Annotated in this window: 59 protein-coding genes, 1 tRNA gene and 2 pseudogenes (1 of these 62 running past the window's edge); 29 read left to right on the top strand and 33 right to left on the bottom strand. The window is 63.1% G+C overall.

Features of this window, described 5'->3' with window-relative positions:
* From dnaJ to NKI61_RS03170, 6 genes are all read right to left on the bottom strand, one after another.
* Positions 1-228 carry the start of a molecular chaperone DnaJ gene (gene dnaJ, locus NKI61_RS03195; protein WP_023681322.1) on the bottom strand. It extends 903 nt beyond the left edge of the window, so the window shows 228 of its 1,131 coding nt (coding positions 1-228); the start codon lies at positions 226-228; its stop codon lies off the left edge, out of view.
* Positions 229-447: 219 nt separating this feature from the next.
* Entirely contained in the window at positions 448-2,364 is a 1,917-nt protein-coding gene (dnaK, locus tag NKI61_RS03190) for a molecular chaperone DnaK (protein ID WP_023673200.1), read from the bottom strand.
* Positions 2,365-2,735: 371 nt separating this feature from the next.
* The gene (locus NKI61_RS03185) at positions 2,736-3,734 is read right to left on the bottom strand and encodes an LLM class flavin-dependent oxidoreductase (RefSeq protein ID WP_023673201.1); all 999 of its coding nucleotides are present in this window, start codon (positions 3,732-3,734) and stop codon (positions 2,736-2,738) included.
* Between the two features lie 22 nt (positions 3,735-3,756).
* Complete coding sequence (locus NKI61_RS03180; RefSeq protein ID WP_352838827.1) at positions 3,757-3,960, bottom strand: hypothetical protein; 204 nt, start codon at positions 3,958-3,960, stop codon at positions 3,757-3,759.
* A gap of 82 nt (positions 3,961-4,042) precedes the next feature.
* Positions 4,043-5,212, bottom strand: a complete 1,170-nt coding sequence (locus NKI61_RS03175) for an AI-2E family transporter (RefSeq protein ID WP_352838826.1) — start codon at positions 5,210-5,212, stop codon at positions 4,043-4,045.
* Between the two features lie 110 nt (positions 5,213-5,322).
* Positions 5,323-6,384 carry an LLM class flavin-dependent oxidoreductase gene (locus NKI61_RS03170; RefSeq protein ID WP_023739793.1) on the bottom strand — a complete coding sequence of 354 codons (1,062 nt, stop codon included), beginning with the start codon at positions 6,382-6,384 and terminating at the stop codon, positions 5,323-5,325.
* A 234-nt stretch (positions 6,385-6,618) separates the two neighbouring features.
* Here NKI61_RS03170 and NKI61_RS03165 point away from each other — a divergent pair, with 234 nt between their 5' ends.
* Positions 6,619-7,047, top strand: a complete 429-nt coding sequence (locus tag NKI61_RS03165) for a DUF6481 family protein (protein ID WP_023673205.1) — start codon at positions 6,619-6,621, stop codon at positions 7,045-7,047.
* An 85-nt stretch (positions 7,048-7,132) separates the two neighbouring features.
* Here NKI61_RS03165 and sugE read toward each other — a convergent pair whose 3' ends face one another.
* Both sugE and NKI61_RS03155 read right to left on the bottom strand, forming a co-directional pair.
* On the bottom strand, positions 7,133-7,447 hold the full coding sequence (sugE, locus tag NKI61_RS03160; protein WP_023681326.1) for a quaternary ammonium compound efflux SMR transporter SugE: 315 nt from the start codon (positions 7,445-7,447) through the stop codon (positions 7,133-7,135).
* Between the two features lie 206 nt (positions 7,448-7,653).
* Positions 7,654-7,779, bottom strand: coding sequence for a hypothetical protein (locus tag NKI61_RS03155; protein ID WP_006200611.1), 126 nt, complete (start codon positions 7,777-7,779; stop codon positions 7,654-7,656).
* A gap of 213 nt (positions 7,780-7,992) precedes the next feature.
* On the opposite strand from NKI61_RS03155, the gene NKI61_RS03150 reads away from it, so the two are divergent.
* The 4 genes from NKI61_RS03150 (at position 7,993) to NKI61_RS03135 (ending at position 11,238) form a co-directional block, all read left to right on the top strand.
* Positions 7,993-8,802 (top strand): transglutaminase-like domain-containing protein, encoded by an 810-nt coding sequence (locus NKI61_RS03150; RefSeq protein ID WP_023687480.1) that lies wholly within the window; start codon positions 7,993-7,995, stop codon positions 8,800-8,802.
* Between the two features lie 112 nt (positions 8,803-8,914).
* Positions 8,915-9,868: a cation diffusion facilitator family transporter gene (locus NKI61_RS03145; protein WP_023701969.1), complete on the top strand. Its 954-nt coding sequence runs from the start codon at positions 8,915-8,917 to the stop codon at positions 9,866-9,868.
* Positions 9,869-9,945: 77 nt separating this feature from the next.
* Complete coding sequence (locus NKI61_RS03140) at positions 9,946-10,350, top strand: GFA family protein (RefSeq protein WP_023692994.1); 405 nt, start codon at positions 9,946-9,948, stop codon at positions 10,348-10,350.
* Between the two features lie 81 nt (positions 10,351-10,431).
* On the top strand, positions 10,432-11,238 hold the full coding sequence (locus NKI61_RS03135) for a class I SAM-dependent methyltransferase (RefSeq protein WP_352520661.1): 807 nt from the start codon (positions 10,432-10,434) through the stop codon (positions 11,236-11,238).
* 101 nt (positions 11,239-11,339) lie between these two features.
* Here the strand turns inward: NKI61_RS03135 and NKI61_RS03130 are convergent, their stop codons facing one another.
* Positions 11,340-12,593, bottom strand: coding sequence for a DNA recombination protein RmuC (locus NKI61_RS03130; RefSeq protein WP_023828842.1), 1,254 nt, complete (start codon positions 12,591-12,593; stop codon positions 11,340-11,342).
* Positions 12,594-12,696: 103 nt separating this feature from the next.
* On the opposite strand from NKI61_RS03130, the gene def reads away from it, so the two are divergent.
* The 4 genes from def to truA are packed head-to-tail and all read left to right on the top strand — an operon-like array spanning position 12,697 to position 15,453.
* Entirely contained in the window at positions 12,697-13,227 is a 531-nt protein-coding gene (gene def / locus NKI61_RS03125; RefSeq protein ID WP_352838825.1) for a peptide deformylase, read from the top strand.
* Positions 13,228-13,232: 5 nt separating this feature from the next.
* Entirely contained in the window at positions 13,233-14,183 is a 951-nt protein-coding gene (gene fmt / locus NKI61_RS03120; protein ID WP_023819253.1) for a methionyl-tRNA formyltransferase, read from the top strand.
* Entirely contained in the window at positions 14,180-14,686 is a 507-nt protein-coding gene (locus tag NKI61_RS03115; RefSeq protein ID WP_023819252.1) for a GNAT family N-acetyltransferase, read from the top strand. Before fmt ends, NKI61_RS03115 begins: the two co-directional genes overlap by 4 nt.
* Positions 14,687-14,697: 11 nt before the next feature.
* On the top strand, positions 14,698-15,453 hold the full coding sequence (gene truA, locus NKI61_RS03110) for a tRNA pseudouridine(38-40) synthase TruA (protein ID WP_023681338.1): 756 nt from the start codon (positions 14,698-14,700) through the stop codon (positions 15,451-15,453).
* Here truA and NKI61_RS03105 read toward each other — a convergent pair.
* Positions 15,450-16,055, bottom strand: coding sequence for a hypothetical protein (locus tag NKI61_RS03105; protein ID WP_023673217.1), 606 nt, complete (start codon positions 16,053-16,055; stop codon positions 15,450-15,452). The genes truA and NKI61_RS03105 overlap by 4 nt on opposite strands.
* Before the next feature lie 2 nt (positions 16,056-16,057).
* Entirely contained in the window at positions 16,058-17,248 is a 1,191-nt protein-coding gene (dapE, locus tag NKI61_RS03100; protein WP_023673218.1) for a succinyl-diaminopimelate desuccinylase, read from the bottom strand.
* A gap of 115 nt (positions 17,249-17,363) precedes the next feature.
* On the opposite strand from dapE, the gene NKI61_RS03095 reads away from it, so the two are divergent.
* A complete protein-coding gene (locus NKI61_RS03095) occupies positions 17,364-18,377 on the top strand; it encodes a 2-dehydropantoate 2-reductase (RefSeq protein WP_352838824.1) in 1,014 nt (337 codons plus the stop codon).
* A 58-nt stretch (positions 18,378-18,435) separates the two neighbouring features.
* On the opposite strand, the gene NKI61_RS03090 is transcribed toward NKI61_RS03095, so the two are convergent.
* Genes NKI61_RS03090 through dapD form a run of 3 tightly spaced genes read right to left on the bottom strand, consistent with a single transcriptional unit; the run spans position 18,436 to position 20,483 of the window.
* A complete protein-coding gene (locus tag NKI61_RS03090; protein ID WP_023732758.1) occupies positions 18,436-19,206 on the bottom strand; it encodes a hypothetical protein in 771 nt (256 codons plus the stop codon).
* 21 nt (positions 19,207-19,227) lie between these two features.
* Positions 19,228-19,632, bottom strand: coding sequence for a DUF805 domain-containing protein (locus tag NKI61_RS03085; protein ID WP_081725464.1), 405 nt, complete (start codon positions 19,630-19,632; stop codon positions 19,228-19,230).
* Complete coding sequence (dapD, locus tag NKI61_RS03080) at positions 19,629-20,483, bottom strand: 2,3,4,5-tetrahydropyridine-2,6-dicarboxylate N-succinyltransferase (RefSeq protein WP_023696035.1); 855 nt, start codon at positions 20,481-20,483, stop codon at positions 19,629-19,631. The genes NKI61_RS03085 and dapD overlap by 4 nt, the downstream gene beginning before the upstream one ends.
* A gap of 148 nt (positions 20,484-20,631) precedes the next feature.
* Here dapD and NKI61_RS03075 point away from each other — a divergent pair, with 148 nt between their 5' ends.
* A complete protein-coding gene (locus NKI61_RS03075) occupies positions 20,632-21,477 on the top strand; it encodes an LOG family protein (RefSeq protein WP_023681343.1) in 846 nt (281 codons plus the stop codon).
* A gap of 96 nt (positions 21,478-21,573) precedes the next feature.
* Here the strand turns inward: NKI61_RS03075 and NKI61_RS03070 are convergent, their stop codons facing one another.
* A complete protein-coding gene (locus NKI61_RS03070; protein ID WP_352652494.1) occupies positions 21,574-22,275 on the bottom strand; it encodes a pyrimidine 5'-nucleotidase in 702 nt (233 codons plus the stop codon).
* A gap of 175 nt (positions 22,276-22,450) precedes the next feature.
* Between NKI61_RS03070 and NKI61_RS03065 the strand changes: the two genes are divergently transcribed.
* The 3 genes from NKI61_RS03065 to NKI61_RS03055 all read left to right on the top strand — a co-directional run bounded on the left by NKI61_RS03065 (position 22,451) and on the right by NKI61_RS03055 (position 24,995).
* Positions 22,451-23,212 carry a GGDEF domain-containing protein gene (locus NKI61_RS03065; RefSeq protein WP_352838823.1) on the top strand — a complete coding sequence of 254 codons (762 nt, stop codon included), beginning with the start codon at positions 22,451-22,453 and terminating at the stop codon, positions 23,210-23,212.
* 176 nt (positions 23,213-23,388) lie between these two features.
* On the top strand, positions 23,389-23,559 hold the full coding sequence (locus tag NKI61_RS03060; protein ID WP_352838822.1) for a hypothetical protein: 171 nt from the start codon (positions 23,389-23,391) through the stop codon (positions 23,557-23,559).
* Positions 23,556-24,995, top strand: coding sequence for a GMC oxidoreductase (locus NKI61_RS03055; protein WP_352838821.1), 1,440 nt, complete (start codon positions 23,556-23,558; stop codon positions 24,993-24,995). Before NKI61_RS03060 ends, NKI61_RS03055 begins: the two co-directional genes overlap by 4 nt.
* A gap of 181 nt (positions 24,996-25,176) precedes the next feature.
* Here the strand turns inward: NKI61_RS03055 and phhA are convergent, their stop codons facing one another.
* Positions 25,177-26,013 (bottom strand): phenylalanine 4-monooxygenase, encoded by an 837-nt coding sequence (gene phhA / locus NKI61_RS03050; protein WP_023741310.1) that lies wholly within the window; start codon positions 26,011-26,013, stop codon positions 25,177-25,179.
* A 139-nt stretch (positions 26,014-26,152) separates the two neighbouring features.
* On the opposite strand from phhA, the gene NKI61_RS03045 reads away from it, so the two are divergent.
* The 3 genes and pseudogenes from NKI61_RS03045 to NKI61_RS03035 all read left to right on the top strand — a co-directional run bounded on the left by NKI61_RS03045 (position 26,153) and on the right by NKI61_RS03035 (position 28,780).
* Positions 26,153-26,629 (top strand): Lrp/AsnC family transcriptional regulator, encoded by a 477-nt coding sequence (locus tag NKI61_RS03045; RefSeq protein WP_023732755.1) that lies wholly within the window; start codon positions 26,153-26,155, stop codon positions 26,627-26,629.
* A 111-nt stretch (positions 26,630-26,740) separates the two neighbouring features.
* Positions 26,741-28,269, top strand: a pseudogene (bchE, locus tag NKI61_RS03040) (magnesium-protoporphyrin IX monomethyl ester anaerobic oxidative cyclase).
* Between the two features lie 112 nt (positions 28,270-28,381).
* The gene (locus NKI61_RS03035; protein WP_023687463.1) at positions 28,382-28,780 is read left to right on the top strand and encodes a RidA family protein; all 399 of its coding nucleotides are present in this window, start codon (positions 28,382-28,384) and stop codon (positions 28,778-28,780) included.
* A 42-nt stretch (positions 28,781-28,822) separates the two neighbouring features.
* On the opposite strand, the gene argB is transcribed toward NKI61_RS03035, so the two are convergent.
* Both argB and NKI61_RS03025 read right to left on the bottom strand, forming a co-directional pair.
* On the bottom strand, positions 28,823-29,716 hold the full coding sequence (gene argB, locus NKI61_RS03030; protein WP_013528489.1) for an acetylglutamate kinase: 894 nt from the start codon (positions 29,714-29,716) through the stop codon (positions 28,823-28,825).
* Between the two features lie 77 nt (positions 29,717-29,793).
* Positions 29,794-30,024: an amidase family protein gene (locus NKI61_RS03025; protein ID WP_023696030.1), complete on the bottom strand. Its 231-nt coding sequence runs from the start codon at positions 30,022-30,024 to the stop codon at positions 29,794-29,796.
* 413 nt (positions 30,025-30,437) lie between these two features.
* Between NKI61_RS03025 and NKI61_RS03020 the strand changes: the two genes are divergently transcribed.
* From NKI61_RS03020 to NKI61_RS03000, 5 genes are all read left to right on the top strand, one after another.
* Positions 30,438-30,977 (top strand): sigma-70 family RNA polymerase sigma factor, encoded by a 540-nt coding sequence (locus NKI61_RS03020; protein WP_023673234.1) that lies wholly within the window; start codon positions 30,438-30,440, stop codon positions 30,975-30,977.
* Positions 30,974-31,696, top strand: a complete 723-nt coding sequence (locus tag NKI61_RS03015) for an anti-sigma factor (RefSeq protein ID WP_023673235.1) — start codon at positions 30,974-30,976, stop codon at positions 31,694-31,696. The genes NKI61_RS03020 and NKI61_RS03015 overlap by 4 nt, the downstream gene beginning before the upstream one ends.
* A 222-nt stretch (positions 31,697-31,918) precedes the next feature.
* Positions 31,919-32,476: a fasciclin domain-containing protein gene (locus NKI61_RS03010; protein ID WP_023696028.1), complete on the top strand. Its 558-nt coding sequence runs from the start codon at positions 31,919-31,921 to the stop codon at positions 32,474-32,476.
* A 213-nt stretch (positions 32,477-32,689) separates the two neighbouring features.
* A complete protein-coding gene (msrB, locus tag NKI61_RS03005; RefSeq protein ID WP_023696027.1) occupies positions 32,690-33,184 on the top strand; it encodes a peptide-methionine (R)-S-oxide reductase MsrB in 495 nt (164 codons plus the stop codon).
* A 154-nt stretch (positions 33,185-33,338) separates the two neighbouring features.
* Entirely contained in the window at positions 33,339-34,886 is a 1,548-nt protein-coding gene (locus NKI61_RS03000; RefSeq protein WP_352838820.1) for an FAD-dependent monooxygenase, read from the top strand.
* Positions 34,887-35,003: 117 nt separating this feature from the next.
* Here the strand turns inward: NKI61_RS03000 and NKI61_RS02995 are convergent, their stop codons facing one another.
* Positions 35,004-36,599, bottom strand: coding sequence for a DHA2 family efflux MFS transporter permease subunit (locus tag NKI61_RS02995; RefSeq protein ID WP_352838819.1), 1,596 nt, complete (start codon positions 36,597-36,599; stop codon positions 35,004-35,006).
* A 21-nt stretch (positions 36,600-36,620) separates the two neighbouring features.
* Positions 36,621-37,802, bottom strand: coding sequence for an HlyD family secretion protein (locus tag NKI61_RS02990; protein WP_023710412.1), 1,182 nt, complete (start codon positions 37,800-37,802; stop codon positions 36,621-36,623).
* 146 nt (positions 37,803-37,948) lie between these two features.
* Between NKI61_RS02990 and NKI61_RS02985 the strand changes: the two genes are divergently transcribed.
* The gene (locus NKI61_RS02985; RefSeq protein WP_352838818.1) at positions 37,949-38,692 is read left to right on the top strand and encodes a TetR/AcrR family transcriptional regulator; all 744 of its coding nucleotides are present in this window, start codon (positions 37,949-37,951) and stop codon (positions 38,690-38,692) included.
* Positions 38,693-38,758: 66 nt separating this feature from the next.
* Here the strand turns inward: NKI61_RS02985 and yihA are convergent, their stop codons facing one another.
* The 6 genes from yihA to rpmH all read right to left on the bottom strand — a co-directional run bounded on the left by yihA (position 38,759) and on the right by rpmH (position 43,610).
* Positions 38,759-39,418, bottom strand: a complete 660-nt coding sequence (gene yihA, locus NKI61_RS02980; RefSeq protein ID WP_023696022.1) for a ribosome biogenesis GTP-binding protein YihA/YsxC — start codon at positions 39,416-39,418, stop codon at positions 38,759-38,761.
* Positions 39,415-40,053: a CatB-related O-acetyltransferase gene (locus NKI61_RS02975; protein WP_352498461.1), complete on the bottom strand. Its 639-nt coding sequence runs from the start codon at positions 40,051-40,053 to the stop codon at positions 39,415-39,417. The genes yihA and NKI61_RS02975 overlap by 4 nt, the downstream gene beginning before the upstream one ends.
* Positions 40,054-40,370: 317 nt before the next feature.
* The gene (locus tag NKI61_RS02970) at positions 40,371-40,937 is read right to left on the bottom strand and encodes a fasciclin domain-containing protein (RefSeq protein ID WP_352519059.1); all 567 of its coding nucleotides are present in this window, start codon (positions 40,935-40,937) and stop codon (positions 40,371-40,373) included.
* Between the two features lie 339 nt (positions 40,938-41,276).
* Positions 41,277-43,091 (bottom strand): membrane protein insertase YidC, encoded by a 1,815-nt coding sequence (gene yidC, locus NKI61_RS02965; protein WP_352838817.1) that lies wholly within the window; start codon positions 43,089-43,091, stop codon positions 41,277-41,279.
* 14 nt (positions 43,092-43,105) lie between these two features.
* A complete protein-coding gene (rnpA, locus tag NKI61_RS02960; RefSeq protein ID WP_023672264.1) occupies positions 43,106-43,459 on the bottom strand; it encodes a ribonuclease P protein component in 354 nt (117 codons plus the stop codon).
* Positions 43,460-43,475: 16 nt separating this feature from the next.
* A complete protein-coding gene (rpmH, locus tag NKI61_RS02955; RefSeq protein ID WP_008833937.1) occupies positions 43,476-43,610 on the bottom strand; it encodes a 50S ribosomal protein L34 in 135 nt (44 codons plus the stop codon).
* A gap of 301 nt (positions 43,611-43,911) precedes the next feature.
* Between rpmH and NKI61_RS02950 the strand changes: the two genes are divergently transcribed.
* From NKI61_RS02950 to NKI61_RS02940, 3 genes and pseudogenes are all read left to right on the top strand, one after another.
* Positions 43,912-45,444, top strand: coding sequence for an ATP-binding protein (locus NKI61_RS02950; protein WP_023672265.1), 1,533 nt, complete (start codon positions 43,912-43,914; stop codon positions 45,442-45,444).
* A gap of 195 nt (positions 45,445-45,639) precedes the next feature.
* Positions 45,640-45,716, top strand: a tRNA-Arg gene (locus NKI61_RS02945).
* Positions 45,717-45,748: 32 nt separating this feature from the next.
* Positions 45,749-45,901, top strand: a pseudogene (locus NKI61_RS02940) (LysR family transcriptional regulator); the annotation flags it as partial.
* Between the two features lie 99 nt (positions 45,902-46,000).
* Here the strand turns inward: NKI61_RS02940 and NKI61_RS02935 are convergent.
* Positions 46,001-46,546, bottom strand: a complete 546-nt coding sequence (locus tag NKI61_RS02935) for an autotransporter (protein WP_352838816.1) — start codon at positions 46,544-46,546, stop codon at positions 46,001-46,003.
* A 147-nt stretch (positions 46,547-46,693) separates the two neighbouring features.
* On the opposite strand from NKI61_RS02935, the gene NKI61_RS02930 reads away from it, so the two are divergent.
* On the top strand, positions 46,694-47,422 hold the full coding sequence (locus NKI61_RS02930; RefSeq protein WP_023714481.1) for a GntR family transcriptional regulator: 729 nt from the start codon (positions 46,694-46,696) through the stop codon (positions 47,420-47,422).
* A gap of 30 nt (positions 47,423-47,452) precedes the next feature.
* Here NKI61_RS02930 and NKI61_RS02925 read toward each other — a convergent pair whose 3' ends face one another.
* Entirely contained in the window at positions 47,453-48,343 is an 891-nt protein-coding gene (locus NKI61_RS02925; protein WP_023732742.1) for a sigma-70 family RNA polymerase sigma factor, read from the bottom strand.
* 32 nt (positions 48,344-48,375) lie between these two features.
* Positions 48,376-48,684, bottom strand: coding sequence for a hypothetical protein (locus NKI61_RS02920; protein WP_352443601.1), 309 nt, complete (start codon positions 48,682-48,684; stop codon positions 48,376-48,378).
* Between the two features lie 147 nt (positions 48,685-48,831).
* On the opposite strand from NKI61_RS02920, the gene NKI61_RS02915 reads away from it, so the two are divergent.
* Both NKI61_RS02915 and NKI61_RS02910 read left to right on the top strand, forming a co-directional pair.
* Positions 48,832-49,197 (top strand): VOC family protein, encoded by a 366-nt coding sequence (locus NKI61_RS02915; RefSeq protein WP_023672270.1) that lies wholly within the window; start codon positions 48,832-48,834, stop codon positions 49,195-49,197.
* A gap of 53 nt (positions 49,198-49,250) precedes the next feature.
* Entirely contained in the window at positions 49,251-50,099 is an 849-nt protein-coding gene (locus tag NKI61_RS02910) for an alpha/beta hydrolase (protein ID WP_352789021.1), read from the top strand.
* Positions 50,100-50,178: 79 nt separating this feature from the next.
* Here the strand turns inward: NKI61_RS02910 and NKI61_RS02905 are convergent, their stop codons facing one another.
* The 4 genes from NKI61_RS02905 to NKI61_RS02890 all read right to left on the bottom strand — a co-directional run bounded on the left by NKI61_RS02905 (position 50,179) and on the right by NKI61_RS02890 (position 53,506).
* A complete protein-coding gene (locus NKI61_RS02905; protein WP_352838815.1) occupies positions 50,179-51,165 on the bottom strand; it encodes a Gfo/Idh/MocA family protein in 987 nt (328 codons plus the stop codon).
* Positions 51,166-51,243: 78 nt separating this feature from the next.
* A complete protein-coding gene (locus NKI61_RS02900) occupies positions 51,244-51,819 on the bottom strand; it encodes a YceI family protein (protein WP_352838814.1) in 576 nt (191 codons plus the stop codon).
* A gap of 68 nt (positions 51,820-51,887) precedes the next feature.
* On the bottom strand, positions 51,888-52,466 hold the full coding sequence (locus NKI61_RS02895) for a cytochrome b (RefSeq protein WP_352838813.1): 579 nt from the start codon (positions 52,464-52,466) through the stop codon (positions 51,888-51,890).
* Positions 52,467-52,615: 149 nt separating this feature from the next.
* The gene (locus NKI61_RS02890) at positions 52,616-53,506 is read right to left on the bottom strand and encodes a LysR family transcriptional regulator (RefSeq protein WP_023687444.1); all 891 of its coding nucleotides are present in this window, start codon (positions 53,504-53,506) and stop codon (positions 52,616-52,618) included.
* Between the last annotated feature and the right edge of the window lie 12 nt (positions 53,507-53,518).

Genomic DNA, 53,518 nt, shown 5'->3' with positions numbered 1-53,518 from the left:
GCCCTGCTCGAAGGCGGCGTGACCGAAACGGTCATAGGCCGCGCGCTTCTGCGGGTCCTTCAGCGTTTCGTAGGCTTCGTTGATTTCCTTGAACTTGTGCTCGCAGGAGTGATCGCCGGGATTGCGGTCGGGATGGAACTGCATGGCCAGCTTGCGGAAAGCGCTCTTGAGCTCCTTCTCGTCGGCGCCCTTTTGCACGCCCAGCGTCTCGTAGAAATCAGCTTTCATCTTTTCCCGCAGTCCGGATGCTCAACGTCTTGATGCATGTTGCGTCGTTTGCCGGCACGTTGTCTCGATTTAGGAGCGGTGATGCCCGGATGCTAGGGCCGGCGCGCTTGTGCCTGTGTTTTTCAGTGACTTTTTCGGCGAGGCCCGCACTTTTTCAGCGAGGGTTGCAAAAAAGCCCGGCTTTGCGCCGGGCTTTCCGCTTTATTTGCCGTCAACCGGTCAGGCCGACTTCTTCTTCTCGTCGTTTTCGTCGATTTCCTCGAAATCGGCGTCGACCACGTCGCTATCCTTGGCCGCGTCCGCCTTGGCGTCGGCTTCCGCCGCTTCCTTCTGCGAAGCTTCGTACATGGCCTGGCCGAGCTTCATGGATGCTTCGGCAAGCGTCTGCGACTTGGCCTCGATGTCGGCGGCATCGTCGCCTTCGGCAGCAGCCTTCAGCGCCGTGATAGCCTCCGATATCGCCGTGCGCTCGGTTTCCGAAACCTTGTCGCCATATTCCTTCAGCGACTTCTCGGAGGAGTGCACCAGCGCCTCGGCCTGGTTGCGGGCCTCGACCAAAGCACGCCGCTGCTTGTCGGTCTCGGCATTGGCTTCGGCGTCCTTGACCATCTTCTCGATGTCGGCGTCCGAAAGGCCACCAGAGGCCTGGATGCGGATCTGGTGCTCCTTGCCGGTGCCCTTGTCCTTGGCCGAAACGTTGACGATGCCGTTGGCGTCGATGTCGAAAGTGACCTCGATCTGCGGCACGCCGCGCGGCGCCGGCGGAATGCCGACCAGGTCGAACTGGCCGAGCGCCTTGTTGTCGGCAGCCATTTCACGCTCGCCCTGGAAGACGCGGATGGTCACGGCCGACTGACTGTCTTCAGCGGTCGAGAACACCTGGCTCTTCTTGGTCGGGATGGTCGTGTTGCGTTCGATCAGGCGGGTGAACACGCCACCCAGCGTCTCGATGCCGAGCGACAGCGGCGTCACGTCGAGCAGCAGCACGTCCTTCACGTCGCCCTGCAGCACGCCGGCCTGGATGGCGGCGCCCAAAGCGACGACTTCATCCGGGTTGACGCCCTTGTGCGGCTCCTTGCCGAAGAACTGCTTTACGATCTCCTGGATCTTGGGCATGCGGGTCATGCCGCCGACCAGGACCACTTCGTCGATCTCGCCAGCCTTCAGCCCGGCATCCTTGAGCGCCGCCTTGCAGGGCTCGATGGTGCGCTGGACGAGATCGTCGACCAGCTGCTCGAACTTGGCGCGGGTCAGCTTCAGCGTCAGGTGCTTGGGGCCGGTCGCGTCGGCGGTGATGAAGGGCAGGTTGATTTCGGTCTGCGTCGTCGACGACAGCTCGATTTTGGCCTTTTCAGCCGCCTCCTTGAGGCGCTGCAGCGCAAGCTTGTCGTTCTTCAGGTCGATGCCCTGTTCCTTCTTGAACTCGGCCGCCAAATATTCGACGAGACGCATGTCGAAATCCTCGCCGCCGAGGAAGGTGTCACCATTGGTCGACTTCACTTCGAACACGCCGTCGCCGATTTCGAGCACCGAAATGTCGAACGTGCCGCCGCCAAGGTCATAGACGGCAATGGTCTTGCCATCCTTCTTGTCGAGGCCGTAGGCAAGTGCCGCAGCCGTCGGCTCGTTGATGATGCGCAGCACCTCAAGGCCGGCGATCTTGCCGGCGTCCTTGGTGGCCTGGCGCTGGGCGTCGTTGAAATAGGCCGGAACGGTGATGACCGCCTTCTCGACCTTCTCGCCGAGATAGGCCTCCGCCGTTTCCTTCATCTTCTGCAGGATCATGGCCGAGATCTGGCTGGGCGACTGCTTCTTGCCGCCGGCCTCGACCCAGGCATCGCCATTGTCGCCCTTGACGATCTTGTAGGGGACAAGTTTCTTGTCCTTCTCCGTCACCGGGTCGTCATAGCGGCGGCCGATCAGGCGCTTGACCGCGAAGATGGTGTTTTCAGGATTGGTGACCGCCTGGCGCTTGGCCGGCTGGCCGACGAGACGTTCGCCGTCGCCCGAGATGGCGACGATGGAAGGCGTCGTGCGCGCGCCTTCCGCATTTTCAATGACCTTGGGCTCCTTGCCATCCATGATGGCGATGCAGGAGTTGGTGGTGCCGAGATCGATACCGATTACTTTTGCCATTTTTCTAGTCTCTCCGCTAAGCAGGCTCTCAGGACCCGTAAGGCGTTCCGACGAAAGCCCCTGTTCACAAGAAATTCCGCTCCGGCAACCGGCATTCCGGCACTGGGCGGCTTGGCGCGTATATAAGAACAGGCGGCATCGGGCGCAAGCATTCTGCGCATGGCATCCACCGCGCCGCGCTTGGCGCCTTTGAACAGCCGCCCGGCGGCCCGGATGTGCTCAAACCGCGCTCAAAACCCCAGGATCTGCGCGATCCCCCGGCGAAGCGCCCAGTCAGGGCTTCGAAACCACAAGAAAACGTCACCTATGCGTGAGAGAGGCGGCTCCTGGCTGAGGAAGGCGCCTGCCCACAGCAGACACAGGCAAAAGCGTCACGCGGCCTGCGACAGCGATTTATGCGCCTCGGCCAGGATTTCGAACGAGCGCACGCGTGCCGCATGGTCGAAGATCTGCGCGGTCACCATCAGCTCGTCTGCGCCGGTGCGGCGCACGAACGCGTCTATGCCTTGCCGGACGGTTTCGGGAGAGCCGACGACGGCGCAGGACAGCGCCTGCGAAATCATGGTTTTTGCCATCGGCTCGAGCGTCTGGTCATAGCCCTCGACCGGCGGCGGCAGGCGGCCGGCCCGCCCCGTGCGCAGATTGACGAAGGCCTGCTGCAACGAGGTGAACAGCAGTTTGGCCTCTCCATCGGTCGGTGCGGCGAAAACGTTGAGGCCGAGCATGACATAGGGCTTGTCCAGCTGTTCCGAAGGCTGGAAGCGCGAACGGTAGATCTCCAGCGCATGGTCGAGTTCGGCCGGCGCGAAATGCGAGGCAAACGCATAGGGCAGGCCGAGCATGGCGGCGAGCTGCGCGCCATAGAGGCTGGAACCGAGGATCCAGACCGGCACCTTCTGGCCTTCGCCGGGCACGGCGTGGATACGCTGGCCTTCCGCGGCCGGCTGGAAATAGCCCATCAGCTCGACGACGTCCTGGGGGAAATTGTCTGACGCCTCGAGATTGCGGCGCAGCGCGCGCGCTGTTCCCATATCGGTGCCGGGCGCGCGGCCGAGGCCGAGGTCGATGCGGCCGGGGTGCAGTGCCGCCAGCGTGCCGAACTGCTCGGCAATCACCAGCGGCGCATGGTTGGGCAGCATGATGCCACCGGCGCCGACGCGGATGGTCTTGGTGCCGCCGGCGACATGGGCGATGACCACGGCGGTCGCCGCGCTGGCGATGCCCGGCATGTTGTGGTGCTCGGCCAGCCAGTAGCGCCTGTAGCCGAGCCGCTCGGCATGGCGGGCCAGGTCGAGCGAATTTGCCAGCGATTGCGAGGCGTCGCTGCCTTCGACGATCGGCGACAGGTCGAGAACGGAAAGTGCGGTCATGGGCCTCAAGCCTTTACGATGTTCAACTGCCTGACCCTGGTTTCGAAGGCGCGGTCGGGAATGACGATGTCGAGCTGGCGCCAAGCAACGGGTCCAGATTCTCGAACGGGATCGCCTGCGGATGCTGGCGATGCAGCGCGCTCAGCTTGTAGAGCGACGCATCGATCGGACCGCGATAGCCAATGCGGTCGAAATAGGAATCGAGGTCGAAGGAGGCATCGTTCATCGCAGGGTCCGGCTTGACCGGCTCGATATAGGCACTCCGCCTGAAGACAACAAATGCGAGATGATGGACGGGCGCGGCAAGCTTATGCCGCGGCCTTGCCGTTCTCTTCGGCCGCTTCCTCCTCCACCACGGCCGTCTGCTGTGCGGCGAGAAAATTGCCGACATGGCTGAGGCCATCGAAATGATCGCAGAACACTTTGACGACGACCAGCAGCGGCACCGCCATCAGCGCGCCGACAAAGCCCCAAAGCCAGGACCAGAAGGCGATGGCGATGAAGATCGCCACGGCGTTGATCTCGAGGCGTCGGCCGACAACCATCGGCGTAACGAACTGGCCTTCGACGATGTCGCACAAAAGCACGAAGCCCGGCGCCAAGAGGGCGTAGGTAATCGAGTCGAAGCTGATCATCGCAATGACGCTGACCAGCACGATGGTAATCAGCGCGCCGACATAGGGCAGGAAGTTGAGCAGCGCCGCCATCGTTCCCCAGACCAGCGGGTTGGGCATGCCGAGCGCCCACAGGCCAAGGCCGATAACCGCGCCGAGACCGGCATTGATGACGGTGACGGTGAGCAGATAATGCGAGATTTCGCGCTCGACGTCATAGACGACGCGCAAGGCCCGCTTCTTCTCGCTGAGGCTGGCGAAGGACTGGATGATCTTCTCATAGAACATCGTGCCCGACGCCAGCAGGAACAGCGACAGCACAAAGATGATGGTCAGGCTTGTCCCCGCCGACAGGACGTTGCTGGCGGCGGCCGACAGGACGCCGGACTGTGCCATCGCCACCTTCTGGATGCCCGGCTCCTGCGAGGTCTCCGTCATCTGTTCGATCTGATGCGAGATCTGCATGATCCTCTCGAGCGGACGCCGCAATTGCGCCAGCCGCTCGGTGAGTTGTTGGCCGATCGACGAGGTGTTGTTGAGAAGATCGATGACCGGGCCGCTGAGCAGATACCCGGCAACGCCGAAGAGGCAGATCGACAGCACGACCAACATTGTCGCCGAAATCACTTCCGGAATGCCGCGCTTGCGCAGGAAGCGCACGATCGGTGTCAGCGTCAGCGTCAGCAGGAAGGCGAGAATGACCGGCATGAAGAAAGCACGCGCAAAATACAGCGCGTAGATGGCCATGAACAGGAAGATCCCGATGAGCAGCGAACGCATCAGATGCGTGTCGGCACGCGCCACAACTCTCGCCTCTTCGGTCTCGGCAAGGCCAGCACCCAAAGCGGCGGGTTCGGCTTTCATGATTTTCCCTCAGCGGCGCACCGCAATTGGTGCATTCCCCTGACGGAAACGCCTCTGCAAGCCCAAGGTTCCGTTAGCCGGCAAGGCCCTCAATCCGGGCCGCCCGTCGCTCAGGCGGCTGGCGCTGCGACGGCGACGCCGGGCTTGGCGGTCTCCTTGCGCACGATCGGCGCCACCTTGGTGCCGTAGAGTTCGATCGCCTTCATGATCTTGGCGTGCGGCATGGCGCCGATCGCCATCTGCAGCAGAAAGCGGTCATTGTTGAAGATCTTGTGCTGGGCGACGATCTTTTCCGCCACCTGCTCCGGATTACCGACAAACAGCGCGCCGTTCGGACCACGCGACTGATCGAAATGCGCCCGCGAGGTCGGGCCCCAGCCGCGCTCGCGGCCGATGCGGTTCATCACTTCGGCCTGCGGGCCGTAGAAATCGTCGGCCGCCTGTTCAGTGGTCCCGGCGATGAAGCCGTGCACATTGATGCTGGTGGCAAGGCCCGAGGGGTCGGTACCGGCCCGCCTGGCGGCATCGCGATAAATGTCGAACAGCGGTGCAAACCGCGCCGGCTCACCGCCGATGATGGCCAGCGCCAGCGGCAGGCCGAGCACGCCCGCGCGCGCCGCAGATTGCGGCGTTCCACCTATTGCGATCCAGATCGGCAATTTGTCCTGCAGCGGCCGCGGATAGACGCCGCGGTCGTTGATCGGCGCGCGCAGATTGCCGGACCAGGTAACTTTGACGCTGTCGCGTATGGCCAGCAGCAAATCGAGCTTTTCGGCGAACAGCTCGTCATAATCCTCGAGATTGTAGCCGAACAGCGGGAAGGATTCGATGAACGAGCCGCGCCCGGCCATGATCTCGGCCCGGCCGCCCGACAAAAGGTCGAGCGTTGCGAACTGCTGGAAGACGCGAACCGGATCGTCGGAGGACAGCACGGTGACCGCGCTGGTCAGCTTGATGCGCTTGGTGCGTTCGGCGGCAGCGGCCAGCGCCACCACCGGCGCGGACGCGGCATAGTCGGGGCGGTGATGTTCGCCCAGACCAAAGACGTCGAGGCCAACCTGGTCAGCCAGCTCGACCTCCTCGATCAGATTGCGCAGCCGCTGATGCGGGCCGATCGCGCCGGGGCCGGGCTCCGGGCTGACGTCGGCGAAAGTGTAGAGACCGAGTTCCATGGCATGTCATCCAAATGTTCTGATTTGCCGCTAGAGGTAGCGGCGAGCCGCCCCGGCCGCCAGAGGGGCGGATAGTGAACAGTGCATGTCGGTTTCGGCCGGCTTTGTTTCAGGGAAAACGCGTCTCCCGGCTGCAACAGCCTAAACTTTCATGGCTGGCATACCGTTTTGGCGCTTGAACTCTCGGTTTTCGCGCGTATGTAAGCGTCGCGAATTGACTTCAGGGAAGTGGACTTGGCTATCTACAGGGAAAAAGACATTTTCGAGCGGCGCAATGCCGCGAACGAGGCAAAGAAGGCGCTTCTGGAGCGCTTCAAGTCGAAGCCGGCGGCTGATGATCCTGCGGTTCTGGCCAAACAGGCCGAACGCAAGGCGATTCTTGAGGCTCGCGAAATACGCGAGGCCGAAAAGGCCAGGCTGAAGCAGGAAAAGCTGGCACGCGAGGCGGTCGAGAAGGCCGAGCGCGAGGCAGCAGCCGAAGCGGCGCGTATTGCGGCCGAAGAGGCAGCGCAGGCTGAAGCGAAGATCAAGGAAGCCGAAGAAAACGAGCGCATCGCCCGTTTGCTGGCCGACGAAGCCGAACGCAAGGCCAAGCGCGACGCACGCTATGCGGCGCGCAAGCAGCGTACCGGCAGGACGCCTCCGGGCTTCTCCGCCCGCTAACGCTTCGATCGAAACGATCGGACATCAGGGTCGCCTTCCAGCGGCCCTGAATGTGTTTGTGCGTCGATTTCCTTGGTTGCTTTGCTCAGGCGGCGAGCTTCAGCCCCATAATGCCGCAGACGATGAGCGCAATGCAGGCGAGCCGGATGGCCGTCGCAGGCTCGCCCAGCAGCCAGATGCCAAGAAGCGCCGTGCCGACCGTGCCGATGCCGGTCCACACCGCATAGGCCGTCCCGACAGGCAGCGTCTTGAGCGCCAGGCCGAGCAACCCGAGGCTGATGATCATCGAGGCGACAGTGAGCACCGTCGGCAGCGGCTTCGAGAAGCCGTCGGTGTATTTGAGGCCGATCGCCCAGCCGATTTCGAACAGGCCGGCGAAAAACAGAAAAATCCACGACATCGGGATGCACTCCATTCCATGAGCATGGCGGGCCGTCCCGGCCGATTTATGGGAAGGCGCGAGGTCGTCCTCGCCGCTTCGACACAAGCGGCTGCGCCGGTGCGATCAACAAAAACACCGGCCGCATCGTTCATGCCGCCGGTGTCAAAATCTGCGCCGAAACGGTTTGTCCGGATTTCAACCGTCCAAGATCTTCCGAGGCGGGCTTACTTTTCCTTGAGCCTCATCGCCTTGACGGGCGGCGCCTTCAGCGCCGGAGCCGCGGCGGGCTTCTTGGCGTCTTTTTTCGGCTTGCGAGCTTCCTTGCCCGCCTTCATCGCACCTTTAGCCATGATTCGTTCCTCCAGTTGCTGGGAGGCCAAGTGAAACAAGAGAAACGCCGGACTGCAAGGGGGCGGGCGTTCGTCGCCGGCGCCGGCGGGCCGCTTTCAACCGGTTTCTAATTTGCTCGTAAACCATTCCGGTCCGTGCCATGGTTGCCTTCGCACTGCAGCATCGGCCATGCCTTCGCTCGGCGATGATCAGGAAGTGCGGTCAGGACGACAATGCGAATCCGCATCGGCAGCGAGATGAGTTTCGATTTTCCGCAGGAAACGCCGCTGATCGCGATGCTCAACGTCCACTACTCCAGGGCCTCCGATCTCGAGCGCCCGGATTTCCTGACCTCCAACCCGCCGGTGCCGATCCAGAGCTACCGCGACAGTTTCGGCAATTGGTGCAACCGTTTCGTCGCCCCGCCCGGTCGCTTCACCTTCGGCACCGATTCGGTAATCCGCGACCCCGGCACGTTCGAGATGGGCGACCTGATGGCCTGGCAGCACGAGGTGCGCGATCTGCCGTCGGACACATTGCTGTTCCTGTTGCCCAGCCGCTTTTGCGAGAGCGATCTGCTGGCCAGCGAAGCCTGGCGGCTGTTCGGGCATACGCCGCTCGGTATTGCCCGCGTCCAGGCGGTCTGTGACTTCGTCCACAACCATATCGTCTTCAGCTACGGCAATGCGCGGCCGACCCGCACCGCGGCGGAAGCCTATCGCGAGCAAAGCGGCGTCTGCCGTGACTTTGCCCACCTCGCCGTCACCTTTTGCCGTGCGCTAAACATCCCGACCCGCTACTGCACCGGCTACATCAGCGACATCGGCCTGCCCAAACCTTGGGCGAGCATGGATTTCGCAGCCTGGATGGAGGTCTATCTCGGTGGCCGCTGGCATGTCTTTGACCCGCGCAACAATTCGCCACGCATCGGCCGCATCCTGATCGCGTCGGGTCGCGACGCCGCCGACGTGCCGCTGACCCACATCTTCGGACCGGGCACGCTGGCTGGTTTCAAGGTGTGGACGGACGAGATCATCGAATAGGGGCGTCTTTCCCCAAGCTGGCCTTCAACCTGAACGACCAGGCGATTCGTGCGTTGTGATCCCTGTGGAGCTCGGCGGCAGGCCGTTACATTGGGCGCCTTGGAGGGACAGCATGGCAGCGCATGGCGGGTCGAAGACGGTCATCTACGCGGCGCTCGCCGGTAATTTAGCTATTGCTGTGACCAAATTCGTCGCCGCCTTCTTCACCGGCAGCTCGGCGATGCTGTCGGAAGGCGTGCACTCGCTGGTGGATACCGGCAATGGCGGGCTGCTGCTCTACGGCATGCACCGCGCCGCCCGTCCGCCGGACCGCACGCATCCGCTCGGCCATGGCCGCGAGCTGTATTTCTGGAGCTTCATTGTCGCCCTGCTCGTCTTTGCGCTCGGCGCTGGCGTGTCCTTCTATGAAGGCGTCGTCCACATCATGGCGCCTGAGCCGGTCGCCAATCCCAAAATCAACTACATCGTGCTTGGCCTTTCGATGCTGTTCGAGGGCAGCTCCTGGTACGTGGCGCTGAAGGAGTTCCGCCAGCAGAAGGGCAAGCAAGGCTGGCTGCAGGCCGTGCAATCGAGCAAGGATCCGAGCGTCTACACGATCCTGTTCGAGGACAGCGCCGCCCTGCTCGGTCTGTTCGTCGCCTTCGCCGGCATATTGGCGGCCGAACTCCTCGACATGCCCGAACTCGACGGCGTCGCCTCGATCGGCATCGCGATGATCCTCGGCGCCACCGCCATCTTTCTGGCGCGCGAAAGCAAGGGATTGCTCATCGGTGAGCCGGCCTCGCCGGAAGTGCAGGCCAAGGTGCTGGCCATCGCCCAGCAGGATCCGGCAGTGCAGCGGGCCAACGGCGTTCTCACCGTCCATCTCGGCCCGCAACAGATCGTCGCTGGGCTGAGCATCGAATTCGAGGACCATCTGACGGCGCCTGAGATCGAAGCCTGTGTCGAGCGCATCGAGGCGCTCTTAAAAAAAGAAATGCCGGAGATCACCAGACTGTTCGTCAAGCCGCAGACGACCGGAACCTGGGAGCACCGGCGCAAGCAGGTCGAGGCGGCGTCGGACTAGTTCTGGACCAGCAGTCCACCGTTGGCCCCATCGCCTGGTCCCGCTAAGATCACCCGACGGATTTCGGAGAATCAACCATGAAAATCGATGGTGGGTGCCATTGCGGCGCCATAACTTATGAAGCAGACGTCGACCCGGAAAAGACCTCTATCTGTCATTGCACCGACTGCCAGCAACTGACCGGTACCGCCTTTCGTGTCACTGTTCCCGCGCCTGAGGATCATTATAGGATCACAAAGGGCACACCGAAGGTTTATATCAAGACGGGATCGAGCGGCGCCAAGCGTGCCCAGGCGTTCTGCGGCGACTGCGGTTCGCATCTTTACGCAACGTCGGTTGGCGACGGGCCGAAGGTCTATGGGATCAGGGCGGGGACCGCGCGGCAACGCGAGGATCTCGTTCCGACCCAACAGAAATGGCACCGATCGGCCCTGCACTGGCTTCCGGATTTCGAGGGCGTAAGCATCGTAGAGGCGCAGTAGCACCTGCCTCCCGGTTAAACGCGGCCCAAACCAGCCAACAATGTGCTAGGCTAGCCATCAAACGGATGGCGGGGGATAGCAATGTCGGAAACGGACAAAGTGTTTGCCGGCTCGATTCCGGAAAACTACGACCGCTACATGGTGCCGCTGATCTTCGAGCCGTTCGCCGCGGATTTGGCACGACGGGCAGCGTCCTTGTCGCCCGGCGCCGTCCTGGAAGTCGCCGCCGGCACCGGCGTTGTCACCCGCGCATTGGCTCCAAAACTGTCTCCCGGCGTAAGCTATGTCGTGACCGACCTCAACCAGCCTATGCTCGACTACGCGGCCTCGCGACAAGCTCCCGACAGTCGTATACATTGGCGTCAGGCGGATGCTCTGGCGCTGCCGTTCGAAGATGCGGCTTTCGATCTCGTTTGCTGTCAGTTCGGCGCGATGTTCTTTCCCGACCGAGCCGCCGGCTATCGCGAAGCAAAGCGGGTCCTGAAGACCGGCGGCCATTTCCTGTTCAACGTGTGGGATCGCATCGAAGACAATGTATTCGCCAATGATGTGACGAATGCTCTTGCGGAGATTTTTCCGAACGATCCGCCCCGCTTTCTCGCCCGCACGCCGCACGGCTACAATGACATTGCATTGATCCGCGGCGAGTTGGAAGCCGCAGGTTTCTCCCGTGTGGTGATCGACACGAGGGCCGAACAAAGCCGTGCCTCCTCGCCGCGCCTTCCGGCGGTTGCCTATTGCCAGGGAACTCCGCTTCGCAACGAAATCGAGGCCAGAGGAAAACTGGAAGCCGCAACCGATCACGCCGCGTCCGTGATTGCAGCCAGACACGGCAGCGGCGAGGTTGCGGCCAAGATCCAGGCGCACGTGATCGTGGCTACGGTCTAATGCATGGCGCCCAGAAGTGTGCCGCGGTTCTGGGACAACGACATGCATCAAAACAAAGACTTTTAAAGCGCGTCGTATGAATCCGTTCAGCGCGACGCGCTTTAATCGTCGCCTTCGACGACACGTAGCCTGAGCTGCCCCGTCTTGGAATCCGCCACCCGCACCCCGGCTTCGGCCTTGGCGGGTCCGCCACCGCGCACTTCGGCTTCGCTTTCGCCAAACTCCAGCGCTTCGATCTTTTGGCCGCGCTTGGTCACCTTCGACGTCGACACCAGTATCTCGTCGATATCCTTGGCCGACTGGCCAAAATGCGTCTGCAACCGGCGCACGCGTTCGTCGACGCGCGCGACGTCTTCCATCAGCCGGATCACCTCGCCCTGGATCAGATGCGCCTGTTCGCGCATGCGGGCGTCTTTGAGGATGGCCTGGATGACCTGGATCGACAGCATCAAAAGCGACGGTGAGACGATGATGACACGCGCCCGGTGCGCCTTCTGGACCACGGCGTCGAAATTCTCGTGGATTTCGGCGAACACCGATTCCGACGGCACGAACATGAAGGCGGTGTCCTGCGTCTCGCCCTGGATCAGGTATTTTTCCGAGATATCGCGGACGTGAATTTCGATGTCGCGGCGGAAAGCCTGGGCCGCGATCTTCTGTTGTTCGGCGCCATCGGCGGCGCGGATGGCGTTCCAGGCTTCCAGCGGAAACTTGGCGTCGATGGCAAGCTGCGGCGCACCGTTCGGCATCCTGACCAGGCAGTCGGGACGGCTGCCGTTTGACAGCGTTGCCTGGAACTCGTAGGCGCCCATCGGAAGGCCGTCGGCGACGATCGCCTCCATGCGCGACTGGCCGAAGGCGCCGCGCGTCTGCTTGTTGGACAGGATCGCCTGCAATTGCACGACCTGGCCGGCCAGCGACTGGATGTTGCCTTGCGCGGTGTCGATGACCGCCAGCCGTTCCTGCAGTTTGGCGAGGCTCTCATGCGTCGATTTGGTCTGTTCGGTCATGGTTTGACCGAGCCTGCCGGTCATGGCGTCGAGGCGCTGGCCGATCGACTGGTTGAGTTCGGCCTGCCTTGCGCCGAACACGTCGGCGATGGCGCCCATGCGGCCCTGCATCTCGGCCTGGCTTTGCAAAATGCCGGCCATCCGCGCCTCGGCGTCGCGGGCGTGGTCGGCGGCTTCCGCCGCGGCGATGGTGCGCGCCTTGGCCGATCGCCACAGCGCCACGACAAGCGCCAGGAACAGGCCGAGAAACACCAGCGCGCCGAGGGTCAGTGCATGGCCGAGCGTGATCGTCGTGGCGCCAAGCCGGGCAACGGGTTCGGAAAGGATGGTGCTCAGGTCGTTCATCCCGCCAGCATAGCCGATTCGCAGACCTGGCACAGATCAAAACGTGAACGAGACCGATTCGCACCGGTTGACGCTTCTCCTGCGACGTTTTAGGTGAGGCGCCATGTCGATCAAGCCGCTCATCATCCTTCCCGATCCCATCCTGCGCCAGGTTTCCAAACCAGTCGAACGCGTCGACGCGCCTTTGCGCAAACTGGCCGACGACATGCTGGCGACGATGTATGATGCGCCGGGCATCGGCTTGGCCGCAATCCAGATCGGCGAGCCGCTGCGCATGCTGGTCATCGACCTCGCCAAGGAAGACGAGCCAACGGCGCCGCATGTGTTCATCAATCCCGAAATCCTCGAAAGCGCCGACGCCCGCTCGGTCTACGAGGAAGGCTGCCTGTCGATCCCGGACTATTACGCCGAGGTCGAGCGTCCCGCCTCGGTGCGCGTGAAATATCTCGACCGCGACGGCAAGCTGCAGGAGATCGAGGCCGAAGGCCTGATGGCGACCTGCCTGCAGCACGAGATCGACCATCTCAACGGTGTGCTGTTCATCGACCACATCTCGAAGCTGAAGCGCGACATGGTGGTCAAGAAGTTCAAGAAGCTCGCCAAGGACAAGGCGCCGGGCAAGCTGGTGGGATAGGGAAGATGCCGCTTCGCGTCATCTTCATGGGCACGCCGGAGTTTTCGGTGCCGGTGCTGCGCGCGATTGCCGAGGCCGGGCACGAGATAGCAGCCGTCTACACCCAGCCGCCGCGCGCCGCGGGCCGCCGCGGGCTGGAACTGACACCGTCGCCGGTGCAGCGCGAGGCTGAGCGGCTGGGCATCGAAGTGCGCACGCCGCTGTCGCTGAAGGGCGAGGCCGAGCAAGCTGCTTTCCAGGCGTTGCGTGCCGATGTCGCGGTCGTCGTCGCGTATGGTTTGCTGTTGCCGAAGGCTATTCTGGAGGCTCCGCGCCTCGGCTGCCTCAACGGCCACGCCTCGCTTTTGCCGCGTTGGCGTGGTGCAGCTCCCATCCAGCGCGCCATTATGGCCGGCGACGTCGAGACCGGCATGATGGTGATGCGCATGGAAGAGGGCCTGGACACCGGTCCGGTGGCACTGGTTGAAAAATGCGCCATAGAGCCCGATATGACGGCCGGCGATCTGCACGACCGCTTGATGAATATTGCTGCCACGCTGATGGTGGAAGCGCTGTCCCGATTCGAGACAAATACCCTGGCATCGACTTTGCAGGCGGCTGACGGGGTGACCTACGCCAGGAAAATCGATAAGTCGGAGACACGTGTGGACTGGACGCGCCCGGCTGCGGAGGTCCACAATCACATTCGCGGGCTGTCGCCATTCCCCGGCGCCTGGTGCGAGGCCGACATCGGCGGCCGCACGGAACGGCTGAAACTGCTTCGCTCCACGCTTTCTGAAGGTACGCTTTCTGAAAGCATGGGCGAGTCGGGAGGAATTCTCGATGACCGGCTGACGGTCGCCTGCGGGTCGGGCGCGGTCAGGCTGGTCGAAGTTCAACGGGCGGGCGGAAAGCCTGCTGCCGCGAAGGAGTTTCTGCGCGGGGCCAAGATCGAAAAAGGAATGAAGTTCTCATGAGCATGATGTCGATACGCGGCGCGACGCCGCGGGACCGCGAGGCCATACGCCTGGTCGAGGAACACGCATTCGGCCAGCAGGCGGAGGCCGGGCTGGTCGACGCTCTGGTCACCGGCGGCGACGCCGTTGTCGAACTGGTGGCGGAAGAAGACGGCCAGGTGGTCGGCCACATCCTGTTTTCCAGGCTGTTCGTCCAGAACGGCGGCAAGCAGTTCGCAGCCGTGGCGCTGGCGCCGTTGGCGGTGGAACCTTCGTTCCACGGCTCGGGCATTGGCGGTGCGCTGATCCGCGAGGCGCATATCCGCCTCAGGGATGCCGGCGAGACGCTCGCCGTTGTGTTGGGCGATCCGGCCTATTACGGCCGCTTCGGCTACAATCATGCGCGGGCCGAAGAGTTCGAGAGCGAATATCAGGGCGAAGCGCTGCAGGCGCTGGCCTGGGGTGACGCACCCGAAAAAGGCAAACTGGTCTACGCCCAGGCCTTTACCGCACTCGCCGCCTGAACGAAGGGTGTATGCCGCGTTTTCGTCTCGATATCGAATATGACGGCAGCCTCTTCGCCGGCTGGCAACACCAGGCGGATCAGCCTTCGGTGCAGCAGGCGATAGAGCAGGCGATCGAGAAATTTTGCGGTGAGGCGGTGCGGATACGCGCCGCCGGCCGCACCGACGCCGGCGTGCATGCGACCGCCCAGGTGGCGCATGTCGACCTCGCCAAGGCATGGCCAAACGACAAGGTGCGCGACGCCGTCAACGCGCACCTGCAGGCGGCCGGCGCGCGCATCGCCATCCTGCAGGCCACGGTTGTCCCCAATGAGTTCGACGCCCGTTTCTCGGCCACCGGACGGCACTATCTCTACCGCATCCTCAACCGGCGCGCGCCTGCAGCGATGGAAAAGGGCAAGGTCTGGTGGGTGCCGAAGCGGCTCGATGCGGACGCCATGCACGAAGCGGCGAAAGTCCTGCTCGGCCGACATGACTTTACCACCTTCCGCTCGACGCAATGCCAAGCCAACAGTCCGGTGCGGACGCTGGAGCGGCTCGATGTAAGCCGCCAGGGCGACCTGATCGAAGTCAGGGCCTCGGCGCGCTCTTTCCTGCACAACCAGGTGCGCTCCATGGTCGGTTCGCTGAAACGCGTCGGCGACGGCGGCTGGACCGCCGCCGACCTCAAGGCAGCGCTCGCGGCGCAAGACCGCGCCGCCTGCGGCCAGGTGGCGCCGCCCGACGGGCTTTTTCTCGTCGGTGTAGACTATCCGGAAAAGTTCTAAGCCGGAGCGGCGGTCGGCACAGTGATGCCGAGCAGCGCCACCAGGCCGAACAAGACGGCCAGAGACACCACCAACATGCCTGCGAACACGGCGCTGCCGACAGCCGCGCCCTTGCCGATCGCGGCGTTGGTCATCCGCCAGGAGAGTACCAGCGACAGCACCACCAGAACCAGCCACACCAATTCGGCAACCGGGTTGCCAGACGGCAGGAAAAGCCTGATCAGCGCTGAAGGCAGCAGCATCCAGGCAGTGATCGCCGACGCCCAGTTGCTGGCGACGACATAGTGGACGAAGCGGTCGCCGATGCCGGCGCGCGATGCGACCAGGGCAAGCACAACCAGGGGCAGCAGCCACGAGCCGAGGTCGACGGTCGCCAGGCGAATCAACATGCCCAGCCGGCCGGCGAACGCATTGGGATCGCCGATCTCGTTGGCCGTGCCGACCCAGCCGACGATCATCGCCGGCGCGGCGACGACGATGGCGAAGAAGGAATTCCAGAAGCCGTCCGCCGAAAGGTCGAGCAGCCGCAAGCCGTCGGCCTTTCCGAGCATCAGCCGCCAGGCGCCGTTAAGCGATGAAGAGGTCTCGTCAACCGAAAGCATGATCAGCCCTGCTCGAACCAGTCATCGATGAAGCGCTGGTAGATTTGGGTCAGCGTCTCGAGGTCGGCCAGTGCGACGCGCTCGTCGACCATGTGCATGGTCTTGCCGACGAGGCCGAACTCGACCACCGGGCAATAGTCCTTGATGAAACGCGCATCCGAGGTTCCGCCCGAGGTGGACAGCGCCGGCTCCTTGCCGACTGTCGCCTTGATCGACCCGCGCAGCGTCTCGATCAGCTTGTCGTCGCGCGTCAGGAAGACATGGCTCGGCCGGTCGCGCCAGATCAGCTCGTAGTCGACCGGCGTCTTGCCGGTCCGGTATTTCTTGCGCTTCGCCGCCTGGTCGAGGCGGTTATGGATCTCGGCCTGCACCGTCTCGGCAGTCCATGTGTCGTTGAAGCGGATGTTGAAGGTGGCTGTCGCCTTGGCCGGAATAACATTGGTCGCCGGGTTGCCGACATCGATCGAGGTCACTTCCAGATTGGTCGGCTGAAAATCCTTCGTGCCCTTGTCGAAGACGGGCGACAGCAAGGCGTCGACCAGGCTGATCAGGCCGCGCACCGGATTGTCGGCGAGCAATGGATAGGCGACATGGCCCTGGCGGCCGTTGACCGTGACACTGCCCGACATCGAGCCACGCCGGCCGATCTTGATCATGTCGCCGAGCGTGTCCGGATTGGTCGGCTCGCCAACGATCGCGGCGTCCCATCTCTCGCCCCTGGCCGCCGCCCAGTCGAGCAGTTTTGTCGTCCCGTTGATCGCCGGCCCCTCCTCGTCGCCGGTAATCAGCAGCGAGACCGAGCCTTTCGGACCACCCTTTTTCTCGACATGGCGCGCCACGGCGGCGATGAAACAGGCGATGCCGCCCTTCATGTCGACGGCGCCGCGGCCATACATCTCGCCCTTGGCGATCTCGGCGGCGAAGGGCGGATGCGTCCACGACGCCTCGTCGCCCGCCGGCACCACGTCGGTATGGCCGGCAAACATCAGATGCGGCCCATTGCCGGAGCGACGCGCGTAGAGGTTCTCGATGTCGGGGGTGCCGTCTTCGGAAAACACCGGGCGTTCGACGGAAAAGCCGAGCGGCTTCAGCATGCCTTCCAGGGCAGCCAGCGCGCCGCCCTCGGCGGGCGTTACGGAGGCGCAGCGTATGAGGGTCGCGAGGTTGGCGGCGGGATCGGTCGGCAGTTTCATGGGCAAACCGATAGTCGAAAGCGAAAGGCCTGTCACGGCCAGAGATGATGACCGGTCCTGCCGCCGACATTATGGTTTTCCTGTCGTATAGTGCAGGCCAACACGAGATAATCGCATGGCCAACGCCGAAAAGACCATCGTCATTGCCGGCGCCGGCAGCATCGGCTGCTATGTCGGCGGCTGCCTGGCGCTGGCCGGACGCAAGGTGGTGTTTTTGGCACGGCCAAGCATCGCGACGGTCTTGCTGGACGGCGGCCTGCGCATCACCGATCTCGATAATCGCGACCGATCCATCCGGCCGGAGTCCGTCACCACTGATCCCGCCGCTGCCCTGGCCAGTGCCGACGTGGTGCTGGTGACGGTCAAGAACGGCGCTACCGAGGAGATGGCGTCGCTTGTTGCCGGACATGCGCGCGGCGAAGTCGTGGTGGTCAGCCTCCAGAACGGCGTCGGCAATGCCGACCGGTTACGCGCCGGGCTCGGTGGACGGACTGTGCTCGCCGGCATGGTGCCGTTCAATGTCGTCCAGTCGGCCATAGGCAATTTGCCGCTTCACGTGCATCGCGCCAGCAACGGCAAGGTCATGATCGAAGATGGCGTGACCGGCCTTGCCGGCCTTCTCGAAGTCGAAGGGCTTGGCGTGGAAACCCATCCCGACATGAAAGCCGTGCAGTGGGGCAAGCTGCTGATCAACCTCAACAACGCGCTTGTCGCCTTGTCCGGCCTGCCGCTGGCGAGCGAACTTGCCGACCGCCGCTGGCGGCGGATCCTGGCCGGTCAGATCGACGAGGCCCTGGCGGCGATGAAGGCGTTACATATCGCGCCGGCACGAATCGGCGGCTTGCATCCCGTCCTGCTGCCGAAACTGCTCCGGCTGCCGGACTGGCTGTTCCGGCTGGTCGCCCGCCGCATGCTCGCCATCGACCCGCAGGCGCGTTCGTCGATGTGGGACGACCTCCAGCGTGGTCGGCCGACCGAGATCGGTGACCTGCAGGGGGCCGTCCTGAGCCTCGCCGAAAAGGCCGGCACGCCGGCGCCTCTGCTGAAGCGGGTCACCGTGCTGGTGCGGCAGGCCGAGCGGGAAAAGCGCGGCTCACCCGGGCTGACGCCGGAAACCGTCACTGGATAGTCTACTTGCCGCGAGCCTCGGGCCTTGGCCCGCAAAATAGGCGCGTAGGCCCGCCGCGTCACAGCTTTGGTGCGCGCCTCGGAGCCGGCGCTTTGCTCGCCGAGCCTGGCGCCGGCAGGGGCTGCGCAGCCGGGTGGTTCTCGATCAGCGTGATCTTCTGCCAGATCTTGCGCGACAGGTTGGACGCCAGGTTCTCGACGTCGTTGACGCCGTCGATGACCACATCGTCATTGACCGACTGCGCAAACAGCGCCGCGATCTTGCCGGTGATCGACAGCATCTCCGAGCAATAGTCGAGGTAGCGCGCCAGGTCGGCGGCATTGGTGATGCGCGCCGGCGAATGCGCGGTCGGCCTGAAATTGGCGGACAATGCTGCCGGATCCTTGGTCAGCTGGTGCATGTCGATGACATGGATCAGCGATCTCAACCCATGCAGCTGGCGAAACACCCGCTTGCGCTTGATGCGCTCCTCGGTGCGGATCAGCGCCAGCAGGCCGAGCACGGCAAGGATCATCATGTTGATCGTGGCTTCGATGCCTTGCACCGACTGCACCGCATCGTCGGCCTGCGAGATATGGATGAGCGGCAGGATGGTGCCGACGAACAGGAAGATCAGCGCGCCGGCGGCAACTGCGGCGACGATGGCGCCGCGCAGCCACCAGATCGGCGCTTCCAGCGCCTGCGCCGCCTTGGCCAGGTCGCGCGACAGCGACACCAGTTCGGCGGCGACGCCGCGCAGGCCGGCATCGGGAAAACGCTCGGCGACGCGCTCTTCCAGCCGCTCGGCGGTGTCGATGATCAGTTTCGGATCAAGCGTGCGGTAGCGCATGGCGAGATATCCGGTCGGCGCTCATGGTTCAGCCGGCGCGTTGCTGCGCTTGCCGTAGCGGTTCGGACCGGGGTCACCCCGGAAACACGCTAGAACGATGAGAAGAATGGGGCCGATGATAAGAGAGATCAACGCGTAATAAGTCGGCTTGCCGAAATCATGAAACCGCTTTGCGGTTACCGCAAAGCTCGACCATGTCGAGATCAGCAAAACGACCCAGAACACAAGTGCCCAGTTCTGGCTGGTTGCGGTGCCGGGTTCCAGTCTCGACAACTGGTAGAGCGGGAAAAACTGTGCAAGCACCAGCAGCAGCCCGGCGAGCACGTAGGCACTTGGGCTGACGCGCCCTGAGAGGCTGAAGAAAAGCCAGGGAAGTGGTGGTGTGTTGGGCAATCTGGAGCGCTCTGGTTGCTCGGACAGGATCAATCACGCAGCAGCTCGTTGATCGAGGTTTTCGACCGGGTCTTGGCATCCACACGCTTGACGATGACGGCGCAGTAGAGGCCAGGGCCCGGCTCGTTGTTCGGAAAGGCCTTGCCCGGCATCGAGCCGGCGACGACGACCGAATTCGGCGGCACCTCGCCATAAAACACTTCGCCGGTGGCGCGGTCGACGATCTTGGTCGACTGGCCGATGAACACACCCATTCCGAGCACCGAGCCTTCGCGCACGATGCAGCCCTCGACCACTTCGGAGCGCGCGCCGATGAAGCAATTGTCCTCGATGATGGTCGGGCCGGCCTGCATCGGCTCCAGCACCCCGCCGATGCCTACGCCGCCCGAGAGGTGCACATTCTTGCCGATCTGGGCGCAGGAGCCGACCGAGGCCCAGGTGTCGACCATGGTGCCGCTATCGACATAGGCGCCGACATTGACGAAGGACGGCATCAGCACCGCGCCCGGCGCGACATAAGCCGAGCGGCGCACGATCGAAGACGGCACGGCGCGGAAGCCTGCCTTCTCGAAATCGACCGCGCTCCAGCCGTCGAACTTCGACGCCACCTTGTCCCACCAGACCGCCTGGCCGGGGCCGCCCTTGATGATCTCCATCGGATAGAGCCGGAACGAGAGCAGCACCGCCTTCTTCAGCCATTGGTTGACATGCCATTTGCCATCGGGCTGGCGCTCGGCAACGCGCACGGTGCCACGGTCGAGCAGGTCGAGTGAGGACTGGATGGCGTCGCGCGTTTCGCCCCGTGTCGCGGTCGAAATCGTGTCGCGCTCCTCGAAGGCCTTCTCGATCGTCTTTTCGAGGCTGGCCAGATCAGGCTTCGACATGAATTCGCTCCGTTACCACGCTGTTAAGGCCGTCGGCCTTAACCTTGTTTTGAAAGTCGCGCGGACCCTATGTTAAGGCGTATTGGGGGTCAATCGCGCGTGCGCCATGGGACGGCGCAAGTGAACTGTTGGGACGGGTAGAAAGCATATGACTCCTATGGAAAAGGCGGGATGGACGCCGCTGCCGCATTCGGACGAGGATCTGGAGCGCTCGAAAAGCGTTCCCGACACGCCGCAGACGCGCGCCGAAACCTACCGGCTGGCCTGGAACGATCCCGACTTCATGACGCGCCGGGAATTGCGCGCTGTGCGCTTGCAGCTTGAGCTCTTGAAGCCCGAAATGATCCTGGCCGAGCGCGGCATCCGCTCGACGGTCATCCTGTTCGGCGGCGCGCGTATTCCCGAGCCCGGCGGCGAGGCCTGGGCCGCCAAGAACGAGACGCAGAAGAAAAACCTCGAGGAAAACAGCAAATACTACGAGGAGGCGCGCAAATTCGCCCGCCTCTGCTCACAGCAATCGGCCACGTCCTACTACCGCGAATTCGTCGTCGTCACCGGTGGCGGCCCAGGCGTGATGGAGGCGGGAAATCGCGGCGCCGACGATGTCGGCGCGCCGTCGATCGGCCTCAACATCGTCCTGCCACACGAGCAGGCGCCGAACGCCTATGTGACCCCGGAGCTGTGCTTCAACTTCCACTATTTCGCCATCCGCAAGATGCATTTCGTCATGCGCGCCAAGGCCGTCGCGGTGTTTCCGGGCGGCTTCGGTACCATGGACGAATTCTTCGAGACGCTGACGCTGATCCAGACCGGCCGCATGGAGCGCGTGCCGGTGATCCTGTTCGGCAAGGCGTTCTGGCAGCGCGCGATCGACCTCGATTTCCTGGCCGAACAAGGCACCATCACGCCCGGCGACCAGGATATCATCGACTTTGTCGACACCGCCGACGAGGCCTGGGGGATCATCAGCCGCTTCTACAAGTTGGGGGAGTAGGGGAACCGGGAATTGAAGAACTGAAGAATTGAGGAAAAGGAGGTCCGGATCGGTCTCCTTTCACCAGTTCATCAATTCTTCAGCTCCTCAATTCCTCTACCCCTCCACTATCCCCGTCAGAAACGTCGCGAGATCGTCGGTGACGAAATCGACGTCGTCCTCATTGGCCGGATCGCGTTCCCAGATCTCGGCAAAGGTCGGCTCGAAATTGCGCGGCACCACCAGCACCGTGGTCATGCCCAGTGATTTCGGCACCTCGAGGTTGCGGGCGAGATCCTCGAACATCACCGCATTGTGTCCGGTGACGGCGTGCAGTTCGGCAAACTTCTCATAGGTCTGCCGCGACGGCTTCGGCGTCAGCCCGGCGGCGACGATATCGAAAATGTCGTCGAAATGGTCGAGTATGCCGAGCTGGCGCGCGGTGCGCTCGGCGTGCCTGCGGTCGCCATTGGTGAAGATGAACTTGCGGCCGGGCAGCTGGCGGATGGCGGTGCCCAGCACCGGATCCGGCACCAGCCACGAATAGTCGATGTCGTGCACCTTTTCGAGAAAATCGTCGGGGTCGATGCCGTGGCGCGTCATCAGCCCGTTCAGCGTCGTGCCATATTCGAGATAGAGTTCCTTCTGCAGCTTGCGCGCTTCCTCGCGCGGCAGCGTGAGCAGTTCTCCGACATAGGCCGTCATCTTGACGTCGATCTGCGAAAACAGATTCGAATGGTGCGGATAAAGCGTGTTGTCGAGGTCGAACACCCAGTCGGTGACATGGGCGAAGCGGGCGGGATCGGGCAGCGTGGTCATGGCGTCCTTATGGCATGAAATATCTGCCGTTCGAACCCCTTTCTGATGTAGAGCTTATCCACAACCTATGTGCATCTAGAGTTGTAAAAATGGGCTCACCATTCAAATTTTAGCCATCACGGAAAGGTGGCCTTCAGGGCTTGCTGGCACAGAGACGGTTCAGTGGGAGCCAGCGATGAGTCGCATAGTCTTAAAGTCCGCCGCGGTCGCATTCGGCTCGGTAGCCATCTCGCTTTTGCTGACGCTGATCATCGTTCCCGCCATGGGTTTTCCGGTCGACCGCACTGTCTGGCTGACATCGACGGTGTGCCCGCTAGCGCTCGCCTGGATCGCCTGCGCCAGCACCTTCTGGCAGAGCGACCGACTGAAAAACGCGCATCGCGATCTCGCCCGCGCGCATGCCCAGCTCGCCGCCGCGCATCGGCGCCTGTCGGCGAAGGCGAGCCGCGACGACATGACCGGCATGCTCAACCGCGAGAGCTTCTTTGCCGCGCTCGACGGTTCACGACGCAAATCCGATCGCGGCGCGCTGCTGATCATCGACGCCGACCATTTCAAGGCGATCAACGACAATTTCGGCCATCTGACCGGCGATGATGCGCTGCTATTGATCGCCAGCGCCATCGAGCGCGGCGTCCGCAGCGGCGACGTGCTCGGCCGCATTGGCGGTGAGGAGTTCGGCGCCTTCCTGGTCGGCGCTACGGAAGCCGAAGCCAGGCGCGTGGCCGAGCGCATCCGCCGTGAAGTCGAGCTGGTCCGTTTTCGTCCGGTCGACGAACGCACGGTGCCGCTGACCGTCTCGATCGGCGGCATCACCTGTGCGCAAGATGCCGATGTCTCGGACCTGATGCGCGCCGCCGACCGCCGGCTCTACGAGGCCAAGCACCGCGGCCGCAATTTGTCGATCCTCGACCGGGACATTTCCGAAGCTGCCTAGGTGTTGGTGGTGGGGCTGTTAACGGTTCGCCAACATTGTTTCCACGCAACTGCGCCGTTTACCGGGTTGTAACTCGTTTACAGGCAAGGCTTGGCACGGGAATGGCATGTCTGGCCGGTACCTGTGCCGTTCAGGGAACGCCATGCGTGGATCGAAGCCCCATCCAGAGACGTGTCATGAGTTTCTTCATCAGGAAAATATCGCGCCGCACCATCGTGCAGGCGCTGATTGCGATGCCGGCGCTACAGCTTTTTCGCAAGCTGCCTGACGGCGACCGCCCCCCGGCCGATCCCGGCGAGATCGTCGTGGTCAATGGCTGGATCCTTAAGCGGAGCGACCTGGCATGATCTTCGACAGCTATGAGGCGTTTCGAGCCTCGGATTTCAAGCCAAACGTCTGCATTCTCGGCTCCGGGCCGGCCGGCACCACCATTGCCAGAAAGCTTGGCGCCGCCGGCATTCCGGTCGTGGTGCTGGAGGCCGGCGCACGCGAATTCAGCGACGAGTCGCAGGATTTCTACCGCGGCTCCACGGTCGGCGATCAATATTTCGATCTCGACATCACCCGGCTGCGCTTCATGGGCGGGTCGTCGAACCACTGGGCCGGCTGGTGCCGCGTGCTCGACAAGCAGGACTTTGAGCCCAAGGCATGGGCGCCGGACACCGGCTGGCCAATCGCCCGGACCGACATCGAGCCCTATCTGCCCGAGGTGCACGACATACTCGAGCTTCCCGACTTCAAGCCCGATGTGCCGATTTCAGACGACATACGCTGGGTGCAGCTGATCAAGAGCCCGGCCGTGCGCTTTGGCGAGAAATTCTCCGACGAGCTCGACAAGAGCAAAAACATAGCGCTCGTGCTCAACACCTATGCCACCGAACTTGCCGGGGACGGCAAACGAGTGACCGGCGCCAGGCTGTGGTCGAACGGCAAGGATGCCGGCGCTTTCAGCGCCGATTATTTCATCGTCTGCGCCGGCGGGCTGGAGAATTCGCGGCTGCTTCTATGGTCGAACCAGCGCTCGAATGGCGGCGTGGTGCCGAACGCCACGGCACTTGGCCGCTACTGGATGGAGCACCCGACCTTCGAGGGCGGCAATGCCATCCTGGCCGATTACAGCGAGTTCGAGGTCGATGCCGTCAACGAGGCGTTCTTCTCGCCGACGCTCGCCGCCATGGAGCGGCTGCAGATCATGAATTTCGGCATACGCCTGATCGAGACGCCCTATGCCGGCGTCAAGAGCCTGATTGCCGACCTTGCCTGCACCGCGCCCGAGGCCGCCGAATGGGTCGCCTACCAGCTCAGCCAGAACCTGCGCTGCGCCGCCCAGCTCTACGTCGCCTGGGAACAGGCGCCGCTGGCCTCGAACCATATCGAATTGTCGAAGACCGATGTCGACCGTGCCGGCGTGCCGCGCATCGAGCTGCACTGGAAGAAGTCGCCGTTGGAGCGCCGCACCATCCTCGAGGGGCTCAAGTTGTTCGGAACGACGCTGATCGAGAAGGACCTCGGCCGCGTCCGCATCATGGACTGGCTGACCAATGGCGAGGACTACCCGACGGATGAGGAACTGGCCGGCCACCACCACATGGGCGGCACGCGCATGGGCACCGATGTCGTCAAGAGCGTGGTCGACGCCAACTGCAAGGTGCACGGCATGGACAATCTCTATGTCGGTGGTTCCTCGGTATTCTGCACCTCTGGCGAATGCAATCCAACGACGACGATCACAGCGCTTGCCTGCCGGCTAGGCGACCATCTGACCAAAGTAATCACGGTGTGACGAAGTCATCCACGGTGTGACGAAGTCATTACCGTCTGATTGTAAAAAAGCGAACGGCGCGACAGGATTCCATGCCTTGGTGTCGAAACCCTCGGAAATCAGCGCCAACGAGATCTCCGTCCTCCTTTGTGGGGAGGGATTAAGGGTGGGGGTAGGTGCCGCGCAAACCCTTCAGGATTTGCTAAACCGTCGCTGGATCCAGCGCCGGCTGCCCCTTGCGGCGGGCGACGATCGCCTTGAAATCGGCGGTCCGGAACGCATCGCGCAACACGTCGAAGGACGGCAGCACGAAATAGGCGCGCTGGAACTTGTCGATCTCGTAGCCGGTGCGCATCACCGTTTCGAGGTCGAAGGGCACGTGGTGCGCGTCCGTGCTCGCGACGGCGAACTGCAATTCGGTGAACGACGACATCAGCCCGGCGCCGAAAGCTTTCCGCTTCTGGCCCTCCTCCTGTATCAGCCCGTATTCGGCGGTGTACCAGTAGAGCCGGGTGATCATCTCGTCACCGCCCAGTGCAATCACGCTCTCGGCCTTTTCGCCATACATCTGCATGAAGTCGGCAAACACCGGCTGTGTCAGGATGGGCACATGGCCGAAGAAGTCGTGGAACATGTCGGGTTCGACGATGTAGTCGAGCTCGTCCTTGGTGCGCAGCCAGTTGGTCACCGGAAAGCGCCGGTTGGCGAGATGGTCGAAGAAGGGCGCGGCCGGGATGAGGCCAGGCACGGCGACGATTTCCCAGCCGGTCAGCTTGCGCAGCTTGTCTGAGACCGCGCCGAAATCCGGGATCTTGTCGAGCAGGCCGAGTGCGGCGATCCCATCGAGATAGGAATGGTGCGCCAGCTTCTGCGTCAGCTTGGTCTGCCGGTCGCACAACGTGCGCCACACCGCCTGTTCGTCGGCGCTGTAGTTGTAGCCCTGCGCCACGGTGAAGTCGGAACGGCACACTGAATAGTCGCCACGCAGGCCTTGCGCCGCGCAATCACGGGCATATTCGGCAACGCTCATCGTCGTCATGGTTCTTCTCCCCTGATCGTGACACTTGAATATGTCCGCAGAGTCTAGCGGCGGCCGGCGAGGCAATTCAGCTTTGATGATGGCTTGGGTCCATGATTTGAGGTAAAAATCACCAAGCAGAAGCTGAAAGAGAGTGAAAATGCCTCAGTTCGACGATTTCGAGATCAAGATGCTGGATGTTCTTCAGCGCGATGGACGCAAGCCCGTGTCCGAACTGGCGCAGGAGATCGGCCTGTCGACGACGCCTTGCGCCCGCCGCTTCGAGGCGCTGCAGGAGGCCGGCATCATCAAGGGCTTTGCCGCCGTGCTCAACCGCCGCGCCGTCGGCCTGATGGTCGAGGTGTTCATCCAGGTGCGCCTCACCAGCCACAGCGACGGTTCGCCCGAAAGCTTCATCGCCGCCGTGCAACGCATGGACGAAGTGTCGTCATGCTGGACGATGACCGGCGACCACGATTTCCTGCTGCACGTCATGGTGCCGTCGGTCGACGAACTCAACGCCTTCGTCATGCACCGCCTGATGCGCCTTGCCGGCGTGCGCGACGTTCACACCCAGCTGGTGCTGCAGAACATCAAGGGCCCGGGCCACGTGCCGCTCGCCCACCTCAGGCGGTAGGACACGCATCGCCATTTCTGCGGAAAAGCTGCACGCAAACTGCTGAACGGAGCCCAAATGCGAAACTGAAACGCCGGCTACGCCATGCGGACCGTCGCTCAAAGGTCCGTCATGAACATCGTGCTGATCAATCCGCCGCACACTGCCATCGGCAGCCGCGTGCCCGATGACCATCTGCCACCGCTCGGCCTGCTGGCACTGGGCGGCCCGCTTATCGACGCCGGCCATAAAGTCCGGCTGGTCGATGCCGAATTCGGGCCAATGCCGTTGGAAACGCTGGTGCGCGATGCGCTCAGCGGCCAGCCCGATTGCATCCTGATCGGCCACTCCGGCTCGACCTCGGCGCATCCCACCGCGCTCGCGATCACCCGCATGGTCAAGGCGCTCGAGCCAGCGACGCTGGTGATCTATGGCGGCGTGTTCCCGACCTATCACTGGCGCGACATATTGGCGGCGAGCGATGTCTTCGACTTCATCGTGCGCGGCGAGGGCGAGGCAACCATCCTTGCCCTGGTCGTGGCACTGGACAATCGCCGGCCGCTGGGCGATGTCGCGGGTATCGCCTATCGCGACGATCTCGGCCGCCCCCTCGCGACGCGGCCGGCCGGGACCACTGCCGATCTGGACGAGTACCGCGTCGGCTGGGAGCTGATCGATCACCGCCGCTACAGCTATTGGGCGGCAAGCGCGCCGTGGTCATGCAGTTTTCGCGGGGCTGCCCGCATCTGTGCAACTATTGCGGCCAGCGCGGTTTCTGGACCCGCTGGCGGCACCGCGACCCCAAGAAATTTGCGCAGGAGATTGCCTGGCTGCACCGGCAGCACGGCGTCGAACTGATCAACCTCGCCGACGAAAACCCGACCGTATCGAAGAAGGTTTGGCGCGCCTTTCTCGATGCGCTGATCGCCGAGAACGTGCCGGTGCTGATCGTCGGCTCGACCCGGGCCGACGACATCCTGCACCTCTATCGCAAGGCCGGCGTCATCCGCTGGCTGCTCGGCATGGAAAACACCGACGAGCAGACGCTTCAACTGATCCGCAAGGGCGGCAGCACCTCATCCGACCGCGAGGCGATCCGGCTGCTCCGCCAGCATGGCATACTGTCCATGGCGACCTGGGTGGCGGGGTTCGAGGATGAGACCTTTCGCGATCTGTGGCGCGGCTTTCGCCAGCTGCTTGCCTATGACCCCGACCAGATCCAGGCGCTCTATGTCACGCCGCACCGCTGGACGCCGTTCTTCCGCATCGCCAAGGACCGCAAGGTGATCCAGACCGATGCCCGGCTGTGGGACTACAAGCACCAGGTGCTGCAGATGACCCGGCTGAAACCGTGGATGCTGTTCTTCTCGGTCAAGCTGATCGAGGTCGCGGTGCAGTCGCGGCCGAAGGCGCTGGCGCGCATTCTCTTCCACCCCGATCCCGAACAGCGCCATTCGATGCGCTGGTACACCCAAATGGGCCGCCGCGTGTGGTTCCGCGAGGTCTGGGGTTTCCTGGCCCGCGACCGCCGCCTCAAGGATGGTCCGACGCTGGCTGAGTTCTGGGGCGCTCCGCAGGATGCCGATGAGGAATCCATGCTCGTCATGCGCCCGTCGCGCAAGCCGGCCGAAGCGGCTGTCGCGATCTCGGCCGGCACCTGACCGGCTCGCTGCCATTCATAGATACGTACCGTATGCGTATTGACATACGCGGCGTATGTACCCACCTCATGCATACGGGACGTATGTGAGTGCCCCGGACAATGGAGTGAAAATGACCAAACGTGACGCGATCTTTCCTGCCGGCAGGCAGGCTCTCTACGAGATCAATCGCTATTCTGCTGCAATCCGATCGGGCGATCTTTTGTTTGTCTCGGGCCAGGTCGGCAGCCGCGAGGACGGGTCGCCCGAACCTGTCTTCGAAAAGCAGGTCCAGCTTGCCTTCGACAATCTCGCGGCAGTGCTGAAAGCAGCGGGCGCCACGTTCGACGATATAGTCGACGTGACCACCTTCCACACCGATCCGGCAACGCAATGGCCCGTGATCGATGCCGTTCGGCTGAAGGTGTTCGGTGAACCGCCCTACACCAATTGGACGGCGGTCGGCGTCAACTGGTTAGCCGGCTTCGACTTCGAGATAAAGGTCATCGCGCGCCTGCCCCAGCCTGCCTAAGGGCTGGCCAGCCGACCAACTGGCCGCCAAGCCAGTTGCCGATCAGGGCACGATTAGCGTGCCGGCGCCGTGTTCGGTGAACAGTTCCAGAAGCACCGCATGCGGCGTCTTGCCGTTGAGGATGACGACGCCTTCGACGCCGCGCTCGATCGCCTCGATGCAGGTCTCGACTTTGGGGATCATGCCGCCCGACACCGTGCCGTCCTTGATCAGCGCCTTGGCTTCGGCCACCGTCAGCTCGTCGATCAGCTTCTTGTTCTTGTCGAGCACGCCGGGCACGTCGGTCAGGAACAAAAGGCGCGTCGCCTGGCAGGCGCCGGCGATGGCGCCGGCGAAGGTGTCGGCATTGATGTTGTAGGTATGGCCATCGCGGCCGGGCGCCACCGGCGCCAGCACCGGGATCATTTCGGAGCGCGCCAGCAGGTCGAGCAGGGTGCGGTCGACTTCGACCGGTTCGCCGACGAAACCGAGATCGAGCACACGCTCGATGTTGGAATCCGGGTCGATCATGGTCTTGCGCGCCTTTTCGGCGAACACCATGTTGCCGTCCTTGCCGCACAGGCCGATCGCCCATTCGCCCTCGGCGTTGATCAGCGCGACGATCTCCTTGTTGATCGAACCGGCCAGCACCATCTCGACGATTTCGACCGTCTTCTGATCCGTGACGCGCAGTCCGCCTTCGAACTTGGATTCGATGCCCATCTTGGCCAGCATGGCGCCGATCTGCGGCCCGCCGCCATGGACGACGATCGGGTTGACGCCGGACTGCTTCAGCAGCGCGATGTCACGGGCGAAAGCCTTGCCGAGCTCGATATCGCCCATGGCATGACCGCCATATTTCACCACCACCGTCTTGTGCTCGTAGCGCTGCATATAGGGCAGGGCCCGCGAGAGCAGGGCGGCCTGCATTTCGGCGGTGGCGGTGATCTCCGTCATCGGCATGGTTCCCTGGATGTGGGTAAGGACGGCGGCGTCTTAGCGGGAATTGGCCCAGGCCGCAAACAGCTTTGCTATCACGATGATGAAATCTGCCGGATCAGGCCGGCACCTTGAGCGGCGCCCGCCGCGTCAGCCACCCGGAAACCTTCTCCATCTGCGCAGCAAGCGACAAAAGCGTCCTGCTCGTCGCCGGGGCGGCCGACGGCCTGGATGCCGAGCGGCAGGCCGGCATCGGTGACATGGACCGGCAGCGCGATCGACGGCTGGCCGCTGACATTCTGGATCGCCGGCCAGTGGTGAACCACAGGCTCTTGTCCATCAATTGCCCAAACAAGGATCTGATCTCCAAGAGACGGGTCAAATGCAATTTGTCGAGCAGGTTTTCGATGAGCTCGTCGGCCCCCTTCGGGTCCATGGCGCCTCAGGCAAGCGGCGGATGCGCAATGATCGGGTTGCCTCGGCGCGCGCGATCGCAGCATCGACAAGGTCTGGCGGCGAGATCTCGCCTCTGTGCAACAGCTCTGCCAAGCCGGTCGCATCGTTCTCCCACAGCATCCGTTCGGCCGACATTGCTGTCCCCCTATCTGCGGGAGGCTAACGACAGCCGATTTCCTTGGCAACCGACCGGCGATTACTGGCGATCGGGCGCGGACATCGATTGCGTGGACAACAAGATTTCTGCCTTTGCAAATAAATCGTGATCGCTTAGCTTGTCCGTATGACGCCGCAGGATATCTCCACCCTGATTGTCCGGACCTCGATGAAGGATCGGACTGCGTTCGATCTGCTTTACCGGCAAACCAGTGCGAAACTTTTCGGCGTGTGCCTTCGTGTATTGAAGGATCGCGGAGATGCGGAAGAAGCGCTGCAAGAGGTCTTCGTCAAAGTGTGGACGAAGGCGGACCGTTTCGCTGTTTCCGATCTAAGCCCAATCTCCTGGCTGGTGGCCATAGCACGCAATCATGCGATTGATCGCATCCGGTCGCGACGCAAGCCCGCTGCCGATATCGATGCCGCGCTCGACGTGGCTGACCCCGGTCCGGGGCCAGAGGCTATGGTTGTTGCGGGCGGTGAATCCGAGCGCATCTATCAGTGCCTTGAAGAGTTGGAACAAGACCGGGCGCAAGCCGTTCGGGGTGCTTATTTGAACGGCGAAAGTTACGCCGAGCTCGCGGAACGTCACAAGGTTCCGCTCAACACGATGCGGACATGGCTGCGCCGCAGCCTGTTGAAACTTAGAGAATGTCTGGAAAGATGACCCTGGCAGAAGAAAATGGACCGGAACGTGGAGGCGACGACCTGCTCGCAGCCGAATACGTTCTCGGCGTGCTGCCGGCGGATGAGCGCCAGATAGCCTCCGGACGCATCGACGCGGAGACCGGCTTTGCCCGTCTCGTCGATTCCTGGGAAGTGAATCTCTCGCCGATGGCTGCCGCTTATGCTGAGGTAGAGCCGCCGGCCACCATCAAGCCGGCTATCGATCGCCGGCTGTTCTCCTCCACCGCGGCATCGACGACGGCCCCGAGCGGCAGCCTGTGGTCCAGCCTTAGCTTCTGGCGCGGCCTCACCGCAGCGGCTCTCGCGGCCCTGGTGCTCTATGTCGCCGTGCCTTACGTCAGGTCGCCGGTCGTCGTGCCGCAGGAGCGCCTCGTCGCCTCGCTGGCTGCCGAAGGCAGCGATGTCAAATACCTCGTCGTCTACGACGCTTCCCGCCGCGATGTCGGCCTGTCGCTGGTTTCGGGCGAACGCGCCGCCGGCAAGGACTTCGAACTGTGGATGATCGAAGGCAAGAATGCGCCGGTCTCGATGGGTGTCATTCCCGCCGGCCAGGTCACGCACATTCCGGTTACCCCGGCAGTGCAGCAGAAGCTGGCGCAAGGCGCCGTGCTTGCCGTCAGCGTCGAGCCGACGGGCGGTTCGACGACCGGACAGCCGACCGGACCGGTCGTTGCCGCGGGCGACCTGAAGGGCATCTGATAAATCGTAAAACCATGACGTCACAATGAAGACAGCGGAAGTACATCTTCCGCTGTTTTCGTTTTGGATACGCTGCTGGAGATTAGAGGTTCGATCTCCGGAGATTAATTCGTCGACAAAATAAAGGAAATTTTTCCCGGCGCGCGGAAACTCAGGCAGTTCTATTTCGTATCTCCTCATGTTCCGAAAGAGGAAACAATAACCCCGAGGAGTTCGAACACTATGCGTAGAATCGCCACCCTTTTGCTCGCCGGTACCATTACCGTCTCCGCCCTCGCCACGGTCGCCTATGCCGAGAATCCGATGGTTGGCGGCGCCGCCATGTTCGCCAACAAGAACATCGTCGAGAACGCCGTCAATTCGAAGGACCACACCACGCTGGTCGCCGCGGTCAAGGCTGCCGGCCTGGTCGAGACACTGCAGGGCGCCGGCCCGTTCACCGTCTTCGCGCCGACCAATGAGGCCTTCGCCGCGCTTCCGGCTGGCACGGTCGAGTCGCTGCTCAAGCCCGAGAACAAGGACAAGCTCACCAAGATCCTGACCTGCCATGTCATCGGCGCCAAGGCGATGGGCGCCGATGTCGCCTCGATGGCCAAGGCCGATGGCGGCACCCACAAGGTCAAGACGGTCGGCGGCTGCGAGCTGTCGCTCAAGGCTGATGGCGGCAAGGTCACCGTGACCGACGAGAACGGCAATGTCGCCAATGTGACGATCGCCGACGTCGAGCAGTCGAACGGCGTCATCCACGTCATCGACAAGGTCCTGCTGCCGAAGATGTAACAAAGCCCCTGCCGCCGACGAACAGGCGGTAAGCTCCTGCAGATTGCGCGGCCCCGCCCCCGTGGGCCGAGCAAACGACCGAGCGCTCCATCCCGTCCGCAATAAGCGCGGAGCCGGTATGGAGCGTTCGTTTGCAGAGGCCCACCGTCGCCGGCTTTTGATTTTGCAGTGCCGGCCAGATCTGGCATAACAACCCGCAGGAGGATTTCTGTCATGAACCGTCGCGACTTGCTTTTGAGTGGCGTCGCCTTTGCGACCGTTGCCGGCGCGGCGGCAACGTTGCGCTTGGGCGGGCCCGCCAAAGCCGCCGAAACCTTCGAGGTCACCAAGACCGACGCCGAATGGCACGCCATCCTGTCTGACGAAGCCTTCAACGTGCTGCGCAAGGAGGGCACCGAATATCCCGGCACCAGCCCGCTGCTCAACGAGCACCGCAAGGGCATTTTCGCCTGCGCCGGCTGCGACCTGCCGGTCTATTCCTCGGAGACCAAGTTCGAATCCGGCACCGGCTGGCCGAGCTTCTGGCAGGAGATTGCCAACGCCGTCGGCAAGACCGAGGACCGTTCGCTCGGCATGACGCGTACCGAGGTCCACTGCCGCCGCTGTGGCGGCCATCTCGGCCATGTCTTCGACGATGGCCCGGCGCCGACCGGCCTGCGCCATTGCATCAACGGCGTGGCGCTCAGCTTCAAGCCGGCCACTGCCTGACCGTTCGGCGTCTTTTAGCGGGATTGGGGATTTGGCGCCGGTGTGACGACCGCCTCCTATCTCTTGAAATGGGGCGAAAACAGTCAACTTCAAGAATTGGCAGACGGCTTTTTATGCGTAGATTCCGCAGCCCTTAACGAGAGGGCCAGAACCTATGCAACGAACTGAAGCACGGGCTCGCGACGGCGAGCCCAAATCGACCGCCAAATCGACCGACGGTGTTGATGCGGACCGGCCGCGAATATCCCATTCCGTGGTGATCGCCGGCGGCGGCCCGACCGGGTTGATGCTGGCCGGCGAGCTTTCCCTGGCCGGCATCGATGTCGCCATCGTCGAGCGGCGCGAGAACCAGGACCTCGCCGGCGCGCGCTCGGGCGGCCTGCATTCGCGCACCATCGAGATCTTCGACCAGCGCGGCATTGCCGATCGGTTCCTGTCGCAAGGCCAGACCGCCCAGGTCGCGGGTTTCGCCGGCGTTTCGCTTGATATCAGCGACTTCCCCACCCGCCACAATTACGGGCTGGCGCTGTGGCAAAAGCACATCGAGCGCATCCTTGCCTGCTGGGTCGATGAACTTGGCGTCACGGTCTACCGTGGCCGCGAGGTGACAGGCTTCGTGCAGGATGCAGGCGGCGTCGATGTCGCGCTGACAGATGGCGGGTCGCTTCGTGCCGATTATCTTGTCGGCTGCGACGGCGGCAGAAGCCTCGTGCGCAAGGCGGGGGGCATAGAGTTCCCCGGTTCCGAGCCGACAACCAGCAATTTGATCGCCGAGATCGAGGTAACAGAAGAGCCGCAATGGGGTATCCACCGCGATGCCATCGGAATTCACGGCCTCAGCAGACTGGAAGACGGTACGGTGCGGGTGCTGGTGACCGAACGCGAGGTCGGGGCCGGCGGCGTGCCCACATTGCATGAGCTCAGCGAGGCGCTCATTGCCGTCTACGGCACCGATTACGGCGTCCACAATCCAACATCGCTGGCCCGCTTCACCGACATGACCCGGCAGGCAGCCTCATACCGCAAGGGGCGGGTGCTGCTGGCAGGCGACGCCGCGCACGTGCATCCACCGGACGGTGGACAGGGGCTGCAGACCGGCGTGCAGGACGCGGTCAATCTGGGCTGGAAGCTCGCCCAGGTGGTCAGGAAAACTGCGCCCGAAAGCCTGCTCGACAGCTACCAGGCAGAGCGCCACCCGATTGCCGCGCGTGTGATGAAAAACACCATGGCGTCGGTCGTGCTCCGTCGCGAAGACGAGCGCACCAAGGCGCTGCGCGATACAGTGTCGGAACTTCTCGGCATGGAAGAGCCGCGCAAGCGTTTTGCCGGCATGTTGTCCGGCCTGGACATCCACTACGATCTTGGCGAGGGGCATCCGCTGCTGGGGCGTCGCATGCCGGATCTCGACCTCGTCACCGCTGCCGGTCCGCTGCCGGTTTTCGCCCTGCTGCATGACGCTCGGCCGCTGCTGCTTAATCTTGGTGAGCCCGGCGCTTTTGGTATCGGCCAGTGGGTGGAGCGGATTCAGCTGGTCGACGCCAGCTACGATGGCGCATGGGAGCTTCCGGTGCTGGGGGCAGTCGAAGCCCCACGCGCAGTGCTGGTCCGGCCTGACGGTTATGTGGCCTGGGTCGGCGGCCCTGAAGCAGCCGGGCTAACCGACTCGCTGACCAAATGGTTTGGGCCGCCTGCCGCAGCATAGCGCGCCGGGTGTTCGACCAAGGAGCTTGACAACGATCGATGCTTAAGCGTGACCCCGGAAATCGGGGGTGATTTCCGGGGTCACACATGAGCGCGCCAGGCGGGGGGTCCGGCGCGCTCAATGGCCTCCGCCGCCGCTGCCCGCGGGCGGCGCCGGCTTGGCGATGACCAGGGTGAAGACCGCCATGGTCGCGAACAGCACGGTCAGCATGGTGAACACATCCATGAACGACAGCAGCGACGCCTGCTGCTGGACCATGCCCGACAGTTTGGAGATCGCCGCCTTGGTGGCGTCGAGGCCGGGAGTCTGCTGGAAGTCGAGCGTCATGTTCTGCAGCTTGGTCTGCGCCGCCGCACTGCCCCATTCCACATGCTCGGCCAGCCTGGCGTAGTGGAAGGCGCTGCGATCGATCAGCACGGTGTTGATGACGGCAAGGCCGACCGCACCGCCGAGGTTGCGGGTCAGGTTGAACAGGCCCGACGCGTTCTTCAGCCGGTCCGGCGGCAAGGTGCCGAGCGCAATGTTGTTGATCGGCACCATGCACAGCATCATCGAGCTGCCGCGCAGGATCTGCGGGATCAGCAATTCCCAGAAATCCCAGTCGGCGGTCAGATGCGTCATCCACCATGTGCCGGCAGCGAAGCCGAACAGCCCGATCATCATCATGATGCGCAAATCCATCTTGCTCGACAGGATGCCGGAAATCGGCGCAGTGACGAACATCGCCAGGCCGCTGACGAACAAGGCTTCGCCGATCATCATGGAATCGTAGCCGCGGATGCGCCCGAGGAACACCGGGTAGAGATAGGTCAGACCGTACAGGCCGATGCCGATGACGAAGGAGAACAGCGAACCGAAGGCGAAATTGACGTTGGTGAAGGCCCTGAGATCGACGATCGGCTCCTCGGCGGTGAAGGCACGCCAGAAGAACAGCGCCGCACCGACAACCATGATGATGGCGCAGATGAACACGGCCTGTTCCTGCAGCCAGTCATGGTTCGGACCTTCCTCGAGCACATATTCCATGCAGCCGAGAAACGCCGCCATGCCGGCAAGGCCCCACCAGTCGAACTTGCTGAACAGGCCGAGATTGGGCTTGTCGAAATCGATCAGGGTCCAGGTCGTGACCGTCACCAGAATGCCTGGAATGACATTGATGAGGAACAGCCAGTGCCACGACATGGCATGGCTGATATAGCCGCCGACGGTCGGGCCGATGGTCGGCGCCAGCGTCGCCACCAGGCCGATCATCGGCGACACCATGGCGCGGCGCGACGGCGGGAAGATGGTGAAGGCGGCGGCGAAAACGCTCGGGATCATGCCGCCGCCGATAAAGCCCTGGATGGCTCGGTAGACGATCATCTGGTCGATGTTGGTGGCGGTCGCGGCCAGCGTGCTGGCCGCCGTGAAGCCGGCCGCGGCGCCTGCAAACAGCACGCGCGTCGACAGCATCCGGCTGAGGAAGCCCGACAGCGGGATCATCACCACTTCGGCGATCAGATAGGCGGTCTGCACCCATGGGATTTCGTCGGAACTGGCGCTGAGGCCGGCCTGGATCTCGGCCAGCGAGGCTGAGACGATCTGGATGTCGAGGATCGCCATGAACATGCCGAACACCATCGCCAGGAAGGCGATGAGGCGGCGCGTCGAGATGGTCGTCGGCACCGCTGGCATGGCCGGCGCCGCTCCTGCTGTTATGGTTGCGGTTGCCATGGCGTTGCTCCCGGCTTTCGCTCAGTTCGCCGCGGCCGGAGCCGTGCGGCTGTCGACGGCGACAACGACGCTCAGGCCGGCGCGCAGCCTGCCTGCCTTCAGCACATCGGCCGGGACGTCGATGCGAACCGGGATGCGCTGCACCACCTTGGTGAAGTTGCCGGTGGCATTTTCCGGCGGCAGGAGCGAGAACACGGCACCCGAAGCCGGCGCCAGCGACGACACCGTGCCTTCGAAATCATGGCCGTCCGTGGCGTCGACCGAGACCCGAACCTTCTCGCCGGGCACCAGCTTGGCCAGCTGCGTCTCCTTGAAGTTGGCAACGATGTAGAGCTTGTCCAGCGGCACCACGACGGCGAGCTTCTGGCCGGGGCTGACGAGGTCGCCCTGCTCGACCGAGCGGTTGCCGACGACGCCGTCATAAGGCGCCTTGAGCACGGTGAAGGACAGATCGCGCGCGGCCTTGTCGCGGTTCAGCCGCAGCGAAGCCAGCGTGCTGGCCGATTCGGCGCGCTGCGCTTCGAACACGCCGATATTGGCCTGTGCGGCTGCAATCTGCGCGTCGGCGCCGACAAGGGCCGCATTGGCCTGGTCGAGAGCGGTCTGGGCATCGTCCAGTTGCGCCTGCGTGCCGACATGCGTCTTGACCAGTTGCGCGGCGCGCTGCTGGGCGCGAGCGGCGTTGTCGGCTGCCGCCTGGTCGGCGACCTTGTGCGCCTGCGCCTGTTGCAGCGAAGCTTGCGCCGCCTTGGTCTGCGCGTCGATACGGTCGAGCGTCTTGGCCAGCGTGGCGATCTGCGCCTCCGCCTGGGCAACGGCTATTCTGTAGTCGCCGTCGTCGATCGTCAGCAGCGGATCGCCGGCCTTGACCTGCTGGTTCTCCGAGACCTTGACTTGATCGACATAGCCGGAAATCTTCGGCGAGACGAACGACATGTCGGCCTGGACATAGGCATCGTCGGTCGAAATCAGGAACCGGCCGTCGGTCCAGTAATTATAGCCATACCAGGCGCCGGCACTGAGCAGAGCGAGGCCGATGATCGGCAGCATCAACGAGCGAGCCGACCGCTTCTTCTTGGCCGGCACCTCGGCCAAAACTTCGGCGGCAGGCTTGATGGGCGCTTCCGGCGCTTCGATAACCGGCGAGACCTTGGCGTTGGGAAAGGGGCGGACTTCGGCGGTGGTTGGCGTGTTCGAGGACATGATATCTCGCTACCGTAGCTACATAAGGAAAATGTGTTATACTGAACCGTTCGGTTCGATGCGAACGTTGACATAGCGCTAAGGCGGGCCCATATCAAGAGCAATCGAACCGCTCGGTTCGAATTATTTCGCGAGGTGTGACTTTAATGGCCGACACGTTACCCGACGTCGAAAATGATCGGTGCGATGTGCTGGATAGTGCGCGTCGCGGCCGCCCGGCGGCGGGCCAGGATCCGGTCAAGCGCAGCCAGATCATTGAGGGCGCGCGGCGCGTGTTCATCGACAAGGGCTTCGAAGCGGCGTCGATGAACGACATTACCCGCGAGGCCGGCGTCTCCAAGGGCACGATCTATGTCTACTTCGCCAACAAGGAAGAGCTGTTCGAGGCGCTGATCGAGGAAGAGCGCGGCACCATCTTCAAGAACATGTACGACATGCTCGACCGCGCCGACGATCTGCGCCAGACGCTGGTGAAATTCGGCAAGGTGCTGTCGATGAAGATCACCTCGGCCAAGGTCATCCAGGCGCAACGCACCGTGATCGGCGCCTCCGACAGGATACCGGACATGGGCGCGCGGTTTTACGAACGTGGCCCCAAACGCGGCCACGACAAGGTGGTCAAGTTCCTCAATGCAGCCATCGAACGCGGCCTGCTCAAGATCGATGATGTCGATCTTGCCGCCTATCAATTCACCGAACTGTGCCTCGCCGGCCTGTTTCGCCAGTGCATCTTCGCCTACCGCACCAAGGCGCCGAGCCAGGATGAAATCGACTACATCGTGCGGTCGGGCGTCAGCCTGTTCCTGAAGTCCTACGGCACCGAAAAGCTTGCCGAGGAAGAAAGCCATCAGATGATCGCGCTCGAGGCGAAGTCCAAGGCAAAGGCCTAGTTAGCCAAAGGTCTTTTTTCGCAACTCCGGACGGAAAACCGCTTCACACTTTTCCCGGAGTTGCTTTTAACCGCCATTGGCCGCCAGCACGATCGCCGCGCGCAGTTCGTCCAGACCCTCGCCCTTTTCCGACGACGTGGCGAGCACGAACGGAAACGCCGCCGGTCGCTTCTTGATCTTCAGTAATGTCTCTTCGATCAGCCGCGGCACGCCGGCGGCCTTGATCTTGTCGGTCTTGGTCAGCACGATCTGGTAGGACACCGCCGCCTTGTCGAGCAGTGACAGCACCTCGTCGTCCTTGGCTTTGATGCCATGCCGGGAATCGATCAGCACATAGACTCGCTTCAGCGTCACGCGGCCCTTGAGATAATCGAAGACCAGCTTGGTCCAATCGTCGACTTTTTCCTTCGGCGCGCTGGCATAGCCGTAGCCCGGCATGTCGACCAGCGCCATTGGCGGCAAGTCGGTGCCTTCGCCGGAAAACCCGCCCGGCACGAAATAGTTGAGCTCCTGCGTGCGCCCCGGCGTGTTGGAGGTGCGCGCCAGCCCGTTATGGCCGACGAGCGCATTGATCAGCGACGACTTGCCGACATTGGAGCGGCCGGCAAAGGCGATCTCAGGCGGCCCCTCCGGCGGCAGGAACTTCATCGCCGGCACGCCGCGGATGAAGATCCACCCCTTGGTGAACAGGTCGGTGCCGATGACGGTGTTGCCCAGCGCGTTCAAATCGCTGCCTCCAGCCTGGAAATATCGGCGCCTCGGATGGCGTTGAGGTTGCGGCCGATCTTGTCCACCGGCCAATTCCACCACGCCACAGCCAGCAACCGCCGCACCGTCCTGTCGTCGAAACGCATCTTCACCACCTTTGCCGCATTGCCGGCGACGATCGCATAGGCCGGCACGTCATGCGTCACCACCGATTTCGCCGCCACGATGGCGCCATTGCCGACCGACACGCCGGGCATGATCACCGCATCCATGCCGATCCATACATCATTGCCGACCACCGTGTCGCCGCGCACTTCCTGTGACCACGTCTTCGGGTCGAAGCCTTGCTCCCAGCCATGGCCGAAAATGTTGAACGGATAGGTGGAAAAGCCGGACATGGCATGGTTGGCGCCGTTCATGATGAAGCGCGCGCCCTCCGCGATGGCGCAGAACTTGCCGATGATCAGCTTGTCGCCGATGAAGGGATAATGATGCAGCACGCATCGCTCGGCGAATTTGTCCGGTCCGTCCGGATCGTCATAATAGGTGAAGTCGCCGATCTCGATATTCGGCGCGGTGACCAGGGGCTTCAGGAAGCCGACGCGGGTGTGCATCGGGATCGGGTGCTTGATGTCTGGGTTGGGTCCGTCCATGGCGAGATCCGTCGAGAGTGGCGCAAATTAAAGCCGCCATTCTAGATGGCGTGATCCGCCCTATAGCACCAATCGCCCGATGAGCGAGCCCTGCTGGGCTTCGATGTTCAGTTCGTGCCGCGGCAGATCACGATCAGGTCGACCGCAGCGCAGTCGCCTAAGGCGCCCTGAAACGAAAAACGGGGCCCTGCGAAGGACAAGCAGGACCCCGTGGTGGCGAAGACGGCTTCAAAAGAATGGCACCTCGCCGTGAGGTGGGGAAGGCAGACCGAGAAAGCCCGTCGCAGCCCGCCGTCATTCGCCGTTGCCTAAAACCGTTACTTCGGCAACAGCACCTTGTTGACGACGTGGATGACGCCGTTCGACTGGTTGACGTCGGCGACCGTTACCTTGGCGGCGCCGCCGGATTCGTCGACGATATAAAGCGCGCCTTTTTTTACCTCGGCGATCAGCGTGTCGCCGCTGACGGTCTTCATTTCATACTTGCCACCCATCGCCTTGGCCTTGGTCATCATATCCTTGGCGGAGATCTTGCCGGCCACGACATGGGCGGTCAGGATCTTGGCCAGCTTGTCCTTATTTTCGGGCTTCACCAGCGTGGCGACGGTGCCGGCCGGCAGTTTCTTGAAGGCGGAATCGGTCGGCGCAAACACCGTGAAGGGTCCCGCGCTTTCCAGCGTGTCGACCAGGCCGGCGGCCTTGACGGCGGCAACCAGCGTCTTGTGGATCGGCGAGTTGAGGGCGTTCTCGACGATGTTCTTCGAGGTCAGCATCGCAGCGCCGCCAACGGCGGGATTGGCGAGCGTATAGGCCGTCGTAGCTGCGAGGCCCGATAGAGCCAGGCCGGCGGAAAAGCAGAATGCCTTGAGGATGGACTTTGCCATTGGAGAACCCTTCTGGTGCGACAATTGTTGATTCGATTGTCGGGAAGAGTTACGCGGCGATTGCGGGAAAGTTTCGGTGCAGAGTAAAAAACGATAATGATAACAAATACTTATAGGCGAATGCCCATTCCACGCGCCGCATCCCCGCGATGGACATGACGGGGTCACGGATCAAAAACAGCGGTCTTCGGATTAGAGCTGATCGGTGTTGATCGGCCTTGGCGGTACAAGCAGCAGCCACGCCGGTTGCACGCCGCAAGTTTCGCGCCTCACGGGAACGTGATGCGCGCCTCGTCCACAAAAACCCCGGACGAGCCGGGGCTTTGATTGCCACGCTGTTTATTCAGCTGGCGAGGGTTTCTTTCGGAACAATGCCGTCAGATTGTCCCATAATTCGATCTTGGCGCCCTGGCGCTTCATGATCACGCCTTGCTGCAGGATCGACAGCGTGTTGTTCCAGGCCCAGTAGATGACGAGGCCGGCCGGGAAGCTGCCCATCATGAAGGTGAAGATCACCGGCATCCAGGTAAAGATCTGCGCCTGCGTCGGATCCGGCGGCGTCGGGTTCATGCGCATCTGCAGGAACATGGTGATGCCCATGACCACCGCCCAGGCGCCCATATGCGGCAGGAAGGCCGGTGGCGCGAAGGGCAGCAGGCCGAACAGGTTGAAGACCGAGGTCGGATCGGGCGCCGCCAGATCCTGGACCCAGCCGAAGAACGGCGCGTGCCGCATCTCGATGGTGATGTAGAGCACCTTGTAGAGCGAGAAGAACACCGGGATCTGCAGCGCCACCGGCCAGCAGCCGGCGAGCGGATTGATCTTCTCGGTCTTGTACAGCTCCATCATCGCCTGTTGCTGCTTCATCTTGTCGTCCGCGTATTTCTCGCGGATCTCGAGCATCTTGGGCTGCACCTTCTTCATGTTCGCCATCGACGCATAGGATTTGTTGGCGAGCGGGAAGAAGAGGGTTTTGACGACGACGGTGGTGGCAAGGATGGCCAGACCGAAATTGCCGAAGAATTTGTACAGCGTGTCGATCAGGTAGAACATCGGCTTGGTGATCCAGATGAACCATCCCCAATCGATCAGCCGGTCGAACAGCCTGATCTGGCGGTCCTGGGCGTAGGCGTTGATCTTGTTGACTTCCTTGGCGCCGGCGAAGATCTCGGTCTCGACCGTCGCCGACTGGCCGGCGGCAATGGTGATCGGGTCGGTGAGGAAGTCCGACTGGTAGCGCGGGCGGCCATTGTCGTAATAGGCATAGTGCGGCTGGAACGGCTGCTTCTCGGTCGGCACCAGGGTAACCGCCCAATATTTGTCGGTGATGCCAAGCCAGCCATCGGTCGATTTGCTCGGCGTATAGAGCTTGTTCTTCTCGATGTCGGCGTATTTGTGCTCCTGCAGGCCTTCGGTTCCCGTGACGCCGATCAGGCCTTCATGCAGCACATAGGAGCTGGCGACGGCCGGCTTGTCGAAACGGATGACGCGGCCGTAATTGGACAGCGTGACGGGGGTCGAGGCTGAATTCTGCACCGCATCGGAAACGGTGAACATGTAGTCGCCGTCGACGGAGATCGTGCGCTTGAAGGTCAGGCCCTTGTCGTTGGTGAAGGTCAGCGTCACTGGCGTCGCCGGCGTCAGCGTCGCATTGCCGTCGACGCTCCAGACCGTTTCCGGGCCCGGCACCGTGCCGGTCGTGTCGCTGCCGACAAAGCCGATCTCGGCATAATAGCCGGTGGGCAGCGCCTGCGGATTGAGCAGCTGGATCTGCGGCGATGTCTTGTCGACCGTCTCGGTGTAGTGCTTGAGCTTTAGGTCGTCGAGACGCGCGCCGGCCAGGTTGATCGAGCCCGACAGGCTCGGCGTGTCGATGTTGACGCGGGCCGTCTTGGCCACTTCCTGCGCGCGGCCTTCCGGCGTCGTGACATAGGTGCCGGGCGCGTTTGGAATGGCGCCGGGCGCTGCGGGCGCCGGCGTGCCGCCGGGGTTGGCGGCCTCGGCCGCCTTCTTCTGCTCCGCCGCCCGCTGCTCTTCGATGCGGGCCGCCTCGCGCTGCTGTTCGCTGCGCGGCAGCACATAGAAATATTGCCACAGCCCGAGGATCAGCACCGACAAGACGATGGTGATGTAGAAGTTCCGGTTGTTTTCCATCGAAAGCCCTTGGCCTATCGTGTTCCGCTGAGACGGCGGGAGAGTTCGGCCTTCAACTGGCCGAACGGAATGGTGAGCACGTCTTCACGCCCGACGATGACATAGTCATTGCCGGGCGCCATGTCACTTGCGGCATGGGTGCGCACGGCTTCTTTCAGCCGCCGCCTGACGCGGTTGCGGACAACCGCATTGCCGACCTTCTTGGTGACGGTGAAGCCGACGCGCGGCGGCAGGCCGTCATTGCGGTCGAGAACTTCGACGAGAAAAAGCCGCCCGCGCCGCTTTTCACCGCGGCGGACGGCCAGGAATTCCGCACGTTTCAGAAGCCGCTTGGGGTTTGGTCCCACTGGCTTGCCGGTTGCGGGCAACGATCTCGTCTTCCGTTCAGGCGCTGAGCCGCTTGCGGCCGCGGTTGCGGCGAGCTGCGACGACGCCGCGACCACCCTTGGTGGCCATGCGAGCACGGAAACCGTGCCGGCGTTTGCGGACGAGTTTGGACGGTTGGTAGGTACGCTTCATTTGTTTTAATACCGCGGGGTGCGGCCCTTCTTGATTCTGTCACTGTGTAACAGGAGCTTTGCCGGGCCGGCATTGGCGCGATCGAAACCGCGCCGGGACGAATGGCCCGAGCGTGAGCGGCTTATAGAAAGAAGGGTTTTGGGAGTCAATCCAGCGCGAACTATGAGTTCGTCGCAGCGCGAACACCCAGTTCGAGGCGGTCTTTTATTGCTGGCACCATCGTCCAACGAAGGATGAAATTGGCAAAAAAGCCGCAATCGCCTAATCTCAACCGATCAAGCGTTTGTGAAGACAGGCCTTAATGAGCGAAGTTGCATCAGCGGATGAAGGGAGCGGCCCGGCGACAGCCGATGCCAGCCCGGCGACCGTTCGCCCGGTTGCGAGCCGTTCGGTGCCCAATCGTTCAGTGCCCTTGGCGCGCGGCCTGTCGACCAAGCTGCTCTTGCTCACCATTGTCTTCGTGCTCCTGGCCGAAGTCCTCATTTTCCTGCCCTGGATCGCCAGCTACCGCCTGGCCTGGCTGAAGGAGCGGCTAAGCACCGCTGCCGCGGTGTCGATCGTGCTGGTGCAGGGCGAGCCCAATTCGCTCTCCCGCGCCGCCCAGAACGACGTGCTGATGGCAATCGGCGCCAAGGCGATCGCGGTGCGCGACGGCGGCGTGTCGCGCCTGCTGGTGGTGGCCGAGATGCCGCCGCAGGTCGACGAGCATATCGATATCGCCAATGTCGGCATGATCAAGGGCATGACCGGGGCGCTGGATACGCTGTTCTTCGGCGGCAAGCGCATGCTCAGGGTGTTCGGCCCGGTCGGCGACAGCGACAAGGAATTCGAGCTGATCATGCCCGACTATTCCCTGCGCAACGCCATGCTGCGCTATTCGCGCAACGTCGCCTTCGTCTCGCTGCTGATCTCGCTGTTCACCGCAATGCTGGTCTATGCCGCGATCGACCTGATCATGATCGGCCCGATCCGCACCATGACGCGCTCGATGCTGTCCTTTTCCGAGGCGCCCGACGATCCAGGGCGCATCATCCACCCGGCCGCCCGTGCCGACGAGATCGGCGTTGCCGAGCGCGAACTGTCGCAGATGCAGGAACGGCTGCAAAAGATGCTGTCGGAGCAGAAGCACCTTGCCGACCTTGGCCTCGCCGTCTCCAAGATCAACCACGACATGCGCAACATCCTGGCCTCGGCGCAGCTGATGTCGGACCGCTTGCGCCTGGTCAAGGACCCGACGGTGCAGGCCTTCGCGCCAAAGCTGTTGCGCGCGCTCGACCGAGCCGTTTCCTATTCCGAAGGCGTGCTCCACTATGGTCGCACGCAGGAGCCGGCGCCCTCACGCCGCCGCTTGCGGCTGCGCCAGCTGGTCGACGACGTCCACGGCCTGCTCGACATCGAGGACGGCATCGAGTTCGTCAATGCCGTCGAGCTCGCTTTCGAGGTCGATGCCGATTCCGACCAGCTGTTTCGCGTGCTCACCAATCTGTGCCGCAATGCGGTGCAGGCGATGGCGGCCGACGCCGAGAGCGCGCTGGTGCGCCGGCTCGCCGTATCGGCCGAGCGCATAGGCAGCGTAAGCCGCATCATTGTCACCGACACCGGTCCCGGCCTGCCGGCGAAGGCGCGAGAAAACCTGTTCGCGGCGTTTCGCGGCTCGGCCCGCAGCGGCGGCACCGGCCTTGGCCTGGCCATCGCGCACGAACTGATCCGCGCCCATGGCGGCACGGTGGAGCTGGTCGAATCGATCGGCGGCCGCACCACCTTCGCCGTCACCATCCCCGACCAGCCGGTCCGCCTCGACCAGGCCCGCAACGGCCTGCGCCGCCCTGCCTGAGCTGTATTTAATATTCAGCCGAAGCCGGACTGAGCTGAATCTCAGCACCCCTTGATCGGCACCGTCGAAAGCAGCTGCGACAAAACTTTTGCCGGATTGGCTTGCTTTTCGGAAATTCAGTCGCTAGGGAACACGTCTTGTCGCGGCCGGTCGTCAGGATCGGTTAGCGGGGCTATGTAAAGCATGGCCTGTTGCGCGCCCGTAGCTCAGCTGGATAGAGCACCAGACTACGAATCTGGGGGTCAGGAGTTCGAATCTCTTCGGGCGCGCCATTCCCGCCGAAACTGTGATTTCCTGCGATCCGCTAGCCGGTCTTGGGCTCGCATATGAAGAGCATGTTGCTGAGCACCGCCTCATTCGAGTACTGGAGAACTGGACGCCGCCTATTCCGGGCTTCTTCATTTATTACCCCAGTCGTCAGCCTGACTGCGCTATAAACGCGCTGCGATGTTCTTGAAATGGTCCGGTACGCGGCGACTGTTATCTGGGCGCGGCGACGCGGAACGCTCGCTCGCGCCGCCGCGCAGCAGGCTCACTTTTATTCCGCTTTCCCGGATCAGGGCCCAATAGGCCTCGCCCCAGCCAGATACCGCTCATTGTGAAACGGCTCGGCGTGGGTGCTGTCCGGGCTCCACATGTGGCGGTGGGTCTCGGTAAGATTGCCGAGATAGACATGCAGGGCGCCTGAGCGGGCGTTGCCGGTGTTGGCGACCGCGTGCACAGTATCAGGGGTCATGTGCACCACCGCGGGCGCCGCGACGTCGTGGCGTTCCGGCGCATCGATCTCGCTGCCGTCGACGGGATAGATGAAGTTGGTCTCGCTGCCCTTGTAGATGCCGATCAGCGCATCCATCAGATGGTTGTGCGGCGGGTACTGCAGGCCGGGCGACAGCGTGATGTGGTAGATGGTCAAGTCAGGGCTGGCGTGCAGCAGCACCTCATCGTCGTCTTCCTCATGCGCGAGCACGCCTGATGCATGGAAGCGATCGGTGTGTTCGCGCAGCACCGCCTTGACCCGTTCGAAGACATGAGCACCACCTTTGGCTGCGTTGACGATATCGGCGGTTACGGCGTAAAGAGGCGAGTTGGCGGCAAGAGACATTTGTCGTCATCTCCATTGGGAAGCTCAACCAATACAACTGAGATGCTCAGGCTAGCGAATGCCGACAGACCCGTCAACCGGATGCTCGAAACGGGCAAGCAGACTACGCGGGCAGACTACGCGGGCAGACCACACGGGCAGGCAGATATGGCTCTTCCGAAATCAGTGTCACCGTCCGCCGTCAAGGCGCCGTCGACCGCCGACATATTGCGCAGCGAGGAAGCTTATGAGCAGCTGAAGAGCGACATCGTCGCCTGCGTCCTGCAACCCGGCGAAAGCCTGACCGAAAAGCAGATCGGCGACCGCTACCAGATCAGAAAGGCGACGATCCGCTCGGCTTTGGCCCGCCTGACGCAGGAAGGGCTGATCAAGAGCGAGCCGCGCCGCGGCTATGTCATCGCACCGCTCAGCCTGCGCGACGTCAACGAGATCTTCGACGTCCGCAGCCTGATCGAACCGGAAGTGTTCCGGGTGGCCGCGGCAAACCTCACCGAACGCGGGCTCGACGACATCAGGCTGGCGGCGCAGAAGGTGCTGAAGCCGGAGACGCTGCGCAGCCATGTCGCCTTTCTGGCGGCCGACCGCGCCTTTCGCCTGGCCCTGGCCGAACTCTCCGGCAATCTGCGGCTGGTTCGCCTGCTCGACCAAACGCTCGACCAGTCGGAGCGTGTCCTCCATCTCGGCTTCAAATCGCGCGACTTCACGCAAGCGATCATCGGCCAGCAGAAGGAGTTGGTGCTTGCCTGCGAGCTGGCCGAAGTCTCGGCCATCGCAAAGCTTGCCCGCTCGCAGTGCCTGTCGCTCAAGAAGCAGGTGCTCGAGGCCTTGCTCGCCGGCTCCAAGCTGCAGGACGCCAATTTGCAAAGCTTCGCCTGAGGCGCGAAGCCCGCGCTCTCTGGCCGATGCTTACTCGTCGATGAAGCGGATGTCCGCATCGGCAAGGCAATAGGGCGCGTAGCGGAAATCGCGGATATGGCTGACCTTTCCATCCTGCCAGTCGACCAGCATGAAGCCGCGCACGGCGTCATCTCCCGCTTGCGGGCTGCGGATCAGGATGGCCGGCCTGCCGTCGACGAAGCCGAGCGACAGCGCCCAATCCTGGACACGGTCGTAATTGCCGAAATAGTTGGAAACCTGCGCCTTGCCGCGCATGCGGGTGCGATTGACGACTTCAAGCTGGATGTCCTCGGCAATCAACGCGCGCACGGCGTCGAAGTCGCGCGCGTTGAACAGGTCGACATAGCGGCGCAGGCGCCGCTCGTCACCGGCGTCGAGTTTTGGGGCAGGCGCCTGCTCGTCCTGTGACGCCAGCAGGCGCAGCTGCGACCGCCCGCGATGCAGCGCTGCCTTGGTCGCGGCCAGGGTCGCGCCGGACACTTCGCAGGTTTCGTGCAGGCTGAGGCCAAGCACGTCGACAAGGATCACGGCGCTGCGCTGCACTGTTGCCAGCTGCATGAAGCTTCGCAGGCTGGCGGCGGTGGCGAGCCTCGCATCGGCGCTTGCGGAGGGGTCTTCGATCGTCGTCATGTCGGTCTCGCTCATGCGCGCCTGCTCCCGCTGGCGCCGGCGCAGATGATCCTGCGCGGCATTGTGGGCTATGCGGAACAGCCATTGCTCCGGACGCTCGACGGCGGCGTCGCCGTCGATGGCCTGCAGTGCCTTGATCAGTGTCTCCTGGACGATGTCCTCGCCATCGATCACCGAGCCGGCCATGCGGGCGCAGTAGCGGTGCAGCTTCGGTCGCAAGGAGCCGAGCATCGCCTCCAGGGCAACGCGGTCGAGTTTTGCTGTGTTCATCCTGTCCGTTCCCTAAATGCCGGTCTTTGCATTCAAGCCGGCACGACCTCGCCGGCCAGCATACGATAATTGCCGACGATCTTTGCCGGCGATCTGGCAAGCGGCGTCGAGCGGCGTCCGGCATGATCGGCGCTGAAGGCCTTGAAGGCTGTGAGCCCGGTCAGGCCGTCGCCATCCTGGCTGACAAGATGGATGAACTCGCCATTCTCCAGTTCCAGGACGAGGTAGCGCACAGATTGCGGCTTCGTGTCGTCGAGTGCGTCGAACACCTGTGCAACCAGCATACGGTTCTCGGCGATGCTTTCGTCCTTCACGCCGTAGCGGATGAGATTGCAGCCCATTGTCGTCTCCTGTTTTTCAACTCTGCACAGAGAAGACGTTTCGCGGCCTCGAAAAGATTCGTCGCCCGGCGAATCTTTTCGATCGTCCGGATCGTCTTTCCCGTCGACGGCTGCGCGGCAGCCGTCCAGGAGCAGGAGAGACCCATCATGCACATCCAGTTTGCCGAATTGCCGGTGTTCGACCAGGACCGCGCCAAGGCCTTCTACACCGGACATCTTGCTTGCCAGGTGGCGGAGGACCAGCTGATGGGCGACAGCGGCTGGCGCTGGATCGAGCTGACATTTCCCGGCGCCGTCACCAATTTGCATTTCGTCAAACGCCCCGATGACACGCCGGGCACTGAGCCCGTGCTGGTGCTCGTTGATGGCGATGTCGAGGCAACGGTCGCGGGCCTGAAGGCGCGCGGCGTCGAAATCATCACCGAGCCGCAGGAAGCGCCTTGGCAGCCGGGCCGCACGGTCGCCGAATTCCGCGACAGCGAGGGCAACCGCATGGTTGTCGCCAGCAAATGATCGGACCCGGCGCAAAGCCGAACTTTGACATGAGAACAACAGGAGAGATGGACATGACCCCCCAAACGTCGACGCTGAAAGTACCGGGCGCCAGCCTCTATTATGAGATGCGCGGTTCCGGCCCCGTACTGTTGATAATCCCCGGCGGACCGCAGGACGCCGGCGTCTTCGCCGATGTCGCGGGCCACCTCGCCGACCGCTACACGGTGGTCGCCTATGATCCGCGCGGCAATTCGCGCAGCACCTTCGACGGAGAGCCGCAAGAGCAGGACCTCGATGTCCATGGCGACGATGCCGCGCGATTGATCGAGGCGCTTGGCGCCGGACCGGCCTATGTGTTCGGCACCAGCGGCGGCGCCCAGATCGGGCTCAACCTCGCCGCCCGCCATCCCGGCCGGGTTCGTGCACTGGTGGCGCATGAGCCGCCCAGCATGATGCTGCTCCACGACCCGTCGCCGTCACTGGCCGGCATGCGCGACCTGCACGACACCTATCGCAGCCAGGGTGTCGAGGCGGCGATGCAGAAATTCTTCAGCGAGAACAGCCTGTCGGAAGGGCCGGGTCAGGATGAAGCCGGGCCGCAGGACGGACCGCCTTCGTTCGAACCGTCGCCCGAGGAGGCCGAGACCTTTGCCAGGGTCAGCGGCAATTTCGAATACTGGCTGGCGCATGGCGTCATGCCGCTGTCGCTCTACCGTCCTGATATCGAGGCGCTGCGCGGCCGCCCGGTCGTGGTCGGCATCGGCGAAGAGTCCATCGGCCAGCCGATCGACGGCATGGGCAAGGCGCTGGCCGACAGGCTCGGCAGCAAGCGCGCCGCCTTCCCCGGCGACCATATGGGCTTTGCGCCCTATCCCGATCGCTTCGCCGAGACCTTGCACCTGACGCTCAGAGGCGCGTGAGATCGTCAGTCCAATAGGAAAGGAGCGTCCGCATGCACAATGCCCTTCTCCCATGAAATTACCGGCTAAGATTGGTGTATCAGACGGCCTCCCAGCCTTCCTTGGCACCGGCGCGGAAGATGGCGTCGATGACCTTCTGGTTGAGTACGGACTCCTCCAGCGTGAAGATACGCTCCTTGCCGCCCTGTGCCGCCCTGGCAAACGTCTCGACCTCGCGCCGGTACTGTTGCGTGCCGGGAAAGCGGAACACCTGCGCCTCGGTGTGGTTCTGGTTGTGCAATTCGATGCGGTGATGGTCGTAGAGCCCGGCATTGAACGGCGAGAACACCTCGATGAAACCCTTCTCGCCGTGGAACACCATCACCTGCCGCGCCGCCATCTGCGTCGACAGATAGAAGGACAGTTCGAAATCGCCGAAATCGGCGCGGATCGAGGAATAGATGTCGGTGCCGAATTTCTTGTCGCGCTCGATCGTCGCCTGCACGCGCAGCGGCTCCTTGCCGGTCGAAAACCGCGTCGACACCGTCGGATAGACGCCGATATCAGGCAGCGCGCCGCCGCCGAGATCGAGCTGGTTGCGCATGTTGGTGGGATCGACATTGTAATAGGAGAAGGCGCCCTGCACATGGCGCAGCCGGCCGATGGCGCCATCGGCGATGAGATCGCGCACCTTGATCCATTGCGGGTGGTAGATGACCATGAAGGCCTCGCAGACCAGCACCTTCTTCTGGTCGCGCAGCTTGATCAGCGGCGCGATGTCCTTGGCGTCGAGCGCCAGCGGCTTCTCCACCAGCACATGTTTTCCCGCTTCGATGGCCTTGGCCGTCCATTCGACATGCTGCGAGGTCGGCAGCGGGATGTAGACGCCGTCGACGTCTTTCGAAGCGAGCAGCTCCTCATACGAACCAAAGGCATGCCTGGCGCCGAACCGCTTGCCCAGGGCCTCGGCCTTCGACAGGTCGCGGCTGGCGATCGCGGACAAAACGCCATTCTCGGCCTCGACGATTGCCGGCAACAATTGCTCGCGGCCGATCTTGGCCGTCGACAAAACACCCCATCGGAACATCAGGCTTCTCCTATCGATTTACAGGCGAGGAGGTTTGCCCGAAATTGCGGGAAAAGCCAATGCGGATCGCTGGTCCTGCTAGCCTCGCTTGCCCGTCAGCGTCATGTCGAAATCGACGATATTCGAATAGATCGGCGTGCCGACATCCATGCCGTACCGGGAGCGCAGCACCTTGCCGGTGACGTGGAATTTAATGACGCCGCCCTTCAGCCCGCCGAGCTCGGCAGTGAATTTTTCCGCAAACGTCTTGCCGCACGCCGTCAGCCGGCCGCTGACCAGCGCCGTGGTGTCGCTGGTTCGGGTTACGCTGGTCGAGCGGAACTGGATTTCGGGGCTGTTGGCCACGTCGAACACCGCATCGGAGCGCAGGAAGGCGTCGATGCGGCCCTGGCCGGTGCCGACGCTTTCGGGATAGATGGTGAAGTTGACCGCGGAACGGCCGACATCGCTGTTGTCGATGCGGATGGAGCCCTTGAAGCGGCCAAAGGCGCCGTCGAGGCCGCCGCCACCGACCTTGCCGATGGAGAAGCGAATGCTGGAGCTGGCCGGGTTGACCGTGTAGCTGCCGGCGGCGTCGCCGAGGTCCACAGCGGCGGAGACAGGCATGGCAAGGCAAGCGGCAACAGCCGCCAATCCGAAGATGCGCGCATACATGGGTTTTGTCCTTCTGGGGCAGGCGAAGTGTTGCGCCCTCACTCCAATGAACGAATGCGCGGCGCGCGCTATTCCATGTCCTGATCTGACGAAGGCGTGATCATGCGCGTGAGCACGCTGTCGCGCAGCCAGAAATGATGCCGCAGCGCCGCCAGCGCATGCAGCGCAACCAAGGCAATGCCGGCATAGGCGAGATACCAGTGTGCTGCCGCCCAGAAGTTTTCCGCCGCATCGGACACGCCGAGCGGCAGGTTCGGCATCACGAACAGATTGAACGGCATGCTGGGTATCTCCAGCATCGACACCGAAACCAGTGCCCAGCCGGACAGCGGCACCGCGAGCTGGAAGCCATAAAGTGCCAGATGCGCCAGCGGCGCCGTCCGACGCTCCAGGCCTCCGACCGAGGCCGGCAAGGCCGGGGCCGTATTGCCGAGCCGCCAGGCAATGCGCAGGATGAGGAGGCCGAGCAGCAGGAAGCCGAAGGATTTGTGCAGCTGGATCAGCTCGAAGGCGGTGCGCTGGCTGGTCAACCGCACCATGATGAAGCCGAGCATGAACTGGCCGATGAACAGGATGCCGATCAGCCAGTGGAGGACGATCGCCGCCCAGCCGTAGCGGGTTGAGTTGTTGGTGATGAATGCCGGCATGGCTGGTGAACGAATGGCAGCTGGGCTTTCTTCCACCCTCCCCCTTGTGGGGAGGGTCGGCGCGAAGCGACGGGGTGGGGGTAGCGCCCTACGAAGACTCCCACCCCGATCCGCTACGCGGATCGACCCTCCCCACTAGGGGGAGGTGGCTAAGCACCGACCTTGAAGAAATCCACAAACGCCCGCAGCGCCGGGCGCATCTGGCGGCGGCTGGGGTAGTAGACGAAGAAACCGTCGAAGGGCGGACACCAGTCTTCCAGCACGCGGATCAAGCGACCGTCGGCGAGCGGCGCGCGCACATAATCGTCGAAGACGAAGGCGAGCCCAGCGCCGTCGACCGCCGCCTGGGCGATCAGATGGTCTTCGTCGAGGATCAGCGGCCCTTGCGCCGCGATCTCGATCTCTTCGCCATCCTTCTCGAATTCCCAGCGGTAAAGAATGCCGCTGGAAAAACGGAAGCGGATGCAGCGGTGGTCGGCAAGATCGCGCGGATGGCGGGGTCTTGGCATGGTCGCGAAATAGGATGGCGCGCCGACCACGGCGCCGCGAAGGTCCGGTCCGATGCGCACCGCGATCATGTCGCGCTGCAGGCTCTCACCGAGCCGCACGCCGGCATCGAAGCCGCCTTCGACGACGTCGGTGAAGCGATCCTCGATGACGATTTCCAGGACGATGTCAGGATAGGCCGCGGCAAAGCCGCCGAGCCTGGGCGTCAATGCCAGGTGGGCCGCGGTGCGCGGCACGGTCAGCCGCAGGTTCCCGGCCGGCCGGTCGCGCGCCTCGATCGCCGTTTCCAGCGCCAGATCGATCTCGGACAGCGCCGGCCGCAGCCGTTCGAGCAGCTGCGCGCCCTCCTCCGTTGGTGCCACGCTGCGGGTGCTGCGCGCCAAAAGCCGCACGCCCAGCCGCGCCTCCAGGCTGGACACGGCATGGCTCACTGCCGAGGGCGCGATGGCCAGTTCGCGCGCCGCGCCGCGAAAACTACCGCATTGGGCGACTGTTGCCAGTACAGCGAGTTGAGAAAGATGCGCTCGGTTCATTGCTCTATTTTA

Source organism: Mesorhizobium sp. M0514, from assembly GCF_040321145.1.
Classification (GTDB): domain Bacteria; phylum Pseudomonadota; class Alphaproteobacteria; order Rhizobiales; family Rhizobiaceae; genus Mesorhizobium.
The sequence above is the reverse complement of the archived record's forward strand: the minus strand, read 5'-3'. Positions and strand labels throughout refer to the sequence as shown.

What these genes read in the sequence shown, in the direction of transcription:
- dnaK (WP_023673200.1), bottom strand. Translation starts at nt 2,364, where the DNA reads ATGGCAAAAGTAATCGGTATCGATCTCGGCACCACCAACTCCTGCATC.
- NKI61_RS03185 (WP_023673201.1), bottom strand. Translation starts at nt 3,734, where the DNA reads ATGACCGCACTTTCCGTTCTCGACCTGTCGCCGATCGTCGAAGGCAGC.
- NKI61_RS03180 (WP_352838827.1), bottom strand. Translation starts at nt 3,960, where the DNA reads ATGAACGATGCCTCCTTCGACCTCGATTCCTATTTCGACCGCATTGGC.
- NKI61_RS03175 (WP_352838826.1), bottom strand. Translation starts at nt 5,212, where the DNA reads ATGAAAGCCGAACCCGCCGCTTTGGGTGCTGGCCTTGCCGAGACCGAA.
- NKI61_RS03170 (WP_023739793.1), bottom strand. Translation starts at nt 6,384, where the DNA reads ATGGAACTCGGTCTCTACACTTTCGCCGACGTCAGCCCGGAGCCCGGC.
- sugE (WP_023681326.1), bottom strand. Translation starts at nt 7,447, where the DNA reads ATGTCGTGGATTTTTCTGTTTTTCGCCGGCCTGTTCGAAATCGGCTGG.
- NKI61_RS03155 (WP_006200611.1), bottom strand. Translation starts at nt 7,779, where the DNA reads ATGGCTAAAGGTGCGATGAAGGCGGGCAAGGAAGCTCGCAAGCCGAAA.
- NKI61_RS03150 (WP_023687480.1), top strand. Translation starts at nt 7,993, where the DNA reads ATGCGAATCCGCATCGGCAGCGAGATGAGTTTCGATTTTCCGCAGGAA.
- NKI61_RS03145 (WP_023701969.1), top strand. Translation starts at nt 8,915, where the DNA reads ATGGCAGCGCATGGCGGGTCGAAGACGGTCATCTACGCGGCGCTCGCC.
- NKI61_RS03140 (WP_023692994.1), top strand. Translation starts at nt 9,946, where the DNA reads ATGAAAATCGATGGTGGGTGCCATTGCGGCGCCATAACTTATGAAGCA.
- NKI61_RS03135 (WP_352520661.1), top strand. Translation starts at nt 10,432, where the DNA reads ATGTCGGAAACGGACAAAGTGTTTGCCGGCTCGATTCCGGAAAACTAC.
- NKI61_RS03130 (WP_023828842.1), bottom strand. Translation starts at nt 12,593, where the DNA reads ATGAACGACCTGAGCACCATCCTTTCCGAACCCGTTGCCCGGCTTGGC.
- def (WP_352838825.1), top strand. Translation starts at nt 12,697, where the DNA reads ATGTCGATCAAGCCGCTCATCATCCTTCCCGATCCCATCCTGCGCCAG.
- fmt (WP_023819253.1), top strand. Translation starts at nt 13,233, where the DNA reads ATGCCGCTTCGCGTCATCTTCATGGGCACGCCGGAGTTTTCGGTGCCG.
- NKI61_RS03115 (WP_023819252.1), top strand. Translation starts at nt 14,180, where the DNA reads ATGAGCATGATGTCGATACGCGGCGCGACGCCGCGGGACCGCGAGGCC.
- truA (WP_023681338.1), top strand. Translation starts at nt 14,698, where the DNA reads ATGCCGCGTTTTCGTCTCGATATCGAATATGACGGCAGCCTCTTCGCC.
- NKI61_RS03105 (WP_023673217.1), bottom strand. Translation starts at nt 16,055, where the DNA reads ATGCTTTCGGTTGACGAGACCTCTTCATCGCTTAACGGCGCCTGGCGG.
- dapE (WP_023673218.1), bottom strand. Translation starts at nt 17,248, where the DNA reads ATGAAACTGCCGACCGATCCCGCCGCCAACCTCGCGACCCTCATACGC.
- NKI61_RS03095 (WP_352838824.1), top strand. Translation starts at nt 17,364, where the DNA reads ATGGCCAACGCCGAAAAGACCATCGTCATTGCCGGCGCCGGCAGCATC.
- NKI61_RS03090 (WP_023732758.1), bottom strand. Translation starts at nt 19,206, where the DNA reads ATGCGCTACCGCACGCTTGATCCGAAACTGATCATCGACACCGCCGAG.
- dapD (WP_023696035.1), bottom strand. Translation starts at nt 20,483, where the DNA reads ATGTCGAAGCCTGATCTGGCCAGCCTCGAAAAGACGATCGAGAAGGCC.
- NKI61_RS03075 (WP_023681343.1), top strand. Translation starts at nt 20,632, where the DNA reads ATGACTCCTATGGAAAAGGCGGGATGGACGCCGCTGCCGCATTCGGAC.
- NKI61_RS03070 (WP_352652494.1), bottom strand. Translation starts at nt 22,275, where the DNA reads ATGACCACGCTGCCCGATCCCGCCCGCTTCGCCCATGTCACCGACTGG.
- NKI61_RS03065 (WP_352838823.1), top strand. Translation starts at nt 22,451, where the DNA reads ATGAGTCGCATAGTCTTAAAGTCCGCCGCGGTCGCATTCGGCTCGGTA.
- NKI61_RS03060 (WP_352838822.1), top strand. Translation starts at nt 23,389, where the DNA reads ATGAGTTTCTTCATCAGGAAAATATCGCGCCGCACCATCGTGCAGGCG.
- NKI61_RS03055 (WP_352838821.1), top strand. Translation starts at nt 23,556, where the DNA reads ATGATCTTCGACAGCTATGAGGCGTTTCGAGCCTCGGATTTCAAGCCA.
- phhA (WP_023741310.1), bottom strand. Translation starts at nt 26,013, where the DNA reads ATGACGACGATGAGCGTTGCCGAATATGCCCGTGATTGCGCGGCGCAA.
- NKI61_RS03045 (WP_023732755.1), top strand. Translation starts at nt 26,153, where the DNA reads ATGCCTCAGTTCGACGATTTCGAGATCAAGATGCTGGATGTTCTTCAG.
- NKI61_RS03035 (WP_023687463.1), top strand. Translation starts at nt 28,382, where the DNA reads ATGACCAAACGTGACGCGATCTTTCCTGCCGGCAGGCAGGCTCTCTAC.
- argB (WP_013528489.1), bottom strand. Translation starts at nt 29,716, where the DNA reads ATGACGGAGATCACCGCCACCGCCGAAATGCAGGCCGCCCTGCTCTCG.
- NKI61_RS03020 (WP_023673234.1), top strand. Translation starts at nt 30,438, where the DNA reads ATGACGCCGCAGGATATCTCCACCCTGATTGTCCGGACCTCGATGAAG.
- NKI61_RS03015 (WP_023673235.1), top strand. Translation starts at nt 30,974, where the DNA reads ATGACCCTGGCAGAAGAAAATGGACCGGAACGTGGAGGCGACGACCTG.
- NKI61_RS03010 (WP_023696028.1), top strand. Translation starts at nt 31,919, where the DNA reads ATGCGTAGAATCGCCACCCTTTTGCTCGCCGGTACCATTACCGTCTCC.
- msrB (WP_023696027.1), top strand. Translation starts at nt 32,690, where the DNA reads ATGAACCGTCGCGACTTGCTTTTGAGTGGCGTCGCCTTTGCGACCGTT.
- NKI61_RS03000 (WP_352838820.1), top strand. Translation starts at nt 33,339, where the DNA reads ATGCAACGAACTGAAGCACGGGCTCGCGACGGCGAGCCCAAATCGACC.
- NKI61_RS02995 (WP_352838819.1), bottom strand. Translation starts at nt 36,599, where the DNA reads ATGGCAACCGCAACCATAACAGCAGGAGCGGCGCCGGCCATGCCAGCG.
- NKI61_RS02990 (WP_023710412.1), bottom strand. Translation starts at nt 37,802, where the DNA reads ATGTCCTCGAACACGCCAACCACCGCCGAAGTCCGCCCCTTTCCCAAC.
- NKI61_RS02985 (WP_352838818.1), top strand. Translation starts at nt 37,949, where the DNA reads ATGGCCGACACGTTACCCGACGTCGAAAATGATCGGTGCGATGTGCTG.
- NKI61_RS02975 (WP_352498461.1), bottom strand. Translation starts at nt 40,053, where the DNA reads ATGGACGGACCCAACCCAGACATCAAGCACCCGATCCCGATGCACACC.
- NKI61_RS02970 (WP_352519059.1), bottom strand. Translation starts at nt 40,937, where the DNA reads ATGGCAAAGTCCATCCTCAAGGCATTCTGCTTTTCCGCCGGCCTGGCT.
- yidC (WP_352838817.1), bottom strand. Translation starts at nt 43,091, where the DNA reads ATGGAAAACAACCGGAACTTCTACATCACCATCGTCTTGTCGGTGCTG.
- rpmH (WP_008833937.1), bottom strand. Translation starts at nt 43,610, where the DNA reads ATGAAGCGTACCTACCAACCGTCCAAACTCGTCCGCAAACGCCGGCAC.
- NKI61_RS02950 (WP_023672265.1), top strand. Translation starts at nt 43,912, where the DNA reads ATGAGCGAAGTTGCATCAGCGGATGAAGGGAGCGGCCCGGCGACAGCC.
- NKI61_RS02935 (WP_352838816.1), bottom strand. Translation starts at nt 46,546, where the DNA reads ATGTCTCTTGCCGCCAACTCGCCTCTTTACGCCGTAACCGCCGATATC.
- NKI61_RS02930 (WP_023714481.1), top strand. Translation starts at nt 46,694, where the DNA reads ATGGCTCTTCCGAAATCAGTGTCACCGTCCGCCGTCAAGGCGCCGTCG.
- NKI61_RS02925 (WP_023732742.1), bottom strand. Translation starts at nt 48,343, where the DNA reads ATGAACACAGCAAAACTCGACCGCGTTGCCCTGGAGGCGATGCTCGGC.
- NKI61_RS02920 (WP_352443601.1), bottom strand. Translation starts at nt 48,684, where the DNA reads ATGGGCTGCAATCTCATCCGCTACGGCGTGAAGGACGAAAGCATCGCC.
- NKI61_RS02915 (WP_023672270.1), top strand. Translation starts at nt 48,832, where the DNA reads ATGCACATCCAGTTTGCCGAATTGCCGGTGTTCGACCAGGACCGCGCC.
- NKI61_RS02910 (WP_352789021.1), top strand. Translation starts at nt 49,251, where the DNA reads ATGACCCCCCAAACGTCGACGCTGAAAGTACCGGGCGCCAGCCTCTAT.
- NKI61_RS02905 (WP_352838815.1), bottom strand. Translation starts at nt 51,165, where the DNA reads ATGTTCCGATGGGGTGTTTTGTCGACGGCCAAGATCGGCCGCGAGCAA.
- NKI61_RS02900 (WP_352838814.1), bottom strand. Translation starts at nt 51,819, where the DNA reads ATGTATGCGCGCATCTTCGGATTGGCGGCTGTTGCCGCTTGCCTTGCC.
- NKI61_RS02895 (WP_352838813.1), bottom strand. Translation starts at nt 52,466, where the DNA reads ATGCCGGCATTCATCACCAACAACTCAACCCGCTACGGCTGGGCGGCG.
- NKI61_RS02890 (WP_023687444.1), bottom strand. Translation starts at nt 53,506, where the DNA reads ATGAACCGAGCGCATCTTTCTCAACTCGCTGTACTGGCAACAGTCGCC.